Annotated in this window: 47 protein-coding genes and 1 riboswitch (1 of these 48 running past the window's edge); of the genes, 11 read left to right on the top strand and 36 right to left on the bottom strand. The window is 67.3% G+C overall.

The genetic code is table 11. The features are described 5' to 3' along the window. Positions 1-697: 697 nt before the first annotated feature. The 5 genes from AC1Q6P_RS15300 to AC1Q6P_RS15280 all read right to left on the bottom strand — a co-directional run bounded on the left by AC1Q6P_RS15300 (position 698) and on the right by AC1Q6P_RS15280 (position 6015). A complete protein-coding gene (locus tag AC1Q6P_RS15300) occupies positions 698-2206 on the bottom strand; it encodes a tripartite tricarboxylate transporter permease (protein ID WP_102766555.1) in 1509 nt (502 codons plus the stop codon). 10 nt (positions 2207-2216) lie between these two features. Continuing rightward, positions 2217-2681: a tripartite tricarboxylate transporter TctB family protein gene (locus AC1Q6P_RS15295; RefSeq protein ID WP_102766554.1), complete on the bottom strand. Its 465-nt coding sequence runs from the start codon at positions 2679-2681 to the stop codon at positions 2217-2219. Between the two features lie 138 nt (positions 2682-2819). Next, positions 2820-4676, bottom strand: coding sequence for a type IV pilus assembly ATPase TfpB (gene tfpB / locus AC1Q6P_RS15290; protein WP_492664648.1), 1857 nt, complete (start codon positions 4674-4676; stop codon positions 2820-2822). 23 nt (positions 4677-4699) lie between these two features. Continuing rightward, the gene (locus AC1Q6P_RS15285) at positions 4700-5488 is read right to left on the bottom strand and encodes a spermidine synthase (RefSeq protein ID WP_102766552.1); all 789 of its coding nucleotides are present in this window, start codon (positions 5486-5488) and stop codon (positions 4700-4702) included. Next, a complete protein-coding gene (locus AC1Q6P_RS15280; protein WP_492664749.1) occupies positions 5485-6015 on the bottom strand; it encodes a DNA-deoxyinosine glycosylase in 531 nt (176 codons plus the stop codon). Before AC1Q6P_RS15280 ends, AC1Q6P_RS15285 begins: the two co-directional genes overlap by 4 nt. A gap of 398 nt (positions 6016-6413) precedes the next feature. On the opposite strand from AC1Q6P_RS15280, the gene AC1Q6P_RS15275 reads away from it, so the two are divergent. Further along, positions 6414-7667 carry a hypothetical protein gene (locus tag AC1Q6P_RS15275; protein ID WP_492664649.1) on the top strand — a complete coding sequence of 418 codons (1254 nt, stop codon included), beginning with the start codon at positions 6414-6416 and terminating at the stop codon, positions 7665-7667. A 177-nt stretch (positions 7668-7844) separates the two neighbouring features. On the opposite strand, the gene AC1Q6P_RS15270 is transcribed toward AC1Q6P_RS15275, so the two are convergent. From AC1Q6P_RS15270 to AC1Q6P_RS15255, 4 genes are read right to left on the bottom strand one after another with little or no spacing between them, the layout of a single operon-like run. After that, complete coding sequence (locus AC1Q6P_RS15270; RefSeq protein ID WP_492664650.1) at positions 7845-8678, bottom strand: TatD family hydrolase; 834 nt, start codon at positions 8676-8678, stop codon at positions 7845-7847. Positions 8679-8705: 27 nt separating this feature from the next. Beyond that, positions 8706-9572 carry a formyltetrahydrofolate deformylase gene (gene purU / locus AC1Q6P_RS15265; protein ID WP_171827055.1) on the bottom strand — a complete coding sequence of 289 codons (867 nt, stop codon included), beginning with the start codon at positions 9570-9572 and terminating at the stop codon, positions 8706-8708. 42 nt (positions 9573-9614) lie between these two features. After that, positions 9615-10310 carry an ABC transporter ATP-binding protein gene (locus tag AC1Q6P_RS15260; RefSeq protein ID WP_492664651.1) on the bottom strand — a complete coding sequence of 232 codons (696 nt, stop codon included), beginning with the start codon at positions 10308-10310 and terminating at the stop codon, positions 9615-9617. Next, complete coding sequence (locus AC1Q6P_RS15255) at positions 10303-11559, bottom strand: lipoprotein-releasing ABC transporter permease subunit (RefSeq protein WP_492664652.1); 1257 nt, start codon at positions 11557-11559, stop codon at positions 10303-10305. The genes AC1Q6P_RS15260 and AC1Q6P_RS15255 overlap by 8 nt, the downstream gene beginning before the upstream one ends. A 349-nt stretch (positions 11560-11908) precedes the next feature. Here AC1Q6P_RS15255 and AC1Q6P_RS15250 point away from each other — a divergent pair, with 349 nt between their 5' ends. Further along, positions 11909-12655, top strand: a complete 747-nt coding sequence (locus tag AC1Q6P_RS15250) for a PEP-CTERM sorting domain-containing protein (RefSeq protein WP_492664653.1) — start codon at positions 11909-11911, stop codon at positions 12653-12655. 223 nt (positions 12656-12878) lie between these two features. Here the strand turns inward: AC1Q6P_RS15250 and AC1Q6P_RS15245 are convergent, their stop codons facing one another. The 16 genes from AC1Q6P_RS15245 to AC1Q6P_RS15170 all read right to left on the bottom strand — a co-directional run bounded on the left by AC1Q6P_RS15245 (position 12879) and on the right by AC1Q6P_RS15170 (position 30274). Next, positions 12879-13544, bottom strand: a complete 666-nt coding sequence (locus tag AC1Q6P_RS15245; protein WP_223696670.1) for a PEP-CTERM sorting domain-containing protein — start codon at positions 13542-13544, stop codon at positions 12879-12881. Positions 13545-13741: 197 nt separating this feature from the next. Then, positions 13742-16579: a DNA polymerase I gene (gene polA, locus AC1Q6P_RS15240; RefSeq protein WP_492664654.1), complete on the bottom strand. Its 2838-nt coding sequence runs from the start codon at positions 16577-16579 to the stop codon at positions 13742-13744. A gap of 59 nt (positions 16580-16638) precedes the next feature. Continuing rightward, positions 16639-17397, bottom strand: a complete 759-nt coding sequence (cobA, locus tag AC1Q6P_RS15235) for a uroporphyrinogen-III C-methyltransferase (protein ID WP_492664655.1) — start codon at positions 17395-17397, stop codon at positions 16639-16641. Further along, positions 17394-17789 carry a (2Fe-2S) ferredoxin domain-containing protein gene (locus AC1Q6P_RS15230; RefSeq protein WP_492664656.1) on the bottom strand — a complete coding sequence of 132 codons (396 nt, stop codon included), beginning with the start codon at positions 17787-17789 and terminating at the stop codon, positions 17394-17396. The genes cobA and AC1Q6P_RS15230 overlap by 4 nt, the downstream gene beginning before the upstream one ends. Then, entirely contained in the window at positions 17786-19285 is a 1500-nt protein-coding gene (locus tag AC1Q6P_RS15225) for a PepSY domain-containing protein (protein WP_492664657.1), read from the bottom strand. The genes AC1Q6P_RS15230 and AC1Q6P_RS15225 overlap by 4 nt, the downstream gene beginning before the upstream one ends. A gap of 18 nt (positions 19286-19303) precedes the next feature. Continuing rightward, positions 19304-21460: a TonB-dependent receptor gene (locus tag AC1Q6P_RS15220; protein ID WP_492664658.1), complete on the bottom strand. Its 2157-nt coding sequence runs from the start codon at positions 21458-21460 to the stop codon at positions 19304-19306. A gap of 72 nt (positions 21461-21532) precedes the next feature. Further along, positions 21533-22555: a precorrin-3B C(17)-methyltransferase gene (gene cobJ / locus AC1Q6P_RS15215; RefSeq protein WP_492664659.1), complete on the bottom strand. Its 1023-nt coding sequence runs from the start codon at positions 22553-22555 to the stop codon at positions 21533-21535. A 4-nt stretch (positions 22556-22559) separates the two neighbouring features. After that, complete coding sequence (locus AC1Q6P_RS15210; protein ID WP_223696668.1) at positions 22560-22976, bottom strand: cobalamin biosynthesis protein; 417 nt, start codon at positions 22974-22976, stop codon at positions 22560-22562. 2 nt (positions 22977-22978) lie between these two features. Next, complete coding sequence (locus AC1Q6P_RS15205; RefSeq protein WP_492664660.1) at positions 22979-23731, bottom strand: cobalamin biosynthesis central domain-containing protein; 753 nt, start codon at positions 23729-23731, stop codon at positions 22979-22981. Next, positions 23728-24558: a precorrin-2 C(20)-methyltransferase gene (cobI, locus tag AC1Q6P_RS15200; RefSeq protein WP_492664661.1), complete on the bottom strand. Its 831-nt coding sequence runs from the start codon at positions 24556-24558 to the stop codon at positions 23728-23730. The genes AC1Q6P_RS15205 and cobI overlap by 4 nt, the downstream gene beginning before the upstream one ends. Further along, on the bottom strand, positions 24555-25919 hold the full coding sequence (gene cbiE / locus AC1Q6P_RS15195; RefSeq protein ID WP_492664662.1) for a precorrin-6y C5,15-methyltransferase (decarboxylating) subunit CbiE: 1365 nt from the start codon (positions 25917-25919) through the stop codon (positions 24555-24557). The genes cobI and cbiE overlap by 4 nt, the downstream gene beginning before the upstream one ends. A gap of 20 nt (positions 25920-25939) precedes the next feature. Then, a complete protein-coding gene (locus AC1Q6P_RS15190) occupies positions 25940-27055 on the bottom strand; it encodes a cobalt-precorrin-5B (C(1))-methyltransferase (RefSeq protein ID WP_492664663.1) in 1116 nt (371 codons plus the stop codon). Beyond that, entirely contained in the window at positions 27052-27768 is a 717-nt protein-coding gene (locus AC1Q6P_RS15185) for a precorrin-8X methylmutase (RefSeq protein WP_492664664.1), read from the bottom strand. The genes AC1Q6P_RS15190 and AC1Q6P_RS15185 overlap by 4 nt, the downstream gene beginning before the upstream one ends. Then, complete coding sequence (locus tag AC1Q6P_RS15180; protein ID WP_492664665.1) at positions 27765-28796, bottom strand: sirohydrochlorin chelatase; 1032 nt, start codon at positions 28794-28796, stop codon at positions 27765-27767. Before AC1Q6P_RS15180 ends, AC1Q6P_RS15185 begins: the two co-directional genes overlap by 4 nt. Before the next feature lie 12 nt (positions 28797-28808). Beyond that, positions 28809-29624, bottom strand: a complete 816-nt coding sequence (gene cobM / locus AC1Q6P_RS15175) for a precorrin-4 C(11)-methyltransferase (protein WP_492664666.1) — start codon at positions 29622-29624, stop codon at positions 28809-28811. Next, positions 29621-30274, bottom strand: a complete 654-nt coding sequence (locus AC1Q6P_RS15170; RefSeq protein ID WP_102766532.1) for an energy-coupling factor ABC transporter permease — start codon at positions 30272-30274, stop codon at positions 29621-29623. Before AC1Q6P_RS15170 ends, cobM begins: the two co-directional genes overlap by 4 nt. Before the next feature lie 389 nt (positions 30275-30663). Then, positions 30664-30920, bottom strand: a riboswitch (cobalamin riboswitch). Between the two features lie 125 nt (positions 30921-31045). On the opposite strand from AC1Q6P_RS15170, the gene AC1Q6P_RS15165 reads away from it, so the two are divergent. The 4 genes from AC1Q6P_RS15165 (at position 31046) to AC1Q6P_RS15150 (ending at position 36007) form a co-directional block, all read left to right on the top strand. Then, positions 31046-31420, top strand: coding sequence for a hypothetical protein (locus tag AC1Q6P_RS15165; RefSeq protein WP_492664667.1), 375 nt, complete (start codon positions 31046-31048; stop codon positions 31418-31420). Positions 31421-31513: 93 nt separating this feature from the next. After that, on the top strand, positions 31514-32518 hold the full coding sequence (locus AC1Q6P_RS15160) for a homoserine kinase (protein ID WP_492664668.1): 1005 nt from the start codon (positions 31514-31516) through the stop codon (positions 32516-32518). Positions 32519-32572: 54 nt separating this feature from the next. Further along, positions 32573-33421 carry a BPSS1780 family membrane protein gene (locus AC1Q6P_RS15155; protein WP_492664669.1) on the top strand — a complete coding sequence of 283 codons (849 nt, stop codon included), beginning with the start codon at positions 32573-32575 and terminating at the stop codon, positions 33419-33421. A gap of 144 nt (positions 33422-33565) precedes the next feature. Further along, positions 33566-36007, top strand: a complete 2442-nt coding sequence (locus AC1Q6P_RS15150; protein WP_492664670.1) for a polysaccharide lyase 8 family protein — start codon at positions 33566-33568, stop codon at positions 36005-36007. 9 nt (positions 36008-36016) lie between these two features. On the opposite strand, the gene AC1Q6P_RS15145 is transcribed toward AC1Q6P_RS15150, so the two are convergent. The 6 genes from AC1Q6P_RS15145 to AC1Q6P_RS15120 form a co-directional block, all read right to left on the bottom strand. Beyond that, complete coding sequence (locus AC1Q6P_RS15145) at positions 36017-36232, bottom strand: hypothetical protein (protein ID WP_492664671.1); 216 nt, start codon at positions 36230-36232, stop codon at positions 36017-36019. Next, a complete protein-coding gene (locus AC1Q6P_RS15140) occupies positions 36232-38100 on the bottom strand; it encodes a glycoside hydrolase family 35 protein (protein WP_492664672.1) in 1869 nt (622 codons plus the stop codon). Before AC1Q6P_RS15140 ends, AC1Q6P_RS15145 begins: the two co-directional genes overlap by 1 nt. A 124-nt stretch (positions 38101-38224) precedes the next feature. Beyond that, a complete protein-coding gene (locus tag AC1Q6P_RS15135; protein WP_492664673.1) occupies positions 38225-41143 on the bottom strand; it encodes a TonB-dependent receptor in 2919 nt (972 codons plus the stop codon). 140 nt (positions 41144-41283) lie between these two features. Next, positions 41284-42567, bottom strand: coding sequence for a glycoside hydrolase family 88 protein (locus tag AC1Q6P_RS15130; protein ID WP_492664674.1), 1284 nt, complete (start codon positions 42565-42567; stop codon positions 41284-41286). A 228-nt stretch (positions 42568-42795) separates the two neighbouring features. Then, entirely contained in the window at positions 42796-43578 is a 783-nt protein-coding gene (gene kduD / locus AC1Q6P_RS15125) for a 2-dehydro-3-deoxy-D-gluconate 5-dehydrogenase KduD (RefSeq protein WP_492664675.1), read from the bottom strand. 18 nt (positions 43579-43596) lie between these two features. Beyond that, positions 43597-44415, bottom strand: coding sequence for a 5-deoxy-glucuronate isomerase (locus tag AC1Q6P_RS15120; protein ID WP_492664676.1), 819 nt, complete (start codon positions 44413-44415; stop codon positions 43597-43599). Positions 44416-44844: 429 nt separating this feature from the next. On the opposite strand from AC1Q6P_RS15120, the gene AC1Q6P_RS15115 reads away from it, so the two are divergent. From AC1Q6P_RS15115 to AC1Q6P_RS15105, 3 genes are read left to right on the top strand one after another with little or no spacing between them, the layout of a single operon-like run. After that, positions 44845-45087 (top strand): plasmid-related protein, encoded by a 243-nt coding sequence (locus AC1Q6P_RS15115; RefSeq protein WP_492703243.1) that lies wholly within the window; start codon positions 44845-44847, stop codon positions 45085-45087. A 9-nt stretch (positions 45088-45096) separates the two neighbouring features. Next, the gene (locus tag AC1Q6P_RS15110; RefSeq protein ID WP_492664678.1) at positions 45097-46488 is read left to right on the top strand and encodes a DNA cytosine methyltransferase; all 1392 of its coding nucleotides are present in this window, start codon (positions 45097-45099) and stop codon (positions 46486-46488) included. A 22-nt stretch (positions 46489-46510) separates the two neighbouring features. After that, positions 46511-47599, top strand: a complete 1089-nt coding sequence (locus AC1Q6P_RS15105) for a hypothetical protein (protein ID WP_492664679.1) — start codon at positions 46511-46513, stop codon at positions 47597-47599. A 176-nt stretch (positions 47600-47775) separates the two neighbouring features. Here the strand turns inward: AC1Q6P_RS15105 and AC1Q6P_RS15100 are convergent, their stop codons facing one another. From AC1Q6P_RS15100 to AC1Q6P_RS15080, 5 genes are all read right to left on the bottom strand, one after another. Continuing rightward, positions 47776-49236: an MFS transporter gene (locus AC1Q6P_RS15100; protein ID WP_492664680.1), complete on the bottom strand. Its 1461-nt coding sequence runs from the start codon at positions 49234-49236 to the stop codon at positions 47776-47778. Between the two features lie 77 nt (positions 49237-49313). Then, positions 49314-50540 (bottom strand): LacI family DNA-binding transcriptional regulator, encoded by a 1227-nt coding sequence (locus tag AC1Q6P_RS15095; RefSeq protein ID WP_492664681.1) that lies wholly within the window; start codon positions 50538-50540, stop codon positions 49314-49316. 120 nt (positions 50541-50660) lie between these two features. Next, positions 50661-51680 (bottom strand): SMP-30/gluconolactonase/LRE family protein, encoded by a 1020-nt coding sequence (locus tag AC1Q6P_RS15090; RefSeq protein WP_492664682.1) that lies wholly within the window; start codon positions 51678-51680, stop codon positions 50661-50663. 2 nt (positions 51681-51682) lie between these two features. Further along, on the bottom strand, positions 51683-52480 hold the full coding sequence (locus tag AC1Q6P_RS15085; protein WP_492664683.1) for an SDR family NAD(P)-dependent oxidoreductase: 798 nt from the start codon (positions 52478-52480) through the stop codon (positions 51683-51685). A 40-nt stretch (positions 52481-52520) separates the two neighbouring features. Further along, positions 52521-54290 carry an IlvD/Edd family dehydratase gene (locus AC1Q6P_RS15080; protein ID WP_492664684.1) on the bottom strand — a complete coding sequence of 590 codons (1770 nt, stop codon included), beginning with the start codon at positions 54288-54290 and terminating at the stop codon, positions 52521-52523. 153 nt (positions 54291-54443) lie between these two features. Here AC1Q6P_RS15080 and AC1Q6P_RS15075 point away from each other — a divergent pair, with 153 nt between their 5' ends. Next, the gene (locus AC1Q6P_RS15075; protein WP_492664685.1) at positions 54444-55466 is read left to right on the top strand and encodes a 2-dehydro-3-deoxygalactonokinase; all 1023 of its coding nucleotides are present in this window, start codon (positions 54444-54446) and stop codon (positions 55464-55466) included. A gap of 10 nt (positions 55467-55476) precedes the next feature. Continuing rightward, a protein-coding gene (locus AC1Q6P_RS15070) for a 2-dehydro-3-deoxy-6-phosphogalactonate aldolase (protein ID WP_492664686.1) crosses the window boundary here: on the top strand, positions 55477-55479 show its beginning. The gene runs 636 nt beyond the window's last position; only the first 3 of its 639 coding nucleotides appear in the window; it begins with the start codon at positions 55477-55479; its stop codon lies beyond the right edge, outside the window.

Raw genomic sequence — 55479 nt, 5'->3', positions numbered from 1 at the left:
ACTCTACAGTTCGATCTTGATTTACTCAACGGAATCGACAAAACCATTTACATGATTCCATCTAATTTCCGTGAGCGCTTAAAGTCCAAGAGACTTGATACTCGTCACCGAGCATCAAAACTCACCTTCAAACGCCCACGCTTATCGGCTGTTAATTTTTAAAGAACCAAGAGAGCCAAGCTCATCTTGACAAGACCGACTTGCATCGAATCTTGCGTCTGTCGACCGCTTTGCAGCTCGTCAACAGCACAGAAGCGAGATTATGACTGATTTTCTTTCTACTCGTCAAGCATTTCTGCAAGATTTGTTTTGAATCTCAAATCACATCGAATCGCTTCGATCCTCGTCACCCAGATACTCAAGCAACCCTTTCGAGTCACTCGCTGACTTCCGAAGAAGTGTTTCTGTGCAGCGAAGCCCTCTACTGTAGCACAGGAATTTTGGGCTTTGCAAAGCTTTTTGCAATTTTCTCGATGAAGGTCGCTGATCAGCCGTGACCCAGGCGGCATGTGGGGTAGCTAGCTCCGGCATCGGCCAAGCTACTTACGACGCGTGCTCCCCCAGCGGCTCGCCCTCGACCACACAGAGCCGTGTTGCTACCGCCGAAATGCAAGAAGGGGCCGAAGCCCCCTCTTTCCGTGTCTGGCAGAAGCGGCTGGACGCCCCATCGACGCCACAGGCCCGCAACTGGCTCTCCTCAGTCTTCCTGGAAGGCCTCTTCCCGCTTGCTCTTGATGGAAGGCAGCATGACCACCACCACCATCAGCAGCGCGGCAATCAGCAGGCCGGCGGACAGAGGGCGGGTCATGAACGTGCCCCAGTCACCGCGCGACAACAGCAAGGCGCGGCGCAGGTTCTCTTCCATCATGGGGCCGAGGATAAAGCCCAGCAGCAAGGGTGCGGGTTCGCAGCTCAACTTGTAGAAGATGTAGCCCACGACAGCAAAACCTGCCGTCACGAACACATCGAAGTTATTGTTATTCAGGGTGTAGGAGCCAATGCAGCAGAAGGTGACGATGGCCGGGAACAGGAAGCGATAAGGCACCGTCAGCAGCTTGATCCAGATTCCGATCAAGGGAAGGTTCAGCACGATCAGCATCAGATTGCCGACCCACATCGAGGCGATCAGCCCCCAGAACAGCTCCGGGTTGCTGGTCATGACCTGGGGGCCAGGCTGGATGCCCTTGATGGTCATGGCGCCCACCATCAAGGCCATCACGGCGTTCGGCGGAATGCCAAGCGTCAGCATGGGGATGAAGCTGGTCTGCGCGCCGGCGTTGTTGGCCGACTCGGGGCCAGCCACACCCTGAATCGCGCCCTTGCCGAAAGGCACGCGCGGGTTGCGAGCGACCTTCTTCTCCAAGGTGTAGGCCGCGAACGAGGCCAGCAAGGCGCCGCCACCGGGCAAGACACCCAGGATGGAGCCCAAGGTGGTGCCACGGAGCACTGCCGGCCATGCATCAGCGAAGTCCTGGCGTGTCGGCCACAAGCCCTTCACATCCTTGGTGAAGACCTCGCGGTGTTCCGCCGGCTTGCCCAGATTGGCAATGATCTCGCCGAAGCCGAACACGCCCATGGCGATGACCACAAAGCCCAGGCCATCGGTCAGCTCGGGGATGTCGAAGGAGAAACGCGGCGTGCCCGAGATCACATCGGTGTTGATCTGGCCCAGCAACAAGCCCAGCAAGATCATGGCAATCGCCTTGATCAGCGAACCCGAAGCCAGGACCACGGCACCGATCAAGCCCAGCACCATCAGTGAGAAGTATTCAGCCGGGCCGAACTTGAAGGCCAGCTCGGTCAGCGGCGGCGCGAAGGCCGCGATGATGATCGTGCCCACACAGCCCGCGAAGAAGGAACCGAGGCCAGCGGCGGCCAATGCGGCACCGGCGCGCCCCTGGCGAGCCATCTGGTAGCCATCGATGGCAGTCACCACCGAGCTCGATTCACCCGGCACATTGATCAAGATGGCCGTGGTCGAGCCACCGTATTGCGCACCGTAATAGATACCGGCCAGCATGATCAAGGCAGGCGTGGCGTCCAGCGCGTAGATCGAAGGCAGCAACATGGCAATGGTCGCCACCGGGCCCAGGCCCGGGAGCACGCCAATCAAGGTGCCCAGCAAAGCGCCACCAAAGGCATAAAGCAAGTTCTGTAGGGTCAGCGCCGTGTGAAAACCCAGCGCGAGATTGTTCAGCAAGTCCATGCGCGAGTCCTCAGTTGCCGAAGATGGTGGGCCAGACTGGGATCACCAGCTTCAGGCCCCAGACGAAGATGACCCAGCTGCCCACCGTCAGAATCACAGTGCTGAGCAGCGCATCCTTCCAGCTGAATTCGTCACCGGCCGCAGCGGCCAGCACGATCACCAGGGGCAAGGTCATCAGCAAACCCAGGCGAGGCAAGGCCAGACCAAACAACACAATGGCAGCCGTGATGACCAGCAAGGGCCGCCAGGCCACCGGGCCGATCGGGTCGCCACCTTCGGATTCCAAGGTCAGGGCCTTGAACAGCACCAAGCCGCCCAGCAAGGCCAGCAAGACCCCCAGGCCGAAGGGGAAGTAGCCCGGGCCGGGCCGGGCGGAGGAGCCAAAGTTGTACTCGGTGGAGGCCCAGGCAAACACCACCCCGACCAGCACAAACATCAACCCGGACCAGAAGTCTCTTTGACTCTTGATCTTCATGGGGAATCCCTTTTTCTGCTTCTAGCTGCGATGAAGCGGGATTCTAGGGAGCCCCCTGTAGGGCTGCGCTTGTGGCTTACACGTAATCGCAGCGGGTCGCCACTGCTGCTCTGCTGGGGCTGGAGCTGAGCCTACGCCTCAGGTCTGCCACTGCGGCGTGCTGCGCAGGATCTCTTCCAGCGTGGTCACGCCCTCAGCCACTTTCATCGCTCCGGCCAGACGCAGCGGCCGCAAGCCCTCCTGCATGGCCTGGCGGCGCAGGGCCGAAATGTCGGGTGTGGGGTGCAGATGCGACTTGACCGTCTCACCCACCGTCAACAGCTCGTACAAGCCCGCACGACCGCGATAGCCGGTGTTGCGGCATTCCAGGCAACCGACCGGCTTGTAGGGTTTGACGCCGCCGTTCATGCGCCAATGCTTGAGCATGTCATTCAAGGTGTCACGGGTGACACTGGGATCGGGCACCTTGCAGTGGTTGCACAAGGTACGCACCAGACGCTGGGCCAGCACGCCAATCACCGTGGCGCTGATCAGATAGGACGGCACGCCCAGATCCGTCAGCCGCGTGATCGCCGCCGCGGCATCGTTGGTGTGCAAGGTGCTGAAAACCAAGTGGCCCGTCAGCGCCGCCTGAATCGCCATCTCGGCCGTGGCCAGGTCGCGGATTTCGCCGACCATGATGATGTCCGGGTCCTGACGCATCAGGGCGCGCAGGCCCTCGGCGAAACCGAAGTCCAAGGCCGTCTGCACCTGGGTCTGGTTGAAGGCCGGCTCGATCATTTCGATCGGGTCTTCGATGGTGCAGACATTGACCTCGTCGGTCGCCAGGCGCTTGAGCGTGGAGTACAGCGTGGTGGTCTTGCCGCTGCCGGTCGGGCCCGTCACCAGAATGATGCCGTGGGCCTGGGTGACCAGCTTTTCCCAGCGCTCGCTGTCATGGCTGGAAAAGCCCAGCATGGACAAATCCTTGACGGCGGTGTCAGGGTCGAAGATCCGCATCACCATCTTTTCGCCAAAAGCGGTGGGCAAGGTGGAGAGGCGCATTTCCACCTCGTCCCCAGCCGGATTGCGCGTCTTGATGCGGCCATCCAGCGGCCGGCGGCGCTCCACCACATCCATGCGGCCGAGCAGCTTGATGCGCGAGGTCATCGCGCTCATCACCGTGGGCGGCAGCTGGTAGACGGTGTGCAGCACGCCGTCGATGCGGAAACGGATCACGCCCATCTCGCGGCGAGGCTCCAGATGGATGTCGCTGGCGCGCTGGTCGAAGGCGTACTGCCACAACCAGTCCACCACCTGCACGACACCCTGGTCGTTGGCATCGAGCTGCTTGTTGCTGCGGCCCAGCTCCACCAGCTGCTCGAAGCTGGCCACCTGGCTGGACTCACCCGCCTTTGCCGCGGCGCGCACCGAGCGGGCCAGCGTGAAGAACTCGGTCGTGTAGCGCGCAATCTCCAGCGGATTGGCCACCACCAGCTTGATGGGCTTGCGCACATGGGCTTCAATTTGCGCCACCCAGCCGGTGTCAAAAGGCTCCGAGGTGGCGATGGTCACCTCGGTCACGCCCACCAGCAGCGGCAGGCAGCGCTTGGCCTCGGCATAGCCGACCGACATCACGTCCGACACCCGGCCCACATCGACCTTGAGCGGGTCGATGCGCAAATACGGCAGCTTGGCCCGCTCGGCCAGCCACTCTGACAGCGCATCCACATCGAGCGGCTTGCCCGTGTTGCTGCGCGTCAAGCCGCCGTGGCCCAGGCGCACCAGCGGGTGCAGCGAGCTGTCACCCGCAGCGAAACGGCCCTCGGTGCGCAGCACCTGGGCCTCGTCGATCAAGCCATCTTCCTGCAACCAATGCAGCAGGGTGCGCCATTCCAGCCGGCCTTCGCCACTGGAGCCGCCCGCGGCGGCCGGCGTGTTGCCCGATGAGGCCGAGGAAGAGGATGAGGCGATTGAAGCCGATGCGGAGGCGCTGGTCTTGGGCTTGGCATTCATGATGGAGAAGGGACGCTCCGCGCTCAAATGGGGTTGAGAATGCTCACAGGCAGGGGCCGCACCATGCGCAGCCATTTGCGCGCCGGCAGCTCGAACAGCGACTCGATATTAGCCGCTCGGCGCTCCAGCTCCTCACGATCCGGCACCACCACGCCGCGCGCCGCCACCAACACGGTGTTGCCCTCCTTGGTCGGCGTCAGGCTCCAGACCTGGTCCGAGCCGAAAATGGCCGCCACACGGCGCGCGCTGGCGGCAAAGCTGGCGTCGCGGCCGAAGAGGTTCACCGTCATCAGGCCACCGTCCACCAACAAGCCATGGCAATGGCGGTAGAACTCTTCATCGTCCAGCACCGGGCCGGCAGCCTCGTGGTCGTAGAGGTCGATGTTGAGCACATCGACCGTTTGCAGATGCTCCGGCTTCGCCACCCACTGACCGGCATCCTCGTTGATCACCGTGAGGCGTTTGTCGTCCTCGGGCAGGTGGAACCACATGCGGCAGGCCTGGATCACCGTGGGGTTCAGCTCCACGGCCGTGGTCTTCATGCGCAGCACCTTGTGGCAAAAGCGGGTGATGGCCCCTGCGCCCAGGCCCAGTTGCAAGGCGTGGCCGCTGCGCAGCTCGGCGCTCGGGCGCCAGAGCATCCAGGCCATCATGCGCTGGATGTACTCCAGCTCCAGATGCTGGGGCTTGCGGATGCGCATGGCGCCCTGCACCCAGATCGAGTCCAGGTGGAGGAAGCGCACGCCGTCGTACTCGCTCAGGGTCGCGGGAATCCAGTCGGACTTCTTGTTTTGCTGCTTTGTCTTGCTCATGGGGCAAGTAGACCATGGCGCGCGAACACTTCTCGCCAGGTCGCCAGCTTGCGTTCGAAGGACCAGCTGGCATTGGCCGGGCTGCTGGACGGAAGGCGGTAAACCGGCAGGCCCAAGCGCTGGGTCACCTTGATATGGCGGGCCGATTCGCCGCCGTTGTGCGCCACCGCCTGCAGCCCCGGCATGCGCGCGGCAAGGCCCAACAGATCGTTCGGCTCGGCGGCGCGGATCGCGCTGTCCAGGCTGCCATCGCGCTCGCAGGCGGCATAGACATCCCAGATCGCCAGCCCTCGTGCGCGCGCCGCCGACAGTCGCTCCTCGTAGCCCAACACGCGCAAGTCCTGACCCCAGAGTGCCGAGAGCAGCGGCCAAAACTGGTTGCGCGGATGGCCGTAGTACTGCTGCGAGGCCAAGGAGGCGACGCTGGGGAAACTGCCCAGCAGCAGCAGGCGTGCGTCAGGCGCCCAGATCGGGGCCAGACCTTGCCATCTGGCGGGCTGTGCAGCCGGCAACTGCTTTGCCGTCATCGACCCATCCTGTCCACCCGCATCAAAAGGTTCATTCCTCATCGTGACTGTCGAAGCCATCTGGCAAATCATCAGCTGCCAGGTTCTCGACTTCGGCCTGACGGCCCTGGCTGCGCTGGCGACTTGGATTATCGGCCGCCAGAAGTTCGAATCGACCATGACAGGCAGATACACTCCGCCGCGCACAAGGCCACCGTCGCAGGCTTCGGTGTCGCCGCCTATCCCTTGCTGTTGCACCGATTGCGCCGCGTAGCCGTTGATCGCGAGAGCAACAGCCAGCGCCGCAACATCGAGTGCCGGTTGCTGGGCCGACTCGAACACCGAAACGCTGCATCCAATCAGAAGCACGGCCCGTGTCGACGCGCGCCCATGCCCGGCGAAACCAAGAGAAAGCCCGTATGAATCTAAAGCCCGCATGGCGCCGGTATGCGCTGTTTGCAGTCCTAGCGCTGACATCGAATGTCGCGGCCGCGCTCGAACCAATCGAGGTGCAGCGCTGGCAGCACGATCTCGCCGTCTATCGGCAAACCCTGGAGGCTCGCCATATTCGCCTCTACCACCGGATCTCAAAAACCGAGTTCACTGCCGCACTCGCAGGACTCGAGAACGCACTACCCCGCCTCAATGAACAGCAGATCGTCGTCGAGCTGATGCGCATCACGCGGCTCGTCGGCGACGGCCACACCCACCTGGCCTACTGGGATGCCGAGCATCACCGCTACCCGATCGCCTTCCGATCGATCGAGGGTGAATTGCGCGTCGTCCGCACGACCCCAGCCTTCCGTCAGCTACTCGGATCGAAGCTCGTCGCGGTCGACGGGATGGCGGCGTCAAAACTGCAGGAACAGCTGGCGCCGGTCGCACAGGTGGTCGAGAACGCGCAGTCGCTGCGGCGCCAGACGGCCAATCACGCCAATGTCGCGGAGGTCCTCTATGGTCTCGGCGTCACGCGCCAGCCACGCCAGGCCCGCTTCGAGCTCGTCGATGATGTCGGCAAGCCTCAAGCAGCACTGTTGACCGCTCTGCGCAGCGACGACTACTACGAGCAGCTCAGCGCGACCATCGCGCCCGACACGGTGCCGCTCGGACGAAAGGTTGCCGAAGTTTCCAACCGGCTGTGGCTCAGCGCGGATCCAGCACAGGCAACCGCTTACCTCTACTTCGCGCAATATCCGTCATTTCCCGAGATGGAGCGCTTCGCCGCCAAGGTCCAGTCCTACCTGCGCAAGCATCGGATCCGCAAGCTCATCATCGACCTGCGCGAAAACGGCGGCGGCGACTTCTTCGTCGGGCTCAGCTTTGCGCACCAGATGATTCTTGTCGATGAGCTCGACTGGAACGGCGGCATCTATGCCCTCATCGGCCCCACGACCTTCTCGGCCGGCATGAGCAATGCCGCGCAGTTCCGGCAGCTATTCAACGCCACACTGGTCGGCGAGCCAACGGGTGCCAATCCGGTCGGCTATCAGGACATGGACGGTTTCGTGTTGCCTCACAGCAAGCGGCGCGTCAACTATTCGAAGCGGATGTACCGCTTCGACGTGCCGTCAGCCGACGGACTCCAGCCCGACAAGTTTGTGCCGACCACCTGGGCCGATTTGCGACGCGGCGTCGATGCAGCCCTCGCTTGGGCGCTCGCCGATCGACGCTGAACGATGGCCCTTGGCCAGCATCTGCCAATGCGGATCGCCGGGCAGTTCGGCGATCTGGTCGCACAGCCAGGGCAGCCCGAGCGATTCCCGAGATCGAAGCAGATGAGGGCCGAACGCTCGGCCAGTTCGCGCGGCACGCCGCCCGCGACGTCGTAGGCAGCAGCTCCGCAGCCAACCCTATGCAGGCCCCCCCGGCTCGATGAGCCCGCCCAGCCGCGGCAGCGCCACCCGCGCGTTCGCACTGGTGATCGCCGCGGTCCGGGCCAGGCTCCAACCCCGCAGCGCGGCCAGGCTCTCGGCGATACGTGGCAGCTCGGCCGGCTCGTTGCGGCCCATGGCCTCGCCGCTCGAACGCTGCTCGGCGGTTTTGTACAGCCAATGCGGCGGAATGTCGGGCGCGTCAGTCTCCAGCACCAGGCTCTCGGCCGGCAGCTCGGCCGCCAGGCGGCGGATCTGCTGCGAGCGCTCGAAGGTCAGCGTGCCGCCAAAGCCCAGCTTGAAGCCCAAGTCCACGAAAGCCTGGGCCTGCTGCGCGCTGCCATTGAAGGCATGGGCAATGCCGCCGGATACCGGCAAACGCCGCAGCCCGGCGAGCAGCTGATCGGCACTGCGCCGCACATGCAGCAGCACCGGCAGCTCAAAACGCCGAGCCAGCTTGAGCTGCTCCAGATAGAAGAAGCGCTGACGCTCGGCATCGAGGCCGGGCACAAAGAAATCCATGCCGATCTCGCCGATGGCCACCAGGCGCGGGTCGCTGCGGTGGCGCTCCAACTGCTCGGCCAGCAGGGTCAGGTCTTGCTCGCTGGCCTGCATCACGTACAGCGGATGGATGCCCAGGGCGTAAACGAATCCATGCGCATGGGCCAGCTCGCGCACCGTGTCGAAATCAAAGGCCGCCACCGCCGGCAGCACGATCTGCTGCACACCGGCCGCGCGAGCACGCGCCACCACGGCGGCACGGTCGCCATCAAACTCGGGCGCATCGAGGTGGCAGTGGCTGTCAATCCACATGCCGAAGTCCCCGCAAACGGTGGTCGATCAGCGGAACACCACCGTGCGGCGGCCGTTCAGCAGGATGCGGTGCTCTGCATGCCACTGGATGGCGCGGGCCAGGGTCACGCACTCGGTGTCGCGGCCGATGGCCACCAGTTGCTCGGGCGGCAGGCTGTGGTCGATGCGGGCGACCTCTTGCTCGATGATGGGGCCTTCGTCCAGGTCCGAGGTCACATAGTGCGCGGTCGCGCCGATCAGCTTGACGCCGCGCTCGTAGGCCTGGTGGTAAGGCTTGGCGCCCTTGAAGCTGGGCAGGAAGCTGTGGTGGATGTTGATGGCCCGGCCCGACAAGTCACGGCAGAGCTCGGGCGAGAGGATCTGCATATAGCGGGCCAGCACCACCAGATCGATCTGGTTCTCGGCCATCACCTCGCGGATCTTGCGCTCCTGGGCCTGCTTCTGCTCCTCGGTCGAGTTCAGCAGCGGGAAGTGGTGAAACGGGATGTTGTGCGAGGCCGCGAGTTGGTAGAAATCGCGGTGGTTGGAGACGATGGCCGGAATCTCGATCGGCAGGTGCCCGGTCTGCACGCGGAACAGCAGGTCGTTCAGGCAGTGCCCCAGCTTGGACACCAGCAGCAGCACGCGCGTTTTGGCCGAGCGCGCCACCAGCTCCCAGTCCATCTGCAGGCGTTCGGCCAGGGGCTGGAAGGCCGCTTGCAGCGCAGCGGCCTCGGTCAGCGCCGCGCATTCAAACTCGATGCGCATGAAAAAGCGCTGGTGGTCGGCGTCGCCATGCTGGGCCGAGGTCAGGATGTTGCCGCCCTGCTCCAGCAGAAAACCGGTCACGGCATGGACGATGCCGGCGCGGTCCGGGCAGCTGAGCTTGAGGATGAAGCGGGTGTCTTGGCTCATGGTCACTCGTGGAAGCAGGGAAATCAGGGGATGGGGAAAGGGTCAGGCCAAGGCCGGCTGCATGGTGCCGCCCACCAGGCTCAGCTGCTGCTGGCATTGCGCGGCCAGGGTCTGGTCGTGGGTGACCAGCACAAAGGCCGTGCCCAGCTCGCGGGCCGTGGCCAGCATCAGCTCGAACACCGCTTGTGCAGTGCTGCGGTCGAGGTTGCCGGTGGGCTCGTCGGCCAGCACGCAGGCCGGCTCGGTCACCAGGGCGCGGGCAATCGCCACACGCTGGCGCTCGCCGCCCGACAGCTCGGCCGGCCGGTGCGCCAGGCGTGCGCCCAGGCCCACACGCTGCAGCATGGCCGCCGCGCGGGCTCTCGCCTGCTCCTGGGTCCGGCGGCGGATGCGCAAGGGCATGGCCACATTGTCCAGCGCGCTGAACTCAGGCAGCAGGTGGTGGAACTGGTAGACAAAGCCCAGATGCTGGTTGCGCCAGCGGCCCAGCTCGGGCTCGCCCATCTCGGCCAGATTGCGGCCCATCAAAGTGACGCGGCCGGCGCTGGGTTTGTCCAGGCCACCCAGCAGATGCAGCAAGGTGGACTTGCCCGAACCCGAGGCGCCGACGATGGCCAGGGTCTGACCGCGATCCACCCGCAGGTCCACGCCCGCGAGCACCTGCACATCGAGCGCACCTTCGCTGAAGCGGCGGCCCAGGCCCTGGCCTTCCAGGACAACGGCGGACACATCACTCATAACGCAGGGCCTCAGCAGGTTGGACGCGGCTGGCGCGCCAGCTCGGATACAGGGTGGCCAGAAAAGCCAGAATCAGGGACGTCACGCCGATGGGCACGATATCGCCCCACTGCGGGTCGCTGGGCATGCGGCTGATCAGATAAATGCTGCCGGGCAGGAAGCTGACATTGAGCAAGCGCTCGATGGCCGGCACGATCACATCGATATTGAAGGCCACCAGCAGGCCCAGGCCCACGCCCGAGGCCGTGCCGATCACGCCCGAGGCGGCGCCCTGCACCATGAAGATACCCATGATGGAGCGCGGGCTGGCGCCCAGGGTGCGCAGGATGGCGATGTCGGCCTGCTTGTCGGTCACCGTCATCACCAGGGTCGAGACCAGGTTGAAGGCGGCCACCGCGACGATCAAGGTCAGGATGATGCTCATCAAGCGCTTTTCCACCTGCACCGCATCGAACCAGTTGGCATTGGTGCGGGTCCAGTCGCGCACGTAAATCTCGGGGCCGAGGGCCTGGGCCAGTTCCCCCGCCACTTGGCGCGCGCTCAGCGCTTGCTTGAGCTTGAGTTGAACACCCGTCGGACCCTCAACCTGAAAAAAACGCGCCGCATCGTCGACATGGATCAGCGCCATGCCCGTGTCGTACTCGTAATGTCCGGCATGAAAAGTGCCGACCAAGGTGAACTGCTTCAGCCGCGGCACCACACCGGCCGGCGTGACCTGGCCGTTGGGCGCCACCAGGGTGATCTTGTCGCCCTCACGCACGCCCAGGGCACGGGCCAGCTCGGAACCGAGCAAGATGCCCCACTCCCCCGGGCGCAGGCGTGACAGCGGCCCGTCCTTGAGCTCGGCCGCCAGCGGCGTGACCGTGGCCTCCTCGGCCGGCGAGATGCCGCGCACCACCGCGCCACGCATGTCCTCGCCGCGGGCGATCAAGACCTGGGTGGCAATGAAGGGTGCCGCGCCGATCACGGCCGGGTTCTGTTTGGCCTGCGCAGCGGTAGCCTGCCAATCGGGCAAGGCCTGACCCTGGTAGGACTGCAGCTCGATATGGGCGATCACCGAGAGCATGCGGTCGCGCACTTCCTTCTGGAAGCCATTCATCACCGAGAGCACGATGATCAGCGCCGCCACCCCGAGCGCAATGCCCAGCATGGACACCCCGGAGATGAAGGAAATGAAGCGGTTGCGCCGCCCTCCCCGCCCGGCCCGCGTGTAACGCCAGCCGATCTGCAATTCATAAGGCCAATTCATGGCCGCGATGCTAACCGACCGGCACCACGCCACCCGGCGACGCTGCCGGCAGGCCAGGCTTCAGTCAGGCTCGGTGCACTGCTGGCGCGGAGGCCAGCACTGCATCCAAACCGGGGCCGGCTGATCGCCCGCCAAATCAAAAGATATAAGTTAATGAATCTTTCGATTCATCAGCGTTCGTTCGGAAACAAGCCTGCCTCTTTCGCCAATCGCACCCCGAGCTTGCGGGGTGTTGTGTTTTGAGGGCGAACTCTAAACTGTAAGCAGCAGTAAACGAAAGCCACGAGTTGGCGGGCGGCCAGCCCACGACCGATGTGCTTCGAGCCACTTCACGAGGGAACTACTCATCATGTTTTTGAACGCGAGCACGGCCCGCGCGGGCGCAGCCTTGTCCATTCTTTTCGCAGCCAGCGGCCTGGCCGTGGCTGGGCCTGTGCTGGATCAGGCGCAGGAAGCCAAGTTGAGCGTGAGCAGCAGCTCCGCCAAATACAGCCTGGACAAGACGAACAGCCAAACCGCCAATATGGCGGGCACAGGCTGGGGCTCGGGTTCGACCAAGTTCGCCTTCGAATACAACTACTCGGCAGCCACCGGCGCCGCCAACTTCGACATCCGCTGGGGCGTGCGCACCAACCAGGATGGCACGTACAAACTGGGGTCTGGCAGCTCCATCTTCGCCCCCAAAGGCAGCTTGAACAGCGTCAACAGCCAACTGATCGGCAAGAGCTACGGCTCGATCACCCTGACCGTGCAGGACAAACAGAGGTCGCCCGCCATCGATGTGGATCTGTTCGACATCGCCCTCAACGGCGTGGAACTGGGCAACAGCTACCCCGGCGGTGTCTACCCCGGCATCAGCTACCAGCTCTACCAAGGTGCAGCGCTGCAGGACATCCAGCTGACCGGCTTGTTCACCGTGCGCAATGGCAGCTTTGACGGTGACCGTGTCCCGGGCCTGAACGCCACGCTCGACATGGCCCTGTTCGATCTGGACTTCAAAGACCTGAACAAGGTGCCCGAGCCCAGCAGCCTGGCCCTGCTGCCTCTGGCACTGGCGGCCGCCTTCGCGGCGCGACGCCGCCAGCGCCAGGCTTGAAGCTAAAGCCAGCAGCAGCTCCTGCACTTCAAAAGGCCGGTCTTTCTGACCGGCCTCTTTTTTGGGTTCGCCCTCGGCCCGCAGCCGGGTCCGCGAGGCTGCCGGCCCAGATGAGCTGAGCGCCGTCCGAAAAAAACAAACCCGTCCGCACCGAAGTGGGGACGGGGCGACGCTGATCGGCTGAGCATCTGCCAGGCACGAGGCCTGCGGCTCAGCCCAAGAATCAGGCGCTCTTGCGGCGGCGGGCTACGGCGGCCACGCCCAGCAGGCCCAGGGCCATCATGCCGTATGTGCTGGGTTCCGGAACGGCCGCAGCAACGCCGAAGGTGACGTTGCCGGAGTTCCAGACACCGTCGGGGTTGACGCTGGCGTCGTCAAAACCTTCGTGGAACTCCAGGCGCAGGATGCCATCGGCGCCCACCTGGAAGGACAGGCCCAGATCGACCAGGCTGGCCGAACCCGAGTAGCTGTTGGTGCCCGAGTCATCGTCGCCAAAGCCAGGGTTGAAGACCACGCCGTCGCCGCCGGCCGAGCTGCCGAAGGCCAGGGTCAGTTCCGACAGCCAGCTGGGATCGTTGGCGGTCAGGTTGACGTTCCAGTCCACGCTGGTGATGGTGGCAAAAGCGCCCACGTAGAAATTCAGCACCACATTGCCGGCGTCGCCGTACTCGCCGAAGCTCTGGATGCCCGTGACATCCACGGCTTGCGAAGTCAGGGCATTGACTGCGGATTCATAAGGTGCACCGCTGACAGAGACGCCACGGCTGGCCAACTGGCCCAGCGCCGATTTGGCCGGCTTGATATCAGCTTGAGCAGCGCCGGTCATGGCCATGGCTGCGGCGGCCACGGCACCAAGAATCAGCTTGCGTGCGGTTTGCATCGTTGTCATTTGAATTCCTTGGATGAGAAATAAGTCACGCCCACAACTCCCCGGGGCTGTGAAGAATTTCTCATATCAGGCGAAATCGACCTAGAGGGCGCACCCTGAGTCAACCCGCTGTAGCACAAGCAAATGACAGGGGTTTTCCCCGGGGGCGCCGATCGGCCTGTGCCATTTGGCAGCGCCCAGCTCGGTGAAAACCCGTCTCAGTGGGCCTGTTCCCAGTTCGGGCCCACGCCCACCTCGGCCAGCAGCGGCACTTTGAGCTGGGCCACGCCGGCCATCAGGCGCGGCACCTCGCGGCGCACCCAGTCCAGCTCGGCCTCGGGCACTTCAAAGACCAGTTCGTCATGCACCTGCATGACGATGCGGGTGGACTTGGCGCTTGCATCCAGCTCGGCCTGCACCGCCAGCATGGCCAGCTTGATCAGATCGGCCGCCGTGCCCTGCATGGGTGCGTTGATGGACTGGCGCTCGGCACCGGCCTTGCGCGGGCCGTTGCCACCCTTGATCTCGGGCAGGTAGATGCGCCGGCCGAACAAGGTCTCGACATAGCCCAGCTCGGCCGCGCGTGCCTTGGTGCTGTCCATATAGTGCTTCACGCCGGCAAAGCGGTGGAAGTAGAGCTCGATGTAGTCGCGCGCCGCCTTTTGCTCGATGCCCAGGGACTGGGCCAGACCGAAGGCGCCCATGCCGTAAATCAGGCCGAAATTGATGGTCTTGGCATAACGGCGCTGTTCGCTGGTGACATCGCCCAGGGGCGTCGAGAACACCTCGGCGGCGGTGGCGCGGTGCACGTCCAGGCCTTCGCCGAAGGCGCGCAGCAAGCCCGGGTCCTCGCTGATGTGGGCCATGATGCGCAGCTCGATCTGCGAATAGTCGGCACTGACGATCACATGGCCCGGCGGCGCCACAAAGGCCTCGCGCACACGCCGGCCTTCCGCGGTGCGGATGGGAATGTTCTGCAGATTGGGGTCATTGCTGGACAGGCGCCCGGTCACCGCCACGGCCTGCGCGTAGTTGGTGTGCACCCGGTGGGTGCGGGCGTTCACCATCAGCGGCAGCTTGTCGGTGTAGGTGCTCTTGAGCTTGGCCAGGCCGCGGTACTCGAGCAGCTTGGCCGGCAGCGGGTAGTCAAGCGAGAGTTTTTCCAGCACCTCTTCGTCGGTGGAGGGCGCGCCGGTTGCGGTCTTCTTGACCACGGGCAGGCCCAGCTTGGTGAACAGAATCTCGCCGATCTGCTTGGGCGAGCCCAAGTTGAAGGGCTGGCCGGCGATGTCGTAGGCCTCCTGCTCCAGGGCCAGCAGGCGCTGGCCCAGCTCATGGCTTTGCGCCTGCAGCAACTCCGGGTCGATCAGCACGCCGGTGCGCTCGATGCGGGCCAGCAAGGCGCTGCTGGGCATCTCGATGTCGCGGTAGATGCGCAGCAGGCCGGGCTCGGCCTCGATGCGCGGCCACAGGATCTGGTGGACCTGCAAGCACATGTCCGAGTCTTCACACGAGTACTCGGCCGCCTTGGCCACATCGACCTGGGCGAAGGGGATCTGGTGCGCGCCCTTGCCGCACAAATCCTCGTAGCTCACGCCGGCGCGGCCCAGGTAGCGCTCGCCCAGCGCGCCCAGGCCGTGGGTCTTGTGCGCTTCCAGCACATAACTCTGCAGCAGCGTGTCATGCTGCACGCCGCGCAGGGCGATGCCGTGGTTGGCCAGAACATGGGTGTCGTACTTGAGGTTCTGACCCAGCTTGGGCGCGTTCGCGTCCTCCAGCCAGGGCTGCAGTGCGGCCAGCACCTCGGCCAGGTCCAGTTGCACCGGCGCATCGGGGCCCTCGTGGCGCAGGGGCACATAGGCGGCCTCGCCAGGCGCCACGGCAAAGGAGATGCCGACGATGCGGGCCTGCATCGGGTCCAGGGAATCGGTCTCGGTGTCCAGGGCCACCAGAGGTGCACGGCCGATGCGGGCGATCCAGTCCTGAAGCTGCGCCATGTCCAGCACGGTCTCGTAACGGCGTTCCACATCGGCCACCGCCGCCGGCGCGTCGGCGAACAGATCGCCGCTGACCGGTGCTGCCACCTTGGTCGTGCCGGCCGCACCACCGCTGATTTCCTTCAGCCAGGTCTTGAAGCCGTAGCGGGTGTAGAAATCCTGCAGCCCAGCGCGGTCCACCTCGCGCAGGGCCAGGGCTTCCAGCGCCGGCCAGTTGGGCACATGGCCCGTCAGGTCGCAATCGAGCTTGACGGTCACCAGCTTGCGGCCCATGGGCAGCCAGTCCAGGGCCTTGCGCAGGTTCTCACCGGCCACGCCCTTGATCTTGTCGGCGCTGGCGATCACGCCGTCCAGCGAACCGTACTCGGCAATCCACTTGGCCGCCGTCTTCGGGCCCACCTTCTCAACACCCGGCACGTTGTCCACCGTGTCGCCCATCAGGGTCAGGTAATCGATGATGCGATCGGGCGGCACACCGAACTTGGCGATCACGCCGGGGATGTCCAACGTTTCGCAGTCCACCGCCGGGCCGCCCCAAGGTGCGCTGCGCGCCCCCTCGGGGGGCTGCTGCGCAGCAGCTGGGGGCGCCGCCTTGTTCATGGTGTTGATCAGGGTGACGTCCGGAGTCACCAGCTGCGCCAGGTCCTTGTCGCCGGTGGACACCACCACTGCATGGCCGGCCTCGGCCGCCACCCGCGCCAAGGTGCCGATGGCGTCGTCCGCCTCGATGCCGGGCACCTCCAGAATCGGCCAGCCCAGCAGCTGCACCACCTCGTGGATGGGGGCGATCTGTTCGCGCAGCGCATCGGGCATGGGCGCGCGCTGGGCCTTGTACTCGGGGTACCACTCATCGCGGAAGGTCGGGCCCTTGGCATCGAACACGCAGACCGCATGCTCGGCTGCGACCTGATCGCGCAGGCGCTTCATCATGGCCACCATGCCGTGGATGGCGCCGGTGGCCACGCCCTCGGGCCCGCGCAGATCGGGCATGGCGTGGTAGGCGCGGTAGAGATAGCTGGAACCGTCGACCAGCAGCAGGATGGGTTTGGTGTCGCTCATCCCCACATTGTCGCCCGCATTGTCGCCCGCATTGTCGTGCCGGCCGCCCGGCTCCAGGCTCAATCCTCCCGGTAGTCCGGGCTCAGGGCCACCGCCTCGCCAATGATCAGCAGGCCCGGTCGTGGCCCGTAGGCCGGCGCCCGCTCCAGCAGGCGGCTCAGGCGGCTGGCCAGCACCCGCTGACCCGGCCGCGTGCCGTCCTGCACGATGGCGGCCGGCGTGTCCGGGCTCAGGCCATGGGCCATCAGCTGGCCGGCGATGCGCGGCAGGCGGGCGATGCCCATATAGAAGACCCGCGTCTGCCCCGGCCGCGCCAAGGCCGGCCAATCGAGCTGCTCATCGAAGGGCGTGCCTTCGTCGGCCAGCTGCCCAGCCAGGAACACGCAGGCGCGCGCCATGCCGCGCTGCGTCAGCGGGATGCCGGCCGCCGCCGCGCAGCCGCTGGCGGCCGTGATGCCCGGCACCACCTCACAGACAATGCCGGCCTCGCGCAAGGCCAGCATCTCCTCGCCGCCGCGGCCGAAGACAAAGGGGTCGCCGCCCTTGAGCCGCACCACCTCGCGGCCGGCACGCGCCTGCTCGATCAGGATGGCATGGATCTGCGCCTGGCCCACCATGTGCGCGCCCGCCGCCTTGCCCACATTGATGCGCTCGGCCCGTGCCGGCAGCAAGGCCATGATCTCGGGCGAGATCAGGCGGTCATGCACCACCACCTCGGCCGCCTCAATGCGGCGCAGCGCCCGCAGGCTGAGCAGATCGGCCGCGCCCGGGCCAGCGCCGACCAGGCTCACCCGCCCCGGCTTGCAAGGGCCGCTCATGGCTCAGCCGCTTCTTCATCCATACAGCCCGGCCCCTGGTGGAAGACCAGCTCGGCCACCGGCCGGCCATCGCGCAGATGCTCGGCGATGATGCGGTCCAGGTTTTCACCCCGGGCATTGAAATACCAGGTGCCATCGGGCTGCACGCACATCACCGGCCCGCCCTTGCAGGCGGCAAAGCAGCTGACCCGGCTGCGCTTCACGCGCAGCTCGCCCTCGTGCAGGCCGGCGGCCTTGAACTTCTCGCCCAGGTTGTCGAACAGGGCTTGGGCCTCGCCATCGGCCGTGCAGCGCGGGCCGGTGCAGACCAGCAGATGGCGCCGGTAGCTGGCGATCTTGGGGCGGACGATGGGCGCGTCCGAAGTCGGTGGAGAGAGCTCGTCATCATTCATGGTGTGGCAAGGGCTTTCTGGCCGGAAGGGCGTTTGAGTATGGAGGGGCGGCGTCCGCGCAGGCGGCGCCAGCCGAGCACGGCGCCCGCGGCCGTCAGCGCCAGGCCAGCCAGGCTCAGGCCGATGACCCAGGCATCGCGTGCCCAGCCCAGGCCGAGCAAGGGCGGCAGATCCCAGCGATGCAGGGCATGGAAGAGCCAGCGGTTCCAGCGGCCGGCGGCATCCAGGCGCAGGGCGATGCGGGCGCTGCGCGGGTCGAGGTAGACACTCACGCCGTCGGCATAGTCCAGGCGGTAGACGGGAAAGCTGCGCGGGTGGTGGCGCAGCGGGTAGTAGTAGAGATCGCCCTCGTGCAGCCATTGGCCGGCTCGGAGCGCCTGATCAGGCCGTAAGGCTTCGGCAGCAGCGCGCAACTGCGCCTCGCTCAAGCCCTGGGGCAAGACCTGACCCTCGGGCGAGATCAACTCGCTGCCGCCCTGGGCCAGGCGCGCCAGCCACCAGGTCTGCGATTGAAAGCGCAGCGCCTCCAGCGCCACCACGCCCGGCCGAGACGCGGGCAGCGCCAGGGAGGTGGCTGGCAGGCTGCTGCCCTGCCAGCGCTGGCGCTCCAGCCGCGCGGCCTCACCATCGCCGCCGGGCCAGCCCCCCGGACCCATGGACAGCCAGCCGCTGAACAACCAGGCCAGCAGCACCGCGCCGCCGCCCAGGCCCAGCAGATGGTGCCAGCGCTGCCAGCGCTCACGGTAGGGCGAGACGCTGCCGCTGGCGTAGCGGCGCCGCAGGCGCAGGCGCTGCAGGCCCAGCATCAGGCCCAGCACACACATCAGCGCCGCCGCGCCGCTGCTCCAGAGAATGATCTGGCGCCAGAGTTCGCTGTGCTGGCGCAGCGGCGTGATGTAGATCCAGTGCGTGACCGAGCCCAGCCAGTTCCAGGCCCGCTCCCAACGGCGCGTGTCCAGCAGCAGCTCACCGCTGGCTTGGCCGATGTAGAGCTCCAGGCCCTCCTCGTCGCGAAAGGCCGCGCGGTAGAGCGGGCGCTGGGCGTTGAAGCGGCTGTAGACCGTCCACTGGTCGCGCTCCAACAGCTCCAGCTCGGCCAGCTCCAGCGGCCGCCCGCTCAGGCCCTGGGCATAGGCCCGGGCCAGCTCTGCGGCCTGGGCTGCATCGAGCGGCGGCCGCGGCTGACCGCTGAGGCCGTCGACCGCCCGCCAACGCTTGCCGGCCTGCAGCAGATAGACCGGCCGGCCCAGCTGCTGCTGCAGGCGCAGGCCGCCCGCCTCCGCTGGGGCCGAGGCGCCCAGCGCCGCCCAGGCCTGGACTGGCGTCACCGCAGGGGCCTGCGCGGGCAGCTCGGCCAGCGCCCTCTGGCGCTCTTCAGGGCGCAGCTCGGGCCGCGCCACAAAGAGCATGACCAGGCCCGAGAGCAGCCACAGCAGCACCAGCAGGCCCAGGGCGATGCCGGCCCAGCGGTGGATCAGATGAAGACGGCGCCACATCGCTTGAGCTCCCGGCGGTCAGTCGAAGCGGTAGTCCAGCACCAGATCGGCGCTGCGCGGCTTGCCGAGCATGGCCTGGCTGGCGGTGTAGGTGCTACTGGCATAGAGCCGGTCACCGAGATTGCGCAGCTGCAGGCGCAGCGCGCCCTGGCGGCTGAAGCGCCAGCCCAGCGAGGCGTCGAGCACGGTGTAGCCGGGCAGGCTCTGCGTGTTGGCCGTGTTGGTGTAGCGCTGGCCGACATGGCGCAGGCCGGCGCCCAGGTCGAACTCGCCCTGCTGGCGGCTGAGCCAGAGATTGGCCAGGCGCTCGGCCACATTCGGTGCGCGCTTGCCCGCCAGCGAGAGACCGGCGCTGTCGAAGAGCTCGGTGTAGCGGGCGCGCAGCAGGCTGGCATTGGCATCGAGGCGCCAGCCCGGCGCCGGCGTCCAGGCCAGGCCCAGCTCCAGGCCCCGCGAGCGCAGTCGCCCGCCCTGCACGCTCTCGCGCGGGTTCTTGGGGTCGGGCGTCAGGATGTGGGTCTTGGCGATCTGGAACAGGGCCACCGTCCACTCCAGCACCGCGCCCGCCTGCTTGAAGCCGACTTCGGCCTGCCGGCCCTCGGTCAGGCGCAGGGCAGCATTGGCCTTGCTCAGTGTGGCGATGGTGCCCACCGGGTCGGTGCCGCTGCTGAGCTGGCCGTAGAGGCTTTGTGCCGGGCTGAGCTGCCAGACCGTACCCAGGCGCCAGGCGGTGGGCGTGAAGCGGCCGCTCCAGGCATCGGGCTTGGGCGAGAGGATCTGGCGATCAACGACGCTGCGGTCGCGGCGCAGGCCGGCGCTGAGATGCCAGCCGTCCAGCGGCTGCCAGTCGGCCTCGGCGAACACCGCCAGCTGCTCGGTCTGCGAGCGGTTGCGAGGCAGCAGCTCGGCCGCGGCGATGTAGTGGCCGGCGTCGAAGCCATGCAGGGGCACGCTGCTCACCGTCTTGTACTCGTACAAATCATTGGAATGCTGAAAGCGCAGATCCATGCGTTCCGCGCCCAGCGACCAGTTCAGACGAGCACCCGGCCCACCCTGACCGCCCTGCCCCAGCAGCTCGGCGCGCAGCCCGTTCTGGCGCAGCTCATGCGCGATGCCCAGATAGCCTGAGCGCCGCACCGTCTGCGCATCGGCGCTGAGCGCGTACTCCTCCAGGTTCTGCCAGCGCCGGTCGGCTTCGAAGCGGTAGGCCACCACGCGGGCGGCCAGGCCCTCGGCCAGCTGCCAGTCCAGGCGGGCGCGAGCGCGCTCTTGGTCCATGCGCCAGATCGCATCGCTGATGTTGTAGTTCTCGCCGCGCAGCTCGGCCCAGAGCTGGCCGTTCTTCAAGGGAGAGCCAAAGTAGGCCGTGGGGCTGTCGCGGTGGATGTCCAGGCTCAGGTCCACGCGCAGATCGGGCGTGGCCTGCCAGCGCAGCAAGCTCATCAGCTTGCGGTTGCGATGCTGGCCGCGCGCGACAAAGCCATCGCCGCCCTTGGCCAGCGCATCCAGGCGCAGCCCGAGTTGCTCGCCCAAAGGCCGGCCCAGGCCCAGGCCCAGGCGGTACTCGCCGTCCGTGCCCAAGCCGGCAGTGAGTTCGCTGCGCGCCTCGCGGCCCGGCGATTTGCGCACCAGATTGATCAGGCCGCCGATGGCGCCGTCACCAAACAGCACCGAGGCCGGCCCGCGCAGGATCTCGATGCGCTCATAGCCAAAGCTGTCCGCCGGGCTGGACTGGGTGCCCGAGGCCGTGGCCATGCGCAGGCCATCCTCGGCCTGGGCCACCGAGTCATTGCCGCTGAAGCCGCGGCTGCTGTAGGTGCTGCCCGAGCCCGGCGAGCCCAGGGCCGCCAGGCCGGTGCTGCGCGAGACCAGCTCGGCCACGCTGGCATCGCCCCGCGCGCGCAGGCGCTCCACGTCCAGCACCTCGACGCTGGCGGCCGTTTCCAGCGGGCTCAGGCCCAGGCGGGAGGCGGTGCTTTGCGGCGCTTGCAAGACACTGCGTGCCCCGCGCTGCGCCTGGCCCTGCACCTCCACACGCTGCAGCGCCTGCGGGCTCGCAGGCGCAGGCGCGCTTGCCTCCGCCGCAGCTTCTGCCCATGCCGGCGACAGCAAGGCCAGGCTCAGGCCCAGCCACCACAAAGTCCGGCTCCACGGCCCTGGCTTCCCTCGTCCCATGCACTTCATCTTTGTTCTCTGGCTCACTTCAAACACACACACTTCTTCTTTCTGCTCCCGCAGACCCATCGTTCAGGCCGCTTCCTCAGTGGCAGCCTCGACGGGCTCGTCCTCCAGCGCCTCGCTCAGCGTGGCGCGGATGTAGTCAGGCGGCAGGCGGTGGCGCGCGGCCAGAACCTCGATGCTGTCGCCCGCGGCATGGTCGGCCTGCAGCCCTTCCAGCCAGCCCAGCAGGCCGGTGGACAGCGAGCGTCCTGGCCGCTCACCCGCGCGCGTCTCGCCGCCTTCGCTCAGGTCGTACTTGTTGGCATAGCCGCGCGGCGTGACCATCAGGCCATGCTGGATCACGGTGTTGCTGTTGCCGATCAACACCGTGCTCAACATGCCGATCTCGCACTCGCTCATGCGGTCCAACGTCGTGAACTCGATGCGCTCGCGCCGGCGGTAGGCGCTCTTGACCACGGCCACCGGTGTGTCCGGACGGCGGTGGCGCAGAAAGAGTCGCTGCGCCTCGACGATCTGGCGTGTGCGCCGGCCGCTCTTGGGGTTGTAGAGCGCCACCACAAAATCCGCCGCCGCGGCGGCATCGAGCCGGCGCGCAATCGTCGGCCAGGGCGTCAGCAGATCGGACAGAGAGATCGAGCAGAAGTCATGCGTCAGCGGCGCGCCCACGCGCGAGGCGCAGGCATTGATGGCCGAGGCGCCGGGCACGATCTCCAGCTGCACCGGGTCATTCGGCGTCCAGCCGGCCTGGAACAGCACCTCGTAGGTGGGCCCGGCCATGCCGTAGACGCCGGCATCGCCCGAGGAAATCAGCGCCACCTTCTTGCCCAGGCGGGCCTGCTCCAGCGCGCTGACCGCCCGGTCCAGCTCCTCGGTCATGCCTTTGCGCACGATCTCCTTGCCTTCCAGCAGATCGGCCACCAGCTTGATGTAGGTGACGTAACCGATCACCACATCGGCCTCGGCAATGGCTGCGCGCGCGCGCAGGGTCATGTGCTCGACGCTGCCGGGGCCGATGCCCACCAGCATGATGCGGCCGGGGCTGGGATGGTTGGGCTCGCTGGCATCGCTGGGCTTCAGTGCTTCATTCATGGCTTCATTCCTTGTGTGAGCGGGCCACCGACACGGTGGCATGGCGCCCATCGGCGCCGCGGTGCTTGTGTTTTTCCAGCAGCAGATCGCTGACCCGGCCGCCGCCCAGCAGCAGGGCCGCGGCCTCGCTGACCGAGGGCGTGCCGGTGTGGCGCCGCACCGTCTCCGAGGGGTTGGGCACCTCGACACGGGCCAGCTCGGCCGCGCTGTAGAAGCGCAACGGCCAGCCCTGGGCCGCGGCAAAGGCGAGCAGGCCGGCCTCGTCGGCCTTGAGCGCGATGCTGGCCAGGCCGCGCACCTGGGCCGAGCCGCAGCCCAGGCGCACCAGGGCCTGGGCCACCGCCTGGGCGATGGTCTCGGCCGAGGTGCCGCGATCACAGCCCAGGCCCAGCACCACCGGGCCCTCGCATGGCAGGCTCATGCTCATGCCAGCGGCGGCCGGTAGACGACCAGGCGCTCGGCCAGGCGCTGCCAGAGGACTTCAGGAACCTCCGCATGGGTGACCCAGAGCACGGCCTTGAAGCGGGCCAGGTCCACCTCGGCGAAGCGCTCGAAACGCTGGATGTGGGCCGGCAGCGGCGTCGGCCGCGTCCACCAATGCGGGCTGCCAGCCTCCTGCACAAAGGCGATCGGCTCCTCGTTGACCACATGGGCGGAGACGCGGGTGATGTTGATCTTGGGCGCCTCGACCCGCCAGCCCAGCTCGCGACCCAGGATGTCTACCGGAATGGTCTTGCCCACGTCCGAGGCCGTGGTCAGCACCGGCGTGGCGCGCAGCAGGGCCGCGATCTGCTCGGCCATGGCATTGGCGCCGCCGACATGGCCGCTGAGCACCGGGATGACGAACTCGCCCGCATCGTCGACCACCAGCACGCCGGGATCCTCGTCCTTGCTCTTCAGATGCGGCGCGATCAGGCGCACCACGGCGCCCAGGGAGACGAAGAACACGATCTGGTCATAACGCGCGAACAGCGCGGCCATCTCGTCCTTGAAGGCGCCGCTGTAGACGCGCAACGGGTTGGTCAGGCCGGCCAGGGCGGGCGCGAACTTCTCGGCCACGCAGAGCTCGGCCTGCGGCAGCTCGCGCGCCAGGGCCGCCGCCTGCGCGGCGCCATGCTTGGTGATGGCCACCAGCACCACCCGCGGCAGGGGCGCTGCAATCTCAGTGGAATTCATACATCGCTCTCTTCTTGTTCGTTCACGTCATCGGCCGGCCCGGTGCCCGCCGCGTCCTTTTTGCGGCAGCCGCGCTGCAACTCGCCCCGCACCCGCCCCGGATTGCGCACCAGCAGCAGGGACAGGTAATTGACCTTGGTCCCGCGCAGGCTGGCCACCTCGTGGACGATGCGCTCGACCGGGCTTCCGGCTTTCTCGATGAAACGGCTGTGGGCCAGCAGGCCGCGCCGCTCCAGCAGGTCGATCAAGTCGTCCAGCAGGGGCTTGACCTTCATCAGCACCAGGGTGTCGAAGTCCTCCAACATGCGTTCGACCGCGGCAATGCCGTAGGCCGCCGGCACGATGGCGATGGTGTCGTCCTGCTCGGACAGCGGCATTTGCAGCTGGGCACAGGCGGCGTTGAAGGAATTGACCCCAGCGACGATCTCGATGCGGGCCTCAGGCTCCAGCTCGCGCAGCACCCGGGCCAGATAGCCAAAGCTCGCGTAGGTGGAGGCATCGCCCTCGACCAGAAAGAGCACGTCCTGTCCCTGGGCCAGCAGGGCCCGCACCGTGTCGGCCGCCTTGAGCCAGTGGCGGGCCAGCTTCTCCGCGTCATGCGTCATCGGGAATAGCAGGGACTGGTGCTGCGCGGGCGGCTGCAGGCCGGCGCGCAGGGCGATGTCCAGGGCATAGCTGTCCTTGCGCAGGCTGCGCACCGGATAGGTCCAGACGGCGTCGCGCCGCTCCAGCAAGGCCCAGCCGCGGCGCGTGATCAGCCCCGGGTCGCCGGGGCCGAGTGAGACGCCGTACAGCATCCCTTTGGCTTGCACGAGCTTCTCACTCATGTCGCAGTCCCGCGCTGCGCGCACACCACCCAGACCGGGTTCTCCGCCGCCAGCCTGTGCATGTGCAGGATGGGTTTGCTGCGCGAGGCCTGCAGCTGCAGCACATCCCAGCTCGCGCCCACGGCTTTCAGCGCCGCCACCGCCGTGGCCAGGTTCTCCAGGGTCACGAAGTTCATCACCAGCCAGCCCTGGGGTTTGAGCCGGGCCAGCACGCGCTCGATCAGCTCGACCAGCTCGCCGCCCGAGCCGCCGATGAAGACGGCATCCGGCGCGGGCCAGGCCTCCAGGCCCTCGGGCGCGCGGCCCTGTTGGCTGCTGTGGTTGCTCAGGCCCAGGCTGCGGCGGTTGCGCTCGATGATGGCGGCGTCCTCGCTGTTCTTTTCGATGGCGTAAACATGGCCCTCGGGGCAGAGCCGCGCCGCCTCCAGGCCCACCGAGCCGGAGCCGGCGCCGATGTCCCAGACGATGCTGTTGGTGCGCAGCTGCAGGCGCGCCAGCGACACCGCGCGAACCTCGCGTTTGGTCAAGAGGCCTTTCTCCGGCTGGCGTTGCTCAAAGCGCTCATCGGCCAGGCCGAAGAGCACCGGCCGCGGCCGCGGCTGCAGGCGCAGCAGCAGCATCACATGCAAGGGCGCAAAGCGCAGCTCGGCCACCTCGGCCACACTGAGCTCGGCCCGGACCCGCTCGCCCGGCTGGCACAGGGACTCGGCCACGGCGATCTGAAAGGCCTCGCCCAGCCCTTCGGCCAGCAGCATGCGGGCGATGCGATCGGCACTGTTCTCCGGGCTGGTCAGCACGGCCACCCGCTCGTGCTGGCGCAGGGTCTGCAGCAGGGCGTAGAGCCCATGCGTGGCATCGGCGCCGGGCTGCCACTCGCCGGCATCGCGGCTGTGCACCGAGCAGAACTTCAGGTCCTGCCAGGGCAGGCCCAGGCGGGCGCAGGCCAGCTGGATGGTGCTCAGGTTGGGCAGCACCTCCAGCGCGTCGATGCACAGGCGCGCCGCCAGATAGCTGGCGATGCCAAAGCACAGCGGGTCGCCGGTGGCCAGCACCACGCAGCGCTGGCCCTGGGCCTGGGCCTCGCGCACCCAGAGCGGCACCTGGGACAGGGCGCTGCCGATCTCATGCCGGCGCGCGCCGGGCGCGATCTCGGCCGCGAACAGTGCCAGGGTGCGGGCCGCACCGATCACGCAATCGGCCGCGCGCAGCTGGGCCAGGGCGGCCGCACTGAGGCTGGCCGCGCCATCGTCCAGCACGCCGATCACCTGGCAGCGCCGGCCGCTGAAGCGCTGGCCTTCGTAGCGGGTGTCCTCGCCCAGCGGCAGGCCCGGCGCATGGGTGTGAGTTTCAGAAATCGTCATGTCTGTCATCTGGGTGTTCTTCAATCGCTGGCCGCCTCGGCCAGCTTGCGGCCCTCGAAATCGCAGACCAGCACGGTCAGGCGGAACTTGCCCGGGTAGCGGCCCATCAGGGTCTGCACCACGCGCTCGGCCAGGGCCTGGTGGAACTCCAGCACCAGGCCCAGGGCCTCGACGCGCTCGCTGGCATAACGGGCGGTTTCGGCGTTTCGGATGTCCTCGCAGACCTCGGCCGGCACACCGATGCCGGCGCAAAGCTCGGCCAGCAGGCCGGTGTCCACCTCGGCGCGGCCGGCGTGGGTGATGGTCTCGCCCTGGGCGATCTTGGTCAGCTTGCCCACCATGCCGCCGATCACCACATGGGCCAGGCGGGCCTTGACCGCCGCGTCCAGCGCATAGCGCAGGAAGTCGCCCATCTGCACAAAGCAGGCCTGCGGCAGCTCGGGGTATTCGGCCATGACGAACTTCTCGGTGCGGCCGCCGGTGGTCAGGGCCACCATGCCGGCGCCCGTGGTTCCGGCGACCTGCACGCCCTGCACCACGCTGGCCCGGTAGGCCGCCGTCGAGTAAGGCTTGACGATGCCGGTGGTGCCCAGGATGGAGATGCCGCCCAGGATGCCCAGTCGCGCGTTGAGCGTCTTCTTGGCCATCTCCAGGCCTTGCGGCACCGAGATGCAGACCTCCAGGCCCAGCTCGTCGAGCAGGCTCTGGCCGATCTCACGCACGTTGTCCTCGATATTGCGGCGCGGCACCGGGTTGATGGCCGGGCCGCCCACCGCCAGGCCCAGGCCCGGCATGGTGACGGTGCCGACGCCGAAGCCGCCGGCCAGCAAGACCTGACCCTGCTGCTCGGGGCGCAGGCGTACATCGGCGGTCAGATGGGCTTTGTCGGTGCAGTCCGGGTCGTCGCCGGCATCCTTGATGACCATGGCATGAGCGACACGGGCCAGGCCTTCGCCTTCGCAGCGACCGTCCTGCACGGCGAACTGCACCCGCTGGCCATTGGGCAAGAGGCATTCCACCGTCTCGGGCACGGCGCCATGCACCAGGCCCAGCACCGCCGCCCGAGCGGCCGCGGCCGAGCAGGCGCCGGTGGTGAAGCCGGTGCGGGTGCCGCGCTTGACGGTCTTGTCCATCATGGCCGCGCCGATCCCCTGTGCTGCAGCTCGCGCGCCTCGGCCAGGCCCAGCAGGGCATGGATGGCCGCCACCACCAGGGTGGAGCCGCCCTTGCGGCCGCGGATGACGATCCAGGGCACCTCGTCCAGCTCGGCCATCAAGTCCTTGCTCTCGGCCGCCGAGACAAAACCGACCGGCATGCCCACCACCAGAGCCGGGCGCACGCCCTGCTCGCGGATCAGGCGAACCAGCTCGATCAGGGCCGTGGGCGCATTGCCGATACCGACGATGGCCCCGTCCAGCAGGCCCAGGGCCTGGGCCTTGCGCATGGCCTGCACGGCGCGCGTCGTGCCCTGCTCGGTGGCTGCCTGGATGACATCGGCATCGCTGATGAACTGATGCGTGCCCATGCCGAAATGCGCCAGGCGCGGGCGCGAGAGGCCGACGCAGATCATTTCCACATCGGCCACCACGCGGCTGGGCGCGCGCCCGCCCGTGGCCAGGATGGCGGCCAAGCCGGCCTCGACCGCCTGCGGGTGAAAGTCCGTCAGGCCGTTGAAATCGAAATCGGCATTGGCATGGATCATGCGCCGCACCACCGGCCACTGCTGCGCGTCGTAGCCATGCGGGCCGACCTCGCGGTCGATCACCGCGAAGGAGTCATGCTCGATGGCCCGGCCGGCCGCGGTCAGCTGCTCGGTGACGGTGTTGCCCAGGACCTGGTGGATGCTCATACCGGGGCATGCCCGTGGGCATGGGCGTCGTGGGGGTGATGGTGGTGGTGGTGCTCGTGATCGTGCGCGTGGCTGTGCTCATGTGTGTGGTCGTGCGAGTGGTCGTGCGAATGCGGGTGGTCATGCGAATGCCCGTGCGCATGGTCATGCCCATGGTCGTGATCGTGCACATGCGGCTCCGGCCCATGGTGATGGCCGCCATGGCCCAGGCTGACGGCGATCTCGCGGAACTTGCAGCCGTCGCAAGGCATCAGGGCGGCCGGGGCGCCCGCGCGCAGATCGGCGGCGCGCTGCTCCAGCAGCTCGAAGATCTCGCGCTCGGCCCCGAAGTAATCGGCCAGGGCAAAGCGCAGCTGCGGGTACTGCAAGCGCAGATGCTCGACCTGGCGCTGGATGCGGCTGATCAAGGTGCCGCTGAACAGGTAGTACGGCAGCACGACGATCTGCGTCATCAGCTGCTGGCTCTGGCGTTGCACCACCCGCTCCAGACGCGGGTGGGTGATGCCGGTGAAGGCCACATCGACCAGCTCATGGTCGCCCTCCTCCAGCAGCCAGCGCGCCATCTTGGCCACATCGCCATTGGCCTGGCGGTCCGAGGCACCGCGGCCCAGCAGCACCACGCCGGTATTGCGCGGGTCGGGCATGTCCAGGCTCATCATGGCCTGGCGCAGGCGGCGCTTGAGCAGGGCGAGGATGGGGTCGCAGGCGCTCAGGTGCGGGGCATAGAGGAACTGCGTGCCGGGGCAGTCCAGGCGCGCGCTGTCGATGGCCTGCGGGATGTCCATCTTCACATGCCCGGCGGCATTGAGAATCAGCGGCAGCACCAGCACGCGCTGCGCGCCGAGCGCCGCGCGGCGCAGGCCACCATGCAGCATCACCGGCGCAAACTCGATGAAGCAGACCTCGATGCGCCAGCCCGGCTGACGCTGGCGCCATTGCTCGGCAAAGGCCTCGATCTCCTCGTTGGCGCCGGCCTCGCGCGAGCCGTGGCCCACCAGCAGGATGGTTTCGTTGGGAGTGTTTGACATGGCAACAGAGCCTCAGAGTTCGGGCTGGGCCGGCACGCTGGCGCGGCGGAAGCGGTGGGTGAAGCTGGGGTCGTAGAGCTTGGACTTGGCCAGCTCGGGCCAGTGGCGCGAGCCCAGGGTCGGGCTGGCGATGACCATGGACTGGCTGACGATGCCGGCCTCGCGGCAGCGCTGCTTCACATCGGCCAGGGTGGCGCGCAGGATCTGCTCTTCGCCCGGCCAGGAGGCCTTGTGCACCACCAGCATGGGCGCGTCCTCGGCCCAGCCGGCCGCACGCAGCTCGGCCGTGAGCTGGCCCAGCAGGGTGATGGACAGGAAGATGCACAAGGTGCAGCGGTGCGCGGCCAGGGCTGCCAGCTCCTCGCCCGCCGGCATGGGCGTGCGCCCGGCCACGCGGGTGAAGATCACCGTTTGCGTCAGCTCCGGCAGGGTGAAGGTCTCCACCGCCGCCGCGGCCGAGGCCATGGCCGAAGAGACACCCGGCACCACGCGCAGCGGCACGCCCGCCGCATCAAGCGGCTGCACCAGCTCCATCAGTGCGCCGTAGAGCGCCGGATCGCCGGTCTGCAGGCGCAGCACGGTGTCGTGGCGCGCGGCGCGCTCGATCAGCCAGGCCGACATCTGGTCCAGCGTCATGCCCTTGGAATCGGCAATCTCGCAGCCCGGCGGCGCCCAGCGCGTGGCTGCCTCGTCGACCAGGGAGCCGGCAAACAGGATGGCGCCGGCGCGCTCGATCAGGCCCCGGCCCTTGACCGTGATCAGGTCCGGGTCACCTGGGCCAGCGCCGACAAACCAGACCGTGCCGGGCTCGGCTCGCGCCTCGCTCATGCCCGACCCGGCTGCGGTGCAAAGCACTGGGCCGCCAGCGGCAGGCGGCGCAGCGGGCCATCGGCACGCAGCAGCCACAGCGTGCCCAGCGTCACCAGAGGCTCCAGCAGCACGACCGGCGCGTAGGCCACGGCAAAGCGAGCCCACTCGGCCAGGCTGGTCTCGCCCTGGCCCATGGCCAGCCAGAAACCCACCATGGCAATCACGCCGCCGTAGTAGGCGCTGTCCAGCTGCAGCAAGGTCTTGACCGTGACCGGCCGCTCGCCGTGGACGAGGCGTCGGGCCAGGCCGTGGTGCACCGCCATCAGCGGCAGCATCAGCGACAGCGAGTTGACCGCCAGATGCACCAGATCCTGCGGCTCGAACACCAGGCCTTGCAGCAGCAGGCCCAGGGGCAGGCCCAGAAGCGTGGGCACAAAGCCAAAGCTCAGGTAGAGCGGCATGGCGCCGAGGAAATGCAGCTCCGACGGGCCCGCCTTCATGTGAAAGGCCTGCATGAAGAGCGAGAAGAACAGCGCCGCCAGCAAGGTGCGCAGCAAGAGCGCCGGCTGCTTGAACAGCGGCGGCAGATGCGCCAGCACCAGCGGCGCGGCCACGGCGGCGGCCAGGGTCAGTTTGGCGGGGGCGATCAGCCCGGGTTCGATGTGCATGGTGGCAGCTCCGATGGGAGTGGAATGAAGGGGTGGTGGAACACAGCGCAGCCGAGAGCGGGTCGCGCAGGGACAGGCCACGCGCAGGCCTCGGCCGGAGCCGGGCGCATGCGTCAGCGGGAAAACAGTTCTCGGGGGCGGGGTGAGATGCGGGGTCAGCGGCGCGGCGCCTGGCGCAATCGGCCATGCAGCAGCCTCAGCCGGCCGCTGCGGCGCAAACGCGCAAACGAACCAGCACAAGGGCACAACGGCCCGACGAGCGAGAACCCGAAGCTCAGACCCGACCAGGGCCTAGGAGGGAGAGGAATCCATGGGTAGAGACACCGAAACAGCGCGATCGCCCGCTTCCCCGCAGGTTTTCGCCACATGGTGCGGCAGCCCAAAGGCTGCGGCGCACCGCTTCGTTGGCCGGTATCCGGGCTGGTGAAATCGAGTCCATCGCCTTCCCAGATGCAGACAACAACATCCAGTGGCTTGAGATGAACCCTGAGGCCGGCTTGGCGCAAGGCCAGGCCGCTTCGTTCACGCACCGTTGCGGGGGCAGCTCAGTCAGGCAAGGTCCGAAGGGACGGCTTGCATCTACTGATTCCCGTTTAACTGCAGGACTTTTGGGAGTCCCACGAGCACCAACAGGGCACCATCCTAGCGCAAAACCCCCGGGGCCAACAAGCGCTGTGCGAACTGCGGGTTAGGCAGGAGCCGCCGCAACAAGGCCCGCAGCGCAGCGCCCTTGCCGCCGCAGGGGCCGAGCCCCGGCCCTAGAATGCAAGTATGAACTCCTCGACCTTTTGGTTTCGATCATTGCCAGCCGCCCTGGTTCTGCTGAGCGGCCTGCTTTGCGCCTCGGCCCAGGCGGCCGATCCGGCACCGGCCAAGCCCGCCCCGGCGCCTGAAGCCCCTGCGGCCGCAGCTGCCGATGGCGTAGCCGATGCGCGCGTGACCGTCACCGTGATCGAGGATGACAGCACCCGCATCGAAGAGACCCGGGTGCGCGGCCAGACCCAGAAGGTCACGGTCCAGTCCAAGAACAGCAAGCTACCGAGCTACGAAATCATCATGGGCGATGGCAGCCGCGACCTGTCGGCCGGCCCGGGCTCCACGCGCGGCGCCGCCGGCAAGCGCGTTTGGAACGTTTTCAACTTCTGAGCGCGAGGCCCGGCCGCCTGAGCCTCACCCCTCAAGCCGCCGCCGCGCCCGCCTCGATTCCCACGCTGTAGCAAGCGATCAAGCAGTGCTGACATGGCCGTATTTACCGAAGTGACACTCGAGCAGGCGCAAGCCCTGATCAACCGTCTGGACCTGGGCCAGGTGCTGGAGCTGCGCGGCATTGGCGCCGGCATCGAGAACACCAACTACTTCCTGACCACCGAGCGCGGCGAGTTCGTGCTGACCCTGTTCGAGCGACTGAGCTTCGAGCAGCTGCCCTTCTACCTGCAGTTCATGAAGCACCTGGCCGCGCGCGGCCTGGCCGTGCCCGACCCGCAGGCCGACGCGCGGGGCGAGATCCTGTTCGAGATCCAGGGCAAGCCGGCCGCCCTGGTCAACAAGCTGCGCGGCGGCCACCAGCTGGCGCCCGATCTCTTCCACTGCGAGCAGGTCGGCGCCGCCCTGGCCCGCATGCATCTGGCCGGCCAGGATTTCCCCCTGCACCAACCCAATCTGCGCGGCCTGGCCTGGTGGACCGACACCGTGCCCGTGCTGCTGCCCCATCTGGCGCTCGAGCAAGCGGCCCTGCTGCGCGAAGAGCTGGCCTACCAGCAGCAGCTGGCCGCCTCGCAGAGCTTTGCCGAGCTGCCGCGCGGGCCCATCCACGCCGACCTGTTCCGCGACAACGTGATGTTCGAGCTGCTGCCGCCGCAGCCCGAGGGCGTGCAGCCCCTGCAGGGGCGCGAGCGCCTGAGCGGTTTCTTCGACTTCTATTTCGCCGGCGTCGACACCTGGCTCTTCGATCTGGCCGTGTGCCTGAACGACTGGTGCATCGACCTGGCCAGCGGCCGCCTCGACGAAGCACGCGCCCAGGCCTTTGTGACCGCGTACGAATCCGTGCGGCCGCTCAGCGGCACCGAGCATCGCCTGCTGCCCGCCCTGCTGCGCGCGGCAGCGCTGCGCTTCTGGATCTCGCGGCTCTGGGATGTGCACCTGCCGCGCCAGGCCAGCCTGCTCAAGCCGCATGACCCCAGCCATTTCGAGCGCGTGCTGCGCGAGCGCATCGCGCGCGCCTGGCATGCCCTCCCATCCACGTGAAGCGCCCACACGCGCCCCACCACGCCCCCATCGAGTTTTTGAGAAGTCCACGGAATGAGTGACGCCAGCCGCCCCACCCCCGCCATGATGCTGCACCTGCAGACCGTGCCGGCACGCAACGGCCTGCTCTGGATACGCCATGGCTTCAAGGTCTTCCAGCGCCGCCCTCTGGCCCTGGCCAGCCTGTTCGCCACCTTTGTGTTCCTGGCCTTTGTGCTGCTGCTCCTGCCGGGCGTGGGCATGGTCGCGCTGCTGATGGCCGTGCCCCTGCTCTCCCTGGCCTTCATGCTGGCCACCCATCTGGTGCTGCAAGAGAAGACGCCGACCGCCGCCGTGTTCCTGGCGCCGCTCAAGCTGACCCAGCAGCGCCGCAACAACCAGCTGCTGCTGGGCGCCATCTACGCCCTGGCCACCGTGGGCATCAGCCTGCTGGCCGAGTGGGTGGACGGCGGTGCGATGGAGCAGTTGCAAACCCTGCTCGGCAAGGATGCGCCCAAGGCCGAGGTCGATGCCTTGCTGGCCGACCCACGCCTGTTCTGGGGCGCAGTCACACGCCTGGGCCTGGCCGGCCTGCTGTCCATCCCCTTCTGGCATGCGCCGGCCCTGATCCATTGGGGCGGCCAGGGCCTGATGCAAGCCCTGTTCTCCAGCACCCTGGGCGTCTGGCGCAACAAGACGGCCTTCGCCTACAACGCCCTGCTCTGGGGCGGCCTGCTGATGGGCGCCTCGGCCATCTGCAGCCTGCTGCTCGGCGCGCTCGGCCTCGGCCAGTACCTGCCCCTGGTGGCCATGCCGGTGGGCCTGATGCTGACGACGGTGTTCTACACCTCGCTCTACTTCACCTTCATCGACTGCTTCATGTTCGGTGCACCCAAGGATTTGCCCGCCGCCCAAGGCGAGTGAGCTCAGCCCCGCCCAGGGCTGAACGTCTTGGCACCGCCCCTCCTGGCGACAACCCTAGCTCCACCAGCCGCACAAAATGTTAACGTTCACCTCAAATAACACGCCAGCCACCACAGGGCCGGCCCACACCGAGGAGACGTCGACATGATGATGATGATGATGGTGCCCATGAAACGCGCACGGCTCTGGCGCCCCGCCCTGCTCGCCCTGGCCAGCAGCCTGGCCCTGCAGACTGCCCAAGCCCAGACCGAGAGCGACTACGCCCAGCTGCGCAGCCGCTGGCTGCAGCAGCTGACCGGCAGCCCCAGCACCCTGCCCGAGCGCCAGGCCGCCCTGGCCGAGCTGGCCGACAAGGCCGAGCTGCACTGGCAGGCCATCGACCTTTCCAGCAGCACGCCCGGCCTGTGGCCCGATCTGCAAAGCAGCAGCGATGCCTCGGTGCTGACCAGCCATTACGCCCGCCTCTTGCTGATGGCGCGCGCCCAGGCCACGCCGGGCTCGCGCCTGTTCGGCAACCCCACGCTGGCCAGCGCCGTGATCGATGGGCTGGCCTGGATGCACGCCAATCGCTACCGCCCGGGCCTCAGCCGCTACGGCAACTGGTGGGATTGGGAGATCGGCGCGCCGCAGGCCTTGAGCAGCATCCTGACCTTGATGCATGGCGCACTCAGCACCGAAGAGCGCGGCCGCTATCTCGCCACGATTGATTTCTACGTGCCCGACGCCACCCACCGCGGCAACCAGCCCAGCCTCGAGGAAACCGGCGCCAACCGCCTGGACAAGGCCTTGATCGTCGGCGTGCGTGGCGCGCTCGGCGGCTCGGACGAGCGCTTGCGCCACGCCCGCGACGCCATCAGCCAGACCCTGCCCAACGTCACCCAGGGTGATGGCTTCTACGCCGACGGCTCCTTCATCCAGCACAACTACGTGGCCTACACCGGCAGCTACGGTCTGGTGGTGATGGACAGCCTCTCGCGCCTGCTGCTGCTCTTGAACGGCAGCCTCTGGGCCCCGACCGACCCGCAGCTCAGCAACGTCTACGACTGGAGCGAGCGCGCCTTCCGCCCCCTGGTGCGCGATGGCGCCATGGCCGATTCGGTGCGTGGCCGTGCCATCGCCCGGCGCAGTTCCAGCAACCATTCCGCCGGCCGCAGCCTGATGGGCTCGCTGCTGCGCCTGGCCGAGGGCGCGCCCGCGGCCCAGGCGCAGCCGCTCAAGGAAATGGTCAAGGGCTGGCTGCAGCGCAACCGCTACCTCGGCCCCGGCTGCTTCACCGGCCAGGCCCTGGCGCCCGACAGCGCCTGCGCCAAGTTCAGCCTGCATGAGATCAGCCTGCTGCAAGACCTGCAAGCCAACACCAGCCTCAGCCCCGCGCCCGAGCGGCCCGGCGCCCAGGTCTTCGCCGCCATGGACCGCGCCGTGCTGCGCCATGCGGATTTCAGCTTTGATCTGAGCCTGTTCTCCAACCGCATCAGCGCCTACGAATCGGGCAATGGCGAGAACCTGCGCCCCTGGTGGACCGGCATGGGCATGAGCAGCCTGCACAACGCCGACCAGCAGGCCTTCGATGGCGACTACTGGGCCACGGTCGACCTGCTGCGCCTGCCCGGCACCACCACCGACCGCAGCAGCGCCGCCCTCAAAAACTGGGCCCTGATCAAGAACACCAGCAACTGGGTCGGCGGCGCCCAGCTCGAAGGCCGCTACGCCATCGCCACGCTGGACTTCGGTGCGCTCAACGTGACCGGCAGCTCGCTCAAGGGCAAGAAGGCCTGGTTCCTGTTCGGCGACAAGATCATCGCCCTGGGTGCGGCCATCAGCAGCACCGGCAGCCTGGCCGTGGAAACCGTGGTCGAGAACCGCAAGCTCAATGCGAGCGGCAGCAACGCGCTGACCGTGGGCGGCCAGACCCAACCCAGCATGCCGGGCTGGAGCGCCAGCCTCAGCAACACCGCCTGGGCCCACCTGGCCGGCAGCCAGCCGGGCGCGGACATCGGCTACGTCTTCCCCGACCGGCCCACGCTGCAAGCTCTGCGAGAGCAGCGCAGCGGCAGCTGGAAAGCCATCAAGTCCCAGGAACTGGACGACACGGTCAGCGCCCATTACCTGAGCCTGGCCATCCCGCACGGCCTCAAGCCCACGGCCGCCAGCTACAGCTATGTCATCCTGCCCGGCCGCAGCGCCACGCAGACCGCCGCCTTCGCGGCCCAGCCCACGCTCAAGATTCTGGCGCGCAGCACCGACCTGCTGGCCGTGCAGGACAGCAGCCTCGGCCTGGTTGGCGCCAACTTCCTGACCAATGGCAGCAAAACGCTGAACCTCGACGGCAAGCCCTTGCTGAGCAGCAGCGCCAAGGCCTCGGTGCTGATGCGCGAGAGCGGCGACGAGCTGGCCCTGAGCGTGGCCGACCCCACCCAGGTCAACACCGGCAGCATCACTCTGGATCTTCAGCGCGCCGCCAGCGCCATGCTGGCCAGCAGCCCCGGCATCACCGTGCTGCGCCTGGCGCCCACGGTGCAGCTGCAGGTCAATGTGGCCCAAGCAGCCGGGCGCTCTTTCGAGGCCCGCTTCCGGCTGCAGCGCTGATCCGCGCCCTCAGCCCGCCGCAGGCGGGTTCAGCTCTTGGGCCGAACCCGTCTGCGCCAGGATCTGGCGCCAGCGGTAGAAGGTCGTGTCGGAAAAGCGCCCATGCCGGCAGGCCTGGGTGACGCTCATGCCCGCCTCCACCTGCTGCACATAAAAGCGCATCACGGCTTCAGGCAGGGGCAGGCTGGGCCGGCCGCGTGCGTGCGTGACGAACAAGGCGTCCATCACCACAGCTCCGCCAGCGTCGGCGCCATGTCCACCACCTCACCCGCCTGCGGCAGGCGGGCGCAGAAATCGGCGCTCAAGGCCTGGCCGGCCTCGGGCTGCAGCTCCAGCACGGTCAGCGTGTTGCGGCCTTGGCGCAGCAGCGGCCAGGGCAGGTAGAGCGCCAGCTGCGGGCCACGCATCCAGTGGCGGCCGAGGTTGAAGCCATTGATCCAGACCTGGCCCTTGTGGCCGCCGTTCAGTCGCACAAAGCAGTCACCCGGCGCGTCCACCTCGAAGTCGGCGCTGAAGAACTGCGGCAGGCCGCTCTGCACCGAGGCCCCAGCGCGCACCTGCGTGGCGCCCGCCGGCAGCTCGGCCAGGGGCAAGGCGAAGTGCTCCCAGCACTGCAGCACATTGATGCCCAGGCGCACCCAACCCAGCAGGCCCTTGCGGTCATGCAACTGCGGGCCGTAGTTGACCCGGCCCTGGTTCTCCACCAGCAGCTCCAGCGTGGCCTCGCCGCCAGGCCAATCCAGCGCCAGGCTCAAGGCCCCGTTGCGTTCCAGCAGGCCCACGGGCCGGCCGTCCACAAACACCTGGGCGCGGTCATGCACGGCCTGCACCGACAGCGTCACCGGGCCTTTCGGGTGGCGCACCCGGCAGCGGTAGAGCGTGAAGCCGTAGTCCTGCCCCAGCTGCTCCATGCTGCGCGGGCACACATCGATGCGAGTGGGCGCCAGACCGTGCAAGGCCTCGAACCAGGGCTGGCAAGGCGCCAGGGCCAGGCCTTGCAGATCGAAGCGCGGCGCCTCGGGCGGCAGCGGTGGCAACTCGGGCGCCGGCAGGCCGCGGGCCTGCGCCTGCTGGCGCAGATGTGCCAGGATCACCGCCTTCATGGCGATGAATTTGGGCGTCACGCTGCCGTCCTCGGCCAGGGGCGCGTCGTAGTCGTAGCTGTTGACCGTGGGCTGGTAGGCCCCGGTCTTGAGATCGGTGTTGGCTCCGTTCATGAAGCCGAAGCTGGTGCCACCGTGCACCATGAAGATGTTGACCGAAGCGCCCGCCTCCAGGATCTGGCCCAGGCAGCGGGCAGCGTCCTCGCCGTCGCGGGTGTGGTGGGGCTCGCCCCAGTGGTCGAACCAGCCGTTCCAGAACTCCATGCACATCAGCGGGCCGCGGGGCTGGTGCTCGCGCAGCTTGGCCAGCTCCGAGGGCACGCGCGAGCCAAAGTTCCCAGTCTTGAGCAGATGCGGCAGCGTGCCGTGGGTCAACATGTGGTCGGTCGGGCCGTCCGAGGTGAAGAGCAGCACGCGCACGCCGTGGCGGCGCAGGCTGGCCTCGGTCCAGGCCAGGTAATCCTTGTCGCTGCCGTAGCTGCCGTATTCGTTCTCCACCTGCATGGCCAGGATGGGCCCGCCTTCGGTGATCTGCAGCGGCGTGAGAAGCGGCAGCAGCGCGGCAAAGAAGCGGTCCACCGCCGCCAGATAGGGCGGGTGGCTGCAGCGCAAGGCCATCTCACCGTCCGCCAGCAGCCAGGCCGGCAGGCCGCCGAACTCCCACTCCGCGCAGATGTAGGGCCCGGGCCGCACGATCACCCACAGGCCCAGGCGCTGGGCCAGCTGCACAAAGGCCACCAGGTCCAGCCGGCCCTCGAAACAGAACTCGCCCGGCCGCGGCTCGTGCAGGTTCCAGGCCACGTAGGTCTCCACCGTGTTCAGGCCCAGGGCCTTGAGCTTGAGCAGGCGGTCTTCCCATTGCTCGGGCAGCACGCGGAAGTAATGCAGCGCGCCGGACAGCAGCTGCACCGGCTGGCCGTTCAGCACAAAGTCATCGCCGCAGACGGCAAAGGTCGAGGGGGTAGGAATACAGGAGCTGGGGGACTGCATGGCATGAGCGCGGCGCCGATCGATCGAATGAACGATCACAAACCGCAAAGGGAAAGGAACAAGCAAAGACAAAAAAGGCGCCACCGCCGGCCTGATGCACCGGCGGCAGCGCCCGCACCCATCATCAATACTTCAGGCGCAAACCGAGGTAGAACTGGCGGCCGCTGCTGTAGAGCGCCGTGGTGGCATCAAAAGGCACGTTGGCATTGGCCGCGTTGTAGAAGCGGGTCACCGGCTTGTTGAGGTTCAGGCCTTCAAAGGTCAGGGTCACCGTGTCGTTGAGCTTGTAGTTGGCCGAAGCGGCCAGCGTGCCCGAAGCCGCCAGATAGTTCTGCGACAGGCCGTACAGGCCCACGCGCGAGGCGCTGCGGTGCGCATACGCCAGGCGGGCGCTGAAGACCTCGTCCTCGTAGTAGGCGCCCAGGTTGTAGCTGTTCTTGGAGGCGCCCAGCATGGGGTTGCCGTTGGCTTCCTTGGCATGGGCGTAGGTGTAGTTGGCCGAGACACCAAAGCCGCCCCAGACCGGCTGCTCATAGCCCAGCTCCAGGCCGCGCGAACGGCCGGTAGTGGCCGCCGGCGAGCTGACCAGGGTGGGCACCACGGCCGGGCCGCCCAGGGCCACCGGGATGGCCGTGTTCAGCTGCTGCTGCATGGAGCTGCCCGCGCCGATCAGCGTGTCGAAGTCCATCATGAACACCTGCGCCGACAGCACCGAGCGGCGCGCGAAGTACCACTCCAGGCCGAGGTTGTAGTTCTTGGCCACCACGGGCTTCAACTCGGCGTTGCCACCGGCCGCGGTGGACGGCGGGTTGTTGGCCGGGTTGTAGGCAAAGGCGCTGAGCGTCGAGCCCAGGGCGCTGTAGTCCGGGCGGGCCATCACCTTGGCCGCCGCCACGCGCAGCAGCAGCTTGTCGCTCAGGTCATAGCTCAGGCTGGCGCTGGGCAGGGCCTGGGTGTCGCTGCTCTCGGTGCTCTTGATGTAGAAGTTGCCGAAGCGCGAGCCGGTCACCAGGCTGGCGCCCTCGGGCACAAAGCCCTTGCAGGCCTCGGCCTGGGCCGGGCTGCCGTAGGTCAGGCCATTGCTGGCGGTGACGGCGCCGCAGGGCACGCCGGTGTTGGTGGTGACTTGCGTGCGGGTGCGCACCAGGCGCAGGCCGAGCTCGGCGCGCCAGTCGTCGCGCGCCAGCTTGGCCAGGCCGTAGGCCGCGCTGACGTTTTCTTTCACCGTGAACACGCCGGACACCGGGCGGTTGAACACCGGGTCGGCCGAGAAGTTGGCGTCCGACCAGGCCACCACGGCGGCTGGGTCAATCAAGGGCACGCCCGCGCCGCCGGGGTTGCCGCCCAGGCCGCTGCCAAAGTTGCTGGGGAAGCTGGCGCCGCCCCAGGCCGGCAGGCTGGTCAGTGCAACCTGGCCGTTCTTGGTGGCGTTCATCGGCGCGGCGCCCTTGACCGGGCGGCTGCCCTCGCGCTCATGCTCGGCAAATCGAGCGCCGAACTTGAGGGCCGAGATCAGGCAGCTCTCGGCGAAGCGGTACTCGCCGTCGATCTGGCCGTAGTTCTCGCGGTCCTTGCTGCGCTGCTGACTGAAGCTGTTGTCGGCGCCGGAGTTGCCAGGCAGATAGCTGAGCTTGCTGCCGTCAAAACCATTGGGCAGGCTCACCTGCACCGGCTTGTCCATGCCCTGGAAGCTGTAGGCCGTGGCCGTGTTGGGCAGGAAGGCGTAATTCCAATACAGGAAGGTGTCGCCCTGCGCGCGGGTGTGGCCGACCTGGCCCTTGAAGCTCAGCGCCTCACTGGCGCGGTAGTTGAAGTCGGCGTTCAGGTACTGAGTCTTGGAGGCCGCCAGCGGGTTGGCCTGCGTCTCCAGCTGAGCGCCCATGGCATTGCCGCTGTTGTTGAATCGCGCGGCGTTGATGCGCTCGCCGTCCAAGCTCACTTCGCTGGGCACCACGCCGCCGCTGGCCGCCACCGAATTGCCGGGGCGCACGAAGAAACGGGTGTTGGTGTAGCTGGCCTTGAGCTCGCTGTGGAAGGCGTCGAGGTTGACCGTCAGGTCCGGCGAGACCTTGAACTCGGCGCCCAGCACCGCGCCCTGGCGCTGGCGCTTTTGCTCGAACAGGCTGTTGATCAGGCCGCTGATGTAGAGCTTGTTGCCCAACTGGCCGCCATTGGCCTGGCCGGCCGGTGTGGCGGGCGAGAGGCGGGCCCAGGTGATCTCGGACTGGCCATCGCGGCGGATGTGGCGGGTCTGGTCAAACACCTGCAGCATCACACCCGCGTCGTTGGCCTCGTTCTTCCAGTTGAACAAGGCATTGAACTGCGGGTCGGTCTTGCCGGCCTGGTCGGCGTACACGCCTTGCAAGCCGATCTCGGCCGAGAAGCGCTTTTTGAACTCCAGCGGGCGGCGGGTGATGATGTCCACCGAGCCTGCCACGCCGCCCTCGAGCTGGTCGGCCGAGGCGCTCTTGCGCACCACCACCTGGCTGACGATTTCCGAAGGCAGCAGCAGGAAGCTGACGCTGCGCGCCGCGCCCGAGCTGTTGGAGCCGGTGCCGCCGGCGATCTGGTCGCCCGGGTCCCAATCGGCCGAAGCCACGCTGTGCCCGTTGATGGTGGTCAGCGACAGGCTGGGGTTGGTGCCGCGCATGCTGACCCGGTCGTTCTCGTCGTAGCCGCCCTGGCCGCCACTGCCGGCGGTGGTGGTCACGCCGGGCAGCTTTTGCAGCGCATCGGCCACGTTCTTGTCCGGCATCTTGCCGATGTCTTCGGCGCTCACCACCTCGGTCACGCCATCGGCAAAGCGCTTGGCGTTCAGCGACTTTTCCTTGGACGCGCGGATGCCGCTGATCACCACCGTGTCCAGCTGGTTCTGCACCGGTGCCTTGGCTTCGGGCGTGGCGGCCGAGGCATTGCTTTGCGCCGCAGCGCCGCCGGCGGCCAGGGCCAGGAAGCTGGCGGCGGCGATGGCCACGGCGTGCGGCACGGTCGGGAAAGCCGAAGCGGAACGAGGGGCAAACAAAGTCTGAGTCGAGGGTCGCATGGTCGTGTCTCCAGTGTAGGTATTGATCTGATCTGCGCAGCGAGTCGGGGGGAGCGGAAAGAGAAAGGTCAGGGAAGCGAGAGAGAAGGCATCGAGAAGAAAAAGAAGAATTGGCAAGCAGGGGCGCCGCGCAGCCCAGGTCAAACAGGGGTCGAAGTCGAAGGTGGAATCGGTCTTGAGCTCAAAGCCGCAGGCGGGTGCCAGAACGGCGTCCAGCCACGGGCGCGGCGGGCCAGGGCTTCGAGGAAGAAGAAGTCGCCCCACAGGCTGGCCTCGTCCACGCCCAAGCCATCGGGCTTGCTGTAGACGCCGTGTCGCAGCAAGGCGTTGCCCGGCGCGTCCCAGCCGGCGCAGTGGCGCAGCAGGCCGTCGAGGATGCGGTCAGCCGCCTGGCGGTAAGCTTGGGCGCGCTCAGCCTCGGCCGCGGGCAGCTGCTCGGCGATGTCCATCAGGCCGCAGGCCGCAATCGCGCTGGCCGAGCTGTCCCAGGGCTCGCCCGCCTCGGGCGGGAAGCTCATGTCCCAGCAGGCAATGCCATGCTCGGGCAGCAGGGCCAGGAAGTGATCCGCCAGCTGGCAGGCCGTTTGCAAAAAGCCCTGCTCCGGCACCCAGCGGTGGTTGAGCGCAAAGCCATACAAGCCCCAGGCCTGGCCACGCGCCCAGCAGGATTGGTCCGAGGCACCTTGCGCCGTGGTGCCATGCAAGGGTGCGCCGGTCTCGGGGTCGAAGTGGAAGGTGTGGAAGCTGCTGTGATCGGGCCGCACCAGGTGTTCACGCGAGCGCTGGGCGTGGCTGATGGCGGCCTCGCGCATCTCGGCCGCGCCGCCCTGCCCTGCGGCCCAGTGCAGCAGAGGCAGGTTGAGCAGGCAATCGATGATGATGCGGCCGCGCTGAGCCGGGTCTTCCAGCCGGCCCCAGGCCTGCACCACACCGGCGCGTGGCAGATAGCGCGTCATCAGCAAGGCGGCCGCCTGCAAAGCCGTGGCGTGGGCCAGAGGCTGCGGCCCCTGGCGCAGCGCCGCCACGCAAGAGGGCATGAAGAGAAAACCCAGGTCGTGGTGATCCACCACAAAGCGCCGCGCCAGCCTGCGCGAGTAACCGTCCAGCTGGGCGGCTGCCGCCGTGCCAAAGCGGGCCTCGCCGCTCAGCTCATGCGCCATCCAGAGCAGGCCGGTCCAGAAACCCGCCGTCCAGCTGCTGTTGACGCCGTCCGGCTCCTCGGGCCAGACGGCGGGCGCGAAGTAATTGCCCTTGCTGGTGTCCCCCGGGAAATGCGGGCCCAACTGCTGCAGGCAGCGGCCCAGTTGGGCGCAGGCGGCGGCAATCGCCTGCTCGGCGCGCACCACCATGGAGGGCTGCGCCGTGCATGCTGGGCTGGCCGCGCCGGCCTCGGGGTGTTCAACAAGAGAAACGGTGGTCGTCATGTCTCGATCAGGCATGGGGCGCCGCAGCACTTCGGCTGCGGGCGGGTGTGGGAAAGAAGCAAGGTCTCTATTTGCAAAGCAGCTTCAAAGCTTGGGTGCTTTCGTAGCGAGCGGCCGTCAGGCGAGGCGGACGGAGCGCAGGAACCGGAACGTACTTCCTGTACGTGAGGATTCCGAGCACCGGACCAACGACGCATGGCGGCCGCGCAGTAGAAAGCGCTCAAGCTCTCAGCGGGCCATCCAGCCGCCATCGACGACCAGCAACTGGCCATGCATGTATGCAGACGCAGGAGACGCCAGGAACACTGCCGCGCCCACCAGGTCTTGCGCCTGGCCCCAGCGGCCGGCCGGGATGCGCTCCATCACCTGGCGGCTGCGCTCGGGGTCGGCGCGCAGTGGCGCGGTGTTGGCGGTTTCGATATAGCCCGGGGCAATCGCGTTGACGCCCACGCCTTGGCCGGCCCACTCATTGGCCAGGGCGCGGGTCAGGCCCAGCAGCGCATGCTTGGCCGCGGCGTAGGCCGGCACGCGGATGCCGCCCTGCAGGCTCAGCAGCGAGGCGATGTTGATGATGCGGCCGCTGCCCTGCTCCAGCATCTGGCGGCCGGCGCCTTGGCACAGGCGCCAGGCGGCGTCGAGGTTCAGGTCCAGCACGGCGTCCCAGTCTTCGTCGCGCACCTCGGCGGCCGGCGCGCGGCGGATGATGCCGGCGTTGTTCACCAGCACATCGATGCGCCCGTAGTGCTTCAGGGTTTGGGCCAGCACCTCGGCCGGCGCCTCGGGCCGGGCCAGGTCGGTGGCGATCACCAGGCATTGGCGGCCCAGGGCGCGCACCGCCGCCTCTGTGTCCTCGCTGCTCTGGCTGTGGCGGGTGATGGCCACATCGGCGCCCGCTTGCGCCAAGCCGATGGCCAGGGCCTGGCCGATGCCGCTGGCGCCCGCCGTGACCAGGGCCACGCGGCCCTGCAGGGAGAACAGGGATTGGAGTTGGGATGGGGTGTTGGTGCTCATTTGGCTTGTCTCACTCACTCAGCACATGCCCACCAGCTTTTGCGTCCAGGCCAGCTCGGGCTGCAAAGCCACGCCCTGGCGGCGGCCGTCACCGGCCAGGAACCAGAGGTAGTAGCTCTTAGCGCCCGGCGCGGCGGCGTAGGTGTGGTAGCCGTAGGGAATGGACAGCAGGCTGTCGTCGCGCACCGTGTGGGTGTGGTCGAAACCGTGCTCGGGGCTGAAGTGGCGCGCCAGGCCGAAGCCTTCGGGCGAGGCCACGCGGAAGTAATACATCTCCTCGTGGAAGACCTCGCCGCCCTTTTCATCCTCCCGCTCATGCTTGTGCGGCGGGTAGGTGCTCCAGTTGCCCGAGGGCGTGATGGTCTCGCCCACGATCAGGCTGCTGGCCGGGCGGCCATCGGGCTGCGTCAAGATCTCGCGGAAATGCCGCGTGTAGTTCAGCGTGCCCCAGGTGCCGGTGCGCACCGCCTCGGGCCGCACCTCGTAGGCCTCGGTGTCCAAACTGGACGGCGCGCTCACCAGCACCGCCTCGAAGCGGCTGCTGGCCTTCACCGTGAAGCGGCTGCCGCGCGGCAGGTACACGCTGTGCGGGTTGCCCACAAACACATTGGCCCGGCCGCCCACGTTCGCAAAGCGCGGGCCACCCACCACGTCCACCGCCTCAGCCGTGCCCGAGAGCACCACCAACATCTGCTCGCGGTCCCCCGCCACCTGCCCGCTGTGCGCCTGGCCCGGCAGCAGCACCAGTTTTTCAAAACCCAGCAGCAGGCAGCTCGCGCCCTGCAGCACATGGTGGCCCGGGGCGGTGGGAATGGCGTGGAAGTGTGTGTGGCTCATGTTCGCTTATGTTCAATGTGTGATAACGATAACATGTTAAGCACAAGCGGGGGCTAGGGCAAGCCCTGAGGTGGGGTCAGGATGGGGCGGGGATATGTCTTCAGGCGCCGGGGCAGCGGATCTCAGATTCAGCGAAGGCTGCAATGCAGCGAGTTCTGCCTTTCGGTTGCCCTGGGTGAACTCCCATTGACTACCAGCGAGCCGCCACTCGCTTGACGAGACAGCGAGTGAGGTATGCGTCGATGAAGTGAAGACCAACCCGGCTGATGGGAGCTCAGCCAGGGTTTCTGCGCCGTAGGCGTTGCGCCTTTAGTGCTGTATATTCGTACAGCACTAAAGACGATTCACTCCCTTGCTGCCAACCACGGCGTCCTCCGTGGCGAACTGAGTTGTGGAGGCCGCGCACCGACAGATGGATGGATACACACCGTGTATCCACGCATTAAACTCCGCCGCATGAAAGACGCCGGCATCCGCATTCGAGTAGAGAGAGACTTACGCTCAGCGTTCGCAGCCGCTTGTCAGGCGGAGCGGAAGCAAGCGTCTGACGTGCTGCGCGAGTTCATGGAGGCCTATGTCGCCCGTTTCCAGGGCGGCCAGGGCGAATTGTTTGTAGCGCAGCGTTCTGAAATTGACGCGCAAGCGGCAGTTCCCAGAACCCAACAGACCTGAAAGCCTGAAATGACAAAACAAATCCAGGCGCTGAAGAGCTCGAATCCGAAGGTCGGAAGTGGCACCAAGGCCTCAGCCAAGCTAGCTTCCGGCTTCGAGACACCCTTTGCAGTGGTTGACCTGTTCTGCGGGGCCGGCGGTTTGTCCGAGGGCTTCCGACAGGCTGGCTTTGCCGTCATCGCGGGCTCGGACAACGACCCCGATGCGATGGCGACCTACGCGGCAAATTTTCCCGGCGCCAAAGCGATTACTGGCGACATCCGGAGCGCGGCGATCAAAGAGCAGATCCTTGAACAAGCTCGCCGTGCGACTGTGCTGGTTGGAGGTCCTCCTTGCCAGGCATTCTCACAAGTCCGCAACCACACGCGCATGATCGACGACCCGAGGAACTCGCTCTATCGCGAGTTCCTCGATGTGTTGAAGCAGACCTTGCCACCAGCATTCGTCGTTGAGAACGTGACTGGAATGGATCAGATGGGGGTGCGCGAACAGATCGCCGCTGACCTAGCTCTAGATGGTGAGTACGAAGTGCTGCCTCAAGTCGCCGACGCGGCCGATTTCGGCGTTCCGCAGTCGCGCAAGCGATTGCTGTTTGTTGGGGTCCGCAGGACCACCGGCCTCACGCCTGTTGAAATTGCTGGAACGAATGCAACCCAGGCTGTCACCCTCGCCCGGTTTGCGGGGCCACGAAAACCACGCTATCAAGTGGTTGTTCAAGAACACCTTCGGAGTATGCGGACAGGTGAGGCGCTTGTAGACCCTGCGAACGCCACTGTCGTCACCGCAGCTGATGCCTTGAGTGACTTGATCGGCCTGCCAGTGGGTAATCGTGTGGACGTGATCCCATATGCGGAGCTTTCTGCTCCAAAGAGCGCATACCAAAAACTCATGCGAGACGGTGCTGGCAAAACTTTGGCCAACGTGCAGGTACCGCGCATCAATCCGGATACGGAGTTGCGCCTACTCGGAATTCCACCTGGCGGCAACTACCGAGACCTTCGGGACGAGCTGACCGATCGGTACATCACGGGACATCGATGGGGGCATGACAACGGTACTGGCAAGCTTTCACGCAAGCACTTCTACGCATACCGGCGCCTACATCCCGGCGTTTGGGCGTGGACCCTCAACACAAAGGCCGATTCGGTCTACCACTACGCCGTGGCAAGAGCCTTGTCTGTACGTGAGTTTGCGAGGTTGCAGTCCTTCCCCGACCGATTCGTTTTCACCACAGATCACCGGCGGGGGATGATTGAAGGAAGGCACGATGGCGGCCCGGCGCACTCGCGATACCGTCAAGCAGGCAATGCCGTCCCCCCTCTGCTAGCTAGGGCACTTGCCTTAGACCTAATTCAGCAATTGCGCGGTATAAAGGAGGATCAAGAACAGCGCCGTGCATGACGGAGTCGCGAGGAGGGGAATTTTGACCGAAGAGGCACAAGCCAACGCAGCTATTGCAGTGAAATCGGCGTTTGGAGCAGAGAACCGGACCCGGCTTATAGACCAGTATTTTTCGCAGCAGAGCGAAGACAGTATCGTCCCGGATCGAGCATGGGCGCACGTCTACCAACTGCTGCTTTGGGCTGACCAGACCACAGGTTTGGGACATTGCTACGAAAGCGACAAGTGTCAGCCTGGCAAACGCTGGTACGCCCGGTCGCTAGCGTTTCACGACTGGGTGTCAACAGCTCTCGGCACGCCGCCCGGCGAGCTGGCCCAGCGCATTGATTGGCTCTTCCTGAAGGCGTCCGAGGATCTTGCTTCCTATGTGCTTCAGCAGGCGGAGCAGATAGCGGCCAAGGCCGAAGTTCAGCGACGCCCGTACGCCGGCCGGGGTTTTCCGCGCCCCGGGGAGGATCCTGAGCTGGTCACGATCATGAAGGATGGCCTAGCCGCGCATCTGAGTTCTGAGCCCTCTCGGGAAGAGTGGGATCGCATAGTCCAGCGCACCCGGCAATACATGGCGCTGGACAACAAGCGAAAGAACCTAGTCGGCGAAGGCTTCGAGGATGTCATCGCGCAGGTGCTGCAACGAACCTGCCGACGCAGGGACCTGCAGATTCACACGCGCCGAGCCCTACACGAGCTGCCCGGCTTCAATCGCGTGCGATCAGGCGACAAGCCCAACAAGGTGGACGTTGCGGTCATTCGGCCAGAGGCTAGAACGCTGGTGACAGCGAAATGGAGCGTTCGCGCCGACCGTGAAAAACAGTTCATCACAGATTTCAATGACTATGTGGCAGCAGAGTCGGATCGCAAGCCGTTTGAGTATGTCTTCGTGACTAACGAGTTTGACCCTGCGCGCCTGATGCGCGCGTGCGAACAACTGGTGGTCAACAACTTGATGTTCAACAAGGTGGTTCATATCAGCACCGATGCCGTCAAAGCGACCTATGGTCGTGCTCTGACGGGCAAAGATGACTCGGCGTCAATCCGCAAAGTGCTGAAGCATATTGACGATGGCCGGCTGATCAGCCTCGAAAAGTGGATTGCGGGAATTAGTCAGCCGTAATCCGCAGTAGCCCACCGCGGTGCAATACCGAGCACAAGGCGCGAGGGTCACACAAGGCGCGAGGGCAAGGCGCGAGGGTCAAGGCGCGAGGGTCAGGCCTTAAATCTCAAGACCCCATCTCATCCGCGACGACGTTTTGGTTAGCCAGCGAACGGCTCCCTGCACACAGCTCCCCTTCACCCCGGCGCCCGATACCCCCCCGCCCCACCAAGCCGCTGGAAATGCCGGTGCACCATCACAAAAGCCAGCGCTGCACCTAAGGCCAGGGCGCCGCTGGCGATGAAGGTGTGGCGGTACTCGTTGCCGGAGGCATCGAGCCAGGCGCCCATGAGCGGGGGCACGACCATATAGCCCAGGGCGGCCATCAGGCTCATGGCGGACTGGAACTGGGCAAAGCGGGTGCGGGGGAACAGGTACTGGCCCAGGGCGGCGGTGCCGGTGAGGTAGATGCCGGAGAGCACGCCGTGCAAGACAAAGGCCAGGGCGAACTGGCCGCCCTCACGCACCAGGGTGCCGGCGGCCAGCATGGCCAGGCCGTAGGCGGTGATGGCGGCCAGGCCCACGCGCAGCGGGTGCCAGCGGTCGGCCAGCCAGCCCACGGGCAGGGCCAGCAGCAGGGAGATGGCGTAAGTCAGGGCCAGGTACTTGCCATAGCCGTCCAGGCCCAGGCCCACATGTTTCGCATAGAACACGCCGAAGCTGTTGACCGGGTTGCCGGCCACCAGGCCCAGGGTCATGGCCAGGAACAGCCACAGGTAGTAAGGCTGCGTGAAGCACTCGCGCAGGTAGCGGCCCAGGGCGCCGCCACCGGCTGCGGCATCTTGCAACGCAGGAACAGCGTCAACCGGCGGGTAGTCGCCCTCGCGCACGCGCCAGCACATCAGCGCAAAGCCCAGGCCGTAAATCAGGGCGATGCCGATGAAGATGGCTGCAAAGTGTTGCTCTGCCCGGCCCATCAGGTGGAAGGTAAAAGCCATGCCGGCCAGCAGGCTGGTGGCACGGAACAGGCCGTAGAAGCGGCCTACCAGGGTGGGCGGCACCACGTCATTGATCAGGCCGCCGAACACGGCATTGGCGGTGACGGAGGCCACCTCGAAGAGGCTCCACATCAGCGAGAACACGATCAGCGCGCAGACGCGCTCACCCGGTGAAGCCCCGCCCAGCACGCTGTGCAGCGCCGCACCGAGCTCGGGCGTGAAGGCCATGCCCACCAAGGACACGACGATGAAAGGCGTGGGCAGGAACAGATAGGGGATGCGCCGGCCCCAGGGGCCGCGGTGTCGGTCCGAGCGCACGGCGACGATGGGCCCGAGCAGCAGGCCCAGGCCGGCCGGCACCGAGCCCACGACCAGGGCGATGAACAAATCGCTGGCCTGCATTTGCTTCAACAGAACCTGGGCCACGGGCGTGACGGCCCGCTCCTTCAGGCTCCAGGCGAAATCACCGAGCAGCAGCAGGGCAAACAGCAGCACCAGGCCCGAGCTGCCGTAGACCAGCGTGCCATTGCTCCAGCGGCCCTGCGTCCAACGATCACGCCAACGCAGGCCCCAGCTCGCAGCCTGTGGCTCGGGGCCCGAGGACAAGGTGGGCGGTGAAGCAGACGACGACGCGGGTGTGGGCGTGGGCAAGGAACTCATGGGCGGGGCGGAAACAAATGAGAGCTAGATTTCAGGCCGCCCCGCACGCCGCATCGTGGCTGCGCTGCTTTGGCGGCCTAACGTTTTTTGCGTTCGGGCTGGGCAGGCGCAGAAGCCACCTTGCGCGCCGCAGCGGTGGAAGAAGAAACAGAGGAAGAGGATGCGCCGCGCGCGGCCTTGGCCGCCGGCGGCACCGCCGTGGATTCACGGATCACCAGGCTGCTCTGCAGCTCGACGCGGATGCCGCGCTGCACGCCGGCCTCGATCTGCTGCAGCAGCAGGCGCACGGCGCTGCCGCCCAGCTGCTCGTAGTCTTGCTGCACGGTGGTCAGGGCCGGGTGGGTGTGGGCAGCGGCGGGGATGTCGTCGAAGCCGACCAGGGACAGGTCCTTGGGCACCTGCAGGCCGCGGGCACGGGCGGCGTCGAGCAGGCCCAGGGCCATCAAGTCATTGGCGCAGAAGACGGCGGTGGGCGGCTCGGCCAGGTCCAGCAGCTGCAGGCCTTGCTCAAAGCCCGAGCGCTGGCCGAAGTTGCCCTCCACCACCAGCTCGGGCGCAGGCGACAGGCCGGCCTGGGCCAGGGCCACGGTGTAGCCGCGCTCACGCTCCTGGCTCTGGCCCGAGTAGGCCGTGCCGCGCACAAAAGCGATGCGGCGGTGCCCCAGGTCCAGCAGGTGGCGTGTGAGGGCGTAGGCGCCCTCGTAGTTGTCGGCGCGCACCACCGGCAGCGGCGTGGGCGCACGCCAGTAGTTGACCAAGACGACGGGCAGCTCGGTGCGCTGGAAATGCTCCAGCTGCTCGCCGTGCTGGCCGGGCAGGATGAGCAGCAGGCCATCGCACAAGCTGCTGAGCAGGGGCACCACCTCGGGCCGCGCCTGGCCGCCCTCGTTGGGGGCGATGTCGTAGATGATCAAGTCCATGCCGGCCTTCTTCACCACATGGCTGATGGCATTGATGATGGCGGCCACCACGGGGGATTCAAAGTCGGTGACCAGCAGGCCCAGCACATGGGTGCGCCCACCCTTGAGCGCCTTGGCGCCCAGATTGGCCACATAGCCCATGGCCTGGGCCATGGCCAGCACCCGCTCGCGCGTGGCCTCGGCCACATAGCCCTTGCCGCTGAGCGCACGCGAGACCGTCATCACCGACACGCCGGCACGAGCGGCGATGTCGCTGACGGTGATGCGGCCGGCCTGGGTGGGCTCTGCGACCGGTGCAGCGGGTGAAACGGCGGGCGCAGCCGCTTCGCCTTCGCGCGGCGCGCGGCGCTTCGGAACAGGCTTGTTGCTCTTCATCGTTGACATGCTTTTCTCTCCCTCAATGGACGCAGGCCCGGCGCCGCGCGCGGCGGCGCGAATGGCCTGGCGGGCGGCATTGTCGCGCCAAGCCTGGCGCGCCCACCCCGGAGGAAAAGCGACTTGCGTTCATGCCCAAGGCGTGCCCGCGCGCAGGGCCGCCGCATCGAAGACAAAGCGGCCCAGCGGCGCGCTGGCCACCGGCAGATCGGCCACGAAGAGGCCGCCGGCCAGGGGCTCACGCGCCAGCTGCGCTTCGCTGAGGCCGGTGCGGGCGCTGGTGATGAAGAGCTGGCGGCCATCGACGCCGCCGAAGCAGCAGCTGGTGACCTGGCTGACGGGCAGATCGATGCGGGCCAGGGGCTCGCCCTGCGGGCTGTAGCGCGTGACGCGGTGGCCGCCCCAGTGAGCGATCCAGAGCGCGCCTTCGGCATCGACACACATGCCGTCAGGCACACCTTCTTCGGGCGGGAACTGGCGCCAGAGGCGGCGCGGCGCCGTGCCTTGTTGCGCGCCTTGCGGCTCACCGCTTTCATCCAGCGCATAGGCCCAGACGCAGCCCAGGCCGCTGTCGGCATGCCAGAGCGTGCGGCCGTCGAGGCTGAAGCAGGGGCCGTTGCCGATGCGGTAGCCGCGGTCCATGGTGCGCAGCTGGCCGCGGCTGTCCAGGCGCAGCAGTTCGGCGCGGGGCTGGCTGGGGTCGGGCTCGTAAATGCCGCTGAACCAGACCCGGCCCCAGGGGTCGAGCTTGGCGTCGTTCAAGCGCAGGCCTTGGCCCGGGGCTGCGGGCTCATGAATGGGCAGGCCGGGGCCCAGCACTTCCAGCTGCGGCCACAGGCGCAGGCGCAGCACGGCATCGACACGGCCGGCGAGGAAGACGCCCTCCTCCGTTTTTCCGTCAGCGCCATTGCTGGCGATCAGCCAGGCCACGCGCCAGGGCAAGGCCCAGCGGTGGCGCTGGCCCGAGGGCAGGTCGAGGCCATGGACGGCGGCGCCGTGGATGTCCAGCCAGAGCAGGCGGCCGGCCGAGGCCTGGGCCGCATCGGCCAGCCACAGCGGGCCTTCGCCCAGCTGGCATTCGGCCGGCCAGAGGCAGCGGGCGCTGTAGCGCGGCAGGGTGTCGGGCATGTGGGCTTGGTGCACGCTCATGCTCAGGTCCAACCGGCGTCGATGACGAATTCTTGGGCGGTGATCATGCGGCTGTCATCGGCGGCCAGGAACAGGGCCAGCTGGGCCACATCGCTGCCGCTGATGCGGCCAGGCAGGCAGTGGTGTTCGTCCATGGCGCGCTCGCCCTCGGCATCGACCCAGGTGCTGAGCTGCTTGTCCGTCATCACCCAGCCGGGCGTGAGCGTGTTGACGCGCACACCGGCGGGGCCGAACTCGCGCGCCAGGCTGCGGGTCAGGCCGGTCATGGCCGATTTGCAGGTGGCGTAGGCGGCGTAGCCGACCACCTTGTTCTTCCAGCTGGTGGAGCCAAGGTTGATGATGCTGCCGCCGCCCTGGCGCTGCAGGCTGGGCAGGGCCGCTTGCGCGGCGAAGAAATGCGCGCGCAGATTGATGGCCACGCGGCTGTCGAAGTAGTCGGGTGTGACCTCGAGAAAGGCGTGGCGGTCGTCATCGGCGGCGTTGTTCACCAGCACGCTCAGGCCCAGGGTCCAGGCATCGGCCTGGCCCACGGCATCGCGCAGCTGGGCCACATCGCTCATATCGCAGCGCAGGAACAGGGGCTTGTAGGTCGCGCCGCTGCAGTCGTCCAGCACCTGCTGGGCGGAGGCAGCATTGCGGCCGGTGAAGGCCACGCGCGCGCCCTGGCGGGCAAAGGCGCGCACCATATCGCCGCCGATGCCGGAGCTGCCGCCGGTGATGAGGACACCGCGGCCGCGCAGGCTGGGGTAGCTGGCCAGCGGGACGGCAGCGGAAGATGGGGAATCAATACTCATATTCATCGCGGGTGTCGTGACTGCAGGTGGCTCAGATCCATGGGAATCAATGGGATTCGCGCGCCACATGGTCGCCACGCTGGCCGACGAGGAAGTCCATGTCCGCGCCTTTGTCGGCCTGCAGCACATGGTCCACATACAAGCGGGCCCAGCCCGAGGCCGGCTTGGGCGGCGGCGCCCAGGCCTTGCAGCGCTCGGCCAGCGTGGCTTCGTCCACATGCAGATGCAGGCGGCGCTCGGCCACATCGAGGGTGATCAGGTCGCCGTTCTGCACCAGGGCCAGCGGGCCGCCGGCCGCGGCCTCGGGCGCCACATGCAGGACCACGGTGCCGTAGGCGGTGCCGCTCATGCGCGCGTCGGACAGGCGGATCATGTCGCTCACGCCTTGCGCCAGCAGCTTGGGCGGCAGGCCCATATTGCCGACCTCGGCCATGCCGGGGTAGCCCTTGGGGCCGCAGTTCTTGAGCACCATGATGGAGTTGGCGTCGATGTCCAGCGCGGGGTCGTCGATGCGGGCCTTGTAGTCCTCGATGGTCTCGAACACCACGGCGCGGCCGGTGTGCTGCATCAGGGCCGGCGAGGCGGCCGAGACCTTGATCACCGCGCCATCGGGCGCCAAGTTGCCGCGCAGCACGGCGATGCCGCCCTGGGCCACCACGGGGCGTTCGAGCGGGCGGATGACTTCGTCGTCAAAGCACTCGGCCGCCTCGATGTGCGGGCCGATGGCACCGCCGGCCACGCTGGGCGCATCGCGGTGCAGCAGGCCGGCCTCGGCCAGGCGGCGCATCACCACGGGCAGGCCGCCGGCGTAGCAGAACTCTTCCATCAGGAAACGGCCGGCGGGCAGCAGGTCCACCAGGGTGGGCACATCGCGGCCGAGGCGGTCCCAATCGTCCAGGTTCAGCGGCACGCCCAGGCGGCCGGCCAGGGCCAGCAGGTGGATGACGGCATTGGTCGAGCCGCCGATGGCAGCGTTGACGCGGATGGCGTTCTCAAACGCCTCGCGGGTCAGGATGTCGCTGGGCCGGCGGTTCTCTTGCACCAGGGCGACGATGCGGCGGCCGACCTGGCGGGCCAGCTCGTGGCGGCGCGCGTCCACGGCCGGCAGGGCCGCGTTGTCGGGCATGGCGATGCCCAGGGCTTCGACCATGCAGGCCATGGTGGAGGCGGTGCCCATGGTCATGCAGTGGCCGGCGCTGCGCGACATGCAGGCCTCGGCGCTGCGGAACTGGGCTTCGCTCATCTGGCCGGCGCGCACCGCCTCGGAGAACTTCCAGACATGGGTGCCCGAGCCGATGGCCTGGCCGCGGTAGCGGCCGTTGAGCATGGGGCCACCCGAGAGCACCAGGGTGGGCAGGTTGACGCTGGCCGCGCCCATCAGCAGGGCCGGGGTGGTTTTGTCGCAGCCGACCATGAGCACCACGCCGTCCATGGGATTGGCGCGGATGGACTCCTCCACCTCCATGGCGGCGAGGTTGCGGAACAGCATGGCCGTGGGGCGCAGATTGCTCTCGCCCAAGGCCATGGCCGGGAACTCCAGCGGCACGCCGCCGGCTTGCAGGATGCCTTCGCGCACCTTGTCGATCAGGCCGCGGAAATGGGCGTTGCAGGGCACGAGATCGGAGCCGCTGTTGCAGATGCCGATGATGGGTCGGCCGTCGAAGGCCTCGCTGCCCAGGCCCTGGTTGCGCATCCAGGAGCGGTGGATGAAGCCGTCCTTGCTGTTGCCACCGAACCAGTGCTGGGAGCGGCGCGCCGGTTTCTTGTTTTGGTTGTCGTTGCCGTTGTTGTTGTTGCTGTTCGAATCGTCCGACATGCGGGGCCGCCTTTGCTGCTTGAGCCTGTTCTTGAACGCATCCACACCCGCCTTCAGGACAGCTGTGATTGCAATGTGTTAACGTTACCTCATTGTGCGCAGCTTCGCGCTGCATGACAAGGGCCAAGGCCCGTGAACAGACTGGGGTTTACGATGAGATGTATCGGAATTGACTGGGGAAGCAGCAGCCGGCGCGCCTATGCGCTTGATGAAAACGGCCAGCTGCTGGCCGAGCGCCACGACCAGGCCGGCGTGCTGCACGCCGCGCTGAACAGCAAGCCCGGGCAGCGCCGCGATTTCGGCGCCGAGCTGACCGGATTCATCGGCGACTGGCTGCGCCAGGGGCCGCGCACGGTGTGGCTGTCCGGCATGATCGGCAGCCGCCTCGGTTGGCGTGAAGCGCCCTACCTGCCGGTGCCTCTGGCCCTGGACCAGCTGGGCGCGCAGGCCCTGGAGCTCGACTGGCCCGCCGCCCGCATGGTCTGCGCCGAGCCGCCGCGCCTGCGCCTGCTGCCTGGCCTGAGCCAGCTGCCCGAAGCCGGCCCGGCCGATGTGATGCGCGGCGAGGAAACCCAGCTGCTGGGCGCCTGGCGGCATAGGCAAGCCAGCGGCACGGCGGCGGGCGATGAAGCCCTGTTCATCCTGCCCGGCACGCACAGCAAATGGGCGCATCTGCGCAGCGATCGGGGCCTGGCTCAGGTGCTGAGCTTCCAGACCTTCATGACCGGCGAGCTGTTCCGACTGCTGAGCCAGCAAGGCGCTTTGGGCAGCCTGATCGACAGCACCCAGCCCCTGCTCGAGCACCCGCTGGCCCAGCAAGGTTTTGATCAAGGTGTGGACTGGGCGCAGGACGAGGCTTCATCGCTGCTGGCCCAGCTCTTCCGCGTGCGCGCCGAGGCCTTGCTGGCACCGCCGACCCACACACCAGGCAGCGCGGTGGACGCGCTGCGCTTGCAGGCCGCGGCCCGCCTCTCGGGCCTGCTGATCGGCAGCGAGCTGGGCCAGTTGCGGCGCCAGCCTGCCTTGCGCGCCCTGCCCTTGCTGGCCGTGGGCGAGGCCCGGCTCTGCGCCTGGTATGCGCGCGCTGCCGAACGACTGGGCCTGAGCCTGCAATGCCTGGATCCGCGCGAAGCGCATCTGGCCGCGCTGCGTGCGCTCGAAGGCCTGGACGATTGAAAGGACCGCGATG

The organism is Roseateles sp. GW835-FHT13E02, assembly GCF_058794035.1.
This window is presented reverse-complemented; position numbering and strand designations above follow the sequence as displayed.

Coding starts and splice junctions, on each gene's coding strand:
- AC1Q6P_RS15300 (WP_102766555.1), bottom strand. CDS start 2,206: ATGGACTTGCTGAACAATCTCGCGCTGGGTTTTCACACGGCGCTGACC.
- AC1Q6P_RS15295 (WP_102766554.1), bottom strand. CDS start 2,681: ATGAAGATCAAGAGTCAAAGAGACTTCTGGTCCGGGTTGATGTTTGTG.
- tfpB (WP_492664648.1), bottom strand. CDS start 4,676: ATGAATGCCAAGCCCAAGACCAGCGCCTCCGCATCGGCTTCAATCGCC.
- AC1Q6P_RS15285 (WP_102766552.1), bottom strand. CDS start 5,488: ATGAGCAAGACAAAGCAGCAAAACAAGAAGTCCGACTGGATTCCCGCG.
- AC1Q6P_RS15280 (WP_492664749.1), bottom strand. CDS start 6,015: ATGACGGCAAAGCAGTTGCCGGCTGCACAGCCCGCCAGATGGCAAGGT.
- AC1Q6P_RS15275 (WP_492664649.1), top strand. CDS start 6,414: ATGAATCTAAAGCCCGCATGGCGCCGGTATGCGCTGTTTGCAGTCCTA.
- AC1Q6P_RS15270 (WP_492664650.1), bottom strand. CDS start 8,678: ATGTGGATTGACAGCCACTGCCACCTCGATGCGCCCGAGTTTGATGGC.
- purU (WP_171827055.1), bottom strand. CDS start 9,572: ATGAGCCAAGACACCCGCTTCATCCTCAAGCTCAGCTGCCCGGACCGC.
- AC1Q6P_RS15260 (WP_492664651.1), bottom strand. CDS start 10,310: ATGAGTGATGTGTCCGCCGTTGTCCTGGAAGGCCAGGGCCTGGGCCGC.
- AC1Q6P_RS15255 (WP_492664652.1), bottom strand. CDS start 11,559: ATGAATTGGCCTTATGAATTGCAGATCGGCTGGCGTTACACGCGGGCC.
- AC1Q6P_RS15250 (WP_492664653.1), top strand. CDS start 11,909: ATGTTTTTGAACGCGAGCACGGCCCGCGCGGGCGCAGCCTTGTCCATT.
- AC1Q6P_RS15245 (WP_223696670.1), bottom strand. CDS start 13,544: ATGACAACGATGCAAACCGCACGCAAGCTGATTCTTGGTGCCGTGGCC.
- polA (WP_492664654.1), bottom strand. CDS start 16,579: ATGAGCGACACCAAACCCATCCTGCTGCTGGTCGACGGTTCCAGCTAT.
- cobA (WP_492664655.1), bottom strand. CDS start 17,397: ATGAGCGGCCCTTGCAAGCCGGGGCGGGTGAGCCTGGTCGGCGCTGGC.
- AC1Q6P_RS15230 (WP_492664656.1), bottom strand. CDS start 17,789: ATGAATGATGACGAGCTCTCTCCACCGACTTCGGACGCGCCCATCGTC.
- AC1Q6P_RS15225 (WP_492664657.1), bottom strand. CDS start 19,285: ATGTGGCGCCGTCTTCATCTGATCCACCGCTGGGCCGGCATCGCCCTG.
- AC1Q6P_RS15220 (WP_492664658.1), bottom strand. CDS start 21,460: ATGGGACGAGGGAAGCCAGGGCCGTGGAGCCGGACTTTGTGGTGGCTG.
- cobJ (WP_492664659.1), bottom strand. CDS start 22,555: ATGAATGAAGCACTGAAGCCCAGCGATGCCAGCGAGCCCAACCATCCC.
- AC1Q6P_RS15210 (WP_223696668.1), bottom strand. CDS start 22,976: ATGAGCCTGCCATGCGAGGGCCCGGTGGTGCTGGGCCTGGGCTGTGAT.
- AC1Q6P_RS15205 (WP_492664660.1), bottom strand. CDS start 23,731: ATGAATTCCACTGAGATTGCAGCGCCCCTGCCGCGGGTGGTGCTGGTG.
- cobI (WP_492664661.1), bottom strand. CDS start 24,558: ATGAGTGAGAAGCTCGTGCAAGCCAAAGGGATGCTGTACGGCGTCTCA.
- cbiE (WP_492664662.1), bottom strand. CDS start 25,919: ATGACGATTTCTGAAACTCACACCCATGCGCCGGGCCTGCCGCTGGGC.
- AC1Q6P_RS15190 (WP_492664663.1), bottom strand. CDS start 27,055: ATGATGGACAAGACCGTCAAGCGCGGCACCCGCACCGGCTTCACCACC.
- AC1Q6P_RS15185 (WP_492664664.1), bottom strand. CDS start 27,768: ATGAGCATCCACCAGGTCCTGGGCAACACCGTCACCGAGCAGCTGACC.
- AC1Q6P_RS15180 (WP_492664665.1), bottom strand. CDS start 28,796: ATGTCAAACACTCCCAACGAAACCATCCTGCTGGTGGGCCACGGCTCG.
- cobM (WP_492664666.1), bottom strand. CDS start 29,624: ATGAGCGAGGCGCGAGCCGAGCCCGGCACGGTCTGGTTTGTCGGCGCT.
- AC1Q6P_RS15170 (WP_102766532.1), bottom strand. CDS start 30,274: ATGCACATCGAACCCGGGCTGATCGCCCCCGCCAAACTGACCCTGGCC.
- AC1Q6P_RS15165 (WP_492664667.1), top strand. CDS start 31,046: ATGAACTCCTCGACCTTTTGGTTTCGATCATTGCCAGCCGCCCTGGTT.
- AC1Q6P_RS15160 (WP_492664668.1), top strand. CDS start 31,514: ATGGCCGTATTTACCGAAGTGACACTCGAGCAGGCGCAAGCCCTGATC.
- AC1Q6P_RS15155 (WP_492664669.1), top strand. CDS start 32,573: ATGAGTGACGCCAGCCGCCCCACCCCCGCCATGATGCTGCACCTGCAG.
- AC1Q6P_RS15150 (WP_492664670.1), top strand. CDS start 33,566: ATGATGATGATGATGATGGTGCCCATGAAACGCGCACGGCTCTGGCGC.
- AC1Q6P_RS15145 (WP_492664671.1), bottom strand. CDS start 36,232: ATGGACGCCTTGTTCGTCACGCACGCACGCGGCCGGCCCAGCCTGCCC.
- AC1Q6P_RS15140 (WP_492664672.1), bottom strand. CDS start 38,100: ATGCAGTCCCCCAGCTCCTGTATTCCTACCCCCTCGACCTTTGCCGTC.
- AC1Q6P_RS15135 (WP_492664673.1), bottom strand. CDS start 41,143: ATGCGACCCTCGACTCAGACTTTGTTTGCCCCTCGTTCCGCTTCGGCT.
- AC1Q6P_RS15130 (WP_492664674.1), bottom strand. CDS start 42,567: ATGACGACCACCGTTTCTCTTGTTGAACACCCCGAGGCCGGCGCGGCC.
- kduD (WP_492664675.1), bottom strand. CDS start 43,578: ATGAGCACCAACACCCCATCCCAACTCCAATCCCTGTTCTCCCTGCAG.
- AC1Q6P_RS15120 (WP_492664676.1), bottom strand. CDS start 44,415: ATGAGCCACACACACTTCCACGCCATTCCCACCGCCCCGGGCCACCAT.
- AC1Q6P_RS15110 (WP_492664678.1), top strand. CDS start 45,097: ATGACAAAACAAATCCAGGCGCTGAAGAGCTCGAATCCGAAGGTCGGA.
- AC1Q6P_RS15100 (WP_492664680.1), bottom strand. CDS start 49,236: ATGAGTTCCTTGCCCACGCCCACACCCGCGTCGTCGTCTGCTTCACCG.
- AC1Q6P_RS15095 (WP_492664681.1), bottom strand. CDS start 50,540: ATGTCAACGATGAAGAGCAACAAGCCTGTTCCGAAGCGCCGCGCGCCG.
- AC1Q6P_RS15090 (WP_492664682.1), bottom strand. CDS start 51,680: ATGAGCGTGCACCAAGCCCACATGCCCGACACCCTGCCGCGCTACAGC.
- AC1Q6P_RS15085 (WP_492664683.1), bottom strand. CDS start 52,480: ATGAATATGAGTATTGATTCCCCATCTTCCGCTGCCGTCCCGCTGGCC.
- AC1Q6P_RS15080 (WP_492664684.1), bottom strand. CDS start 54,290: ATGTCGGACGATTCGAACAGCAACAACAACAACGGCAACGACAACCAA.
- AC1Q6P_RS15075 (WP_492664685.1), top strand. CDS start 54,444: ATGAGATGTATCGGAATTGACTGGGGAAGCAGCAGCCGGCGCGCCTAT.